This is a genomic window from Bacillus sp. WC2503 (genome assembly GCF_052682895.1).
Map to the genome: position 1 here is coordinate 4,428,529 of NZ_JBQYMD010000001.1, position 57,671 is coordinate 4,486,199.

Sequence of the window (57,671 nt, forward strand, 5' to 3'; positions counted from 1 at the left end):
TATTCATTTTCTGAACATGCTTCGGGTCCCATTTCGCCCCACTTACTTCAAAAATAATGAAAGTGTTTTCTTTAGTATTTTCCTTACTCCAAGTTACTACTACTCGTTCTTCATATGAAGCAAACTTTTTATAGGATGTAGCTTTATATCCATCTGGAGATTGCTCTAAGTCCCATTTTTGAATATTTGCCTTCCCCTTCACATCGTTTAACAATTTTTGAAACGTATGTATGTTAGAAATTGTTTTTGTTTCTCGCGCTAACCATGACCATTTCTCCACTTTAGCATCATTTTTCTCTAAAGCCTTAATCATGTTCTCCATTTTCTGTTCATCGCTTATCGGTTTCATCTCTCTATATCCAACCAAAAAGAAAACAACACTCAACGCAACAATAAGAATGGCTTTAAGCTTCAATTTCATCCCCTCCTATCCCCATTGTTAACGGAGATATGAGGTTCTATACACTTACTTTACTAAATACGTTAAACTCTTCGAATAGCCTAAATAATCAAGGAAAAAGTTACTTACAGATGTCCCAATTGCAATTGTAATTAGGATGAGTAATACCCTCGTCTGCAACACTTTTCCAGCTTTCATTAAACGCTCGATGTGAATACCTTGTAAGGCCCACCACGTAATGGTAATAAACAATAAATGCGAAACGATGGCAATCAGTGCTTGTTGCCCTAAAAGTTGTGCCAAAAAATCGACCCCTTTTTACTCGGCTACTACTTACGAAAGAATATAAAAACGATACCATAATAAGTAGGAGCCACACTTTTTCAAATGCAAATAAGCATCTTACATTTTACATCGTAAACTTCTCTCGAAAAAACGTATACCTATATGCATTTTCATTTGCGGCTAACACAAAATAAAAAGCGCAGAGTACCGACTCCACACCTTTTATTTTCACTATTGTACCACGTTCCCCAAGAAGAAGAAATCTTTCATTAATGGAAAATATTCATAAAAGAAATTGTATCCAATCATCGGCATAATCCCTAGTATTACAATCGAAATTGCACAAAGACTCATAACAACCTTTATATTTAATGGCAACCGAATTTTCTCTTCTACTTCTCCCGTCCGGAAAAACATTTGCTGTAAAATACGGAAATAATATACGAATGAAATGACTGTCGTACCCATCATAATAGAAGCTAGTACGTAATGAGCTGGCTCTACATGAAGTGCACCTAAAAAGATGTTAATTTTCCCGATGAAACCAGCTGTTCCTGGTATCCCGGCCAACGATAAAATAAAAATCGTCATTACTATCGCTGTAAATGGCGACCTGTTATATAATCCGGTGAAAATAGTGATATTTTCTTTGTCGCTTTGTAAGATTAAGCCGTGGATAATTGCAAATGCGCCTATATTCATAAGCATATAGGCAAGCATGTAAAACCACATGCTATCCATCGTAAATGGTGATAATGCCACAAGTGGAACGAGTAAATACCCCGCATGCGCGATTCCTGAATAAGCAAATAGGCGTTTTACGTTATATTGCTTTAGTGCGACTACATTTCCGATAATCATCGTAATACTTGCTAGAACCGCAATATATATACTCATACGCCCGTATAAAGATTCCATGTCTCCTTGCACCGATACACTTGCAAAAATCATAAGGAACAGACGAATAATGAGTAGGAACCCCGCAATTTTAGAAATCGTTCCAAGGAAAGCAGTAACAGGTGTAGCCGCCCCTTCATACACATCGGGTGCCCACATATGAAACGGCACTGTTGCAATTTTAAACGAGAGCCCAACGAGCAATAGTAGAAATGCGAGAGCTAACAATAGCTGAATACCACTAGTTAGCTCCCCGGTGAATACTTTTTGCATATCCACAATATTGGTTGAGCCTGTAATACCGTATAAATAACTCATTCCAAAGAGCGTAATCGCCGTTCCAATTCCTCCATTAATGACATATTTCATTGCCGCTTCATTTGATGCACGGTTCCTTTTTCGTATTCCTACTAAAACATAGGAAGAAAGTGATAGTAGCTCTAAACCGACGAAAAGTGTAATAAAATCAACACTAGAAGCCATGAACATCGCCCCAAGAAGGGCCATTAAAAATAAGTAATAATATTCTCCCTTATCTTCAATTGGATTTTTCTTGTCATCGCTCATTGCGGTGCATAAGATGAGGGCCGCTCCGCCTAATAACAACGTTTTAAACCCTTTTGAAAATCCATCTAACACAAACGATCCATTTAAAATATCTCCTGCTGGTTCGCCGTATAGCGTAATTAATGACACAATTGCTAATATGACAGCAGCGATTGCACTAAGCGCCACATACCTATGGTTCAGCTTAAAAAACAAATCACCTATGGAAAGAAGGATGGCAAACCCGAGAATAATGAATTCTGGCAACATGAGATGCCATGATAAGCTCAGTAACGTATCCATATCCATCCTACTTCACCCCCAATGTTTTCAATGTATTTTGAAGCGGATCCCCTAGTATTTCTGGCATTACTCCAATGGCAATAATACAGAAGATAAGCAATAGGACCGGGACGTACTCCCATCCGTGTATATCAGTTTTCGCTTCCCACTCTTTCTTACCAAATGTTACTTGGAGTGTCGCTCTTAATACGTACACAGCGGTTAAAATAATCCCAAGTACACCGACTGCAGCAATGACTGGCTCTCCTTGGAATAAGCCGAGAAAGGCAAGAAACTCACTCACAAATCCAGACATCCCCGGTAGTCCAAGCGATGCCATTCCTCCTGCTAGGAAGAAGCCGCTAAGTATTGGGACACTTTTTGCGAGTCCACCAAGCGCTGTAATATCCGACGTGCCAAAGCGCTGTTCTATAACACCAAGCAAGAAGAAGAGCAAGGCTGCAATTAAACCGTGCGAAACAACTTGGAATAGCGCCCCTTGTGTACCTGGTGCATTAAGTGCCGCAAGCCCCATTAAAACAATTCCCATATGCGAAATACTAGAGTAGGCAAGCACCTTCCTAAAATCCGTTTGGATGAGCGCTAAAAAGGCACCGTACAATAAGTTGATTACTCCTAAAATCGCAATTAGCGTGGCAAACTCGCGAAAGTATTCTGGGAATAGCCCCTTCCCGAAGCGAATCATCCCGTACGCTCCAATCTTTAGCAAAACGCCTGCATGAAGCATAACTACAGCAGGGTGCGCTTCAATATGCACATTGACCATCCAGCGATGCAACGGGAAAATAGGTAGTTTAATTGCAAAGGCAATCATTATAGCAATAAATACACCAAGCTGTATGCTACTCGGGACGATCTGTCCTCCCCCAGCACTTACACCTGTTAATATCTCTTTCAATGCCGCAATATTTGTCGTACCTGTTTTCGCGAACAAAATCGAGAAAACGATGAGCAAAATAGCTGATCCAATGCCGTTATATATTAAATAACTATATGCAGCCTTTTCACTCGACAATTTCCCCCACTTGCCAATTAATAAAAACATTGGTGGCAGTGTAATTTCAAAGAAAATAAAGAACAACATTAAATTTTTAGCAGCGAAGACACCGAGCATCCCTATTTCTAGCATGAGCAATAGCATATAAAATGCTTTTAAATTTCTTTTAATGGAAAACGCTGCAATTGCTGCAAGCATCGCTAGAAGGGCTGTCAGCACCATCATTACAAGTGACAAACCATCAATTCCAAGCTCGTAATAAATAGAAAACCATCTTTTATCCACCGCTGCAAAATCACCAAATTTAATCCATTTCACTTTTTCATCAAATAGCGATAGACTCTTTCCAGAAGCATATGTACAAGCGAGGACGGTAGCTATCCCAAATGGAAGCGCCGTCCCAAATAAACCGAGCGCTCGTACTGTACGCGATTCTTTTTTCGGTGTTAATACAAGTAATAGAATCCCTAAAAGTGGGGAGAAAATGAAGAACGTCAACAACAAATCATTCATCGTAAATCCCCTCCCGTATATAGCAAAATAATGACGAGGACCGCGAGCGAAACTGCTGTTACAGTGCCGTACACTTGTACATTCCCGTTTTGAAGCCTCGACAATGTGCCACTTACCCCTTTAACCAAACTTGCGATTAAAACAGCAATCCCTTCCACGACATATACTTCAAATAAGCGAAGCACATGAGCGATTCCCTTCGTAATAGGAATCACTGTCATATTGTATAGTTCATCCACATAATATTTTTCTTTCAAGAGCTTATGAAGAAATGACCTTTCTCCTCCTGCCCAATTTTTTGAGATAGTTTTCTTTCCATATATGAAATACGCAAGGGCAATCCCCCCAAATGAAACGAGCGTCGCAACAATCATAATCCAAACTGGTCCATGTGCTTCTTCCACTTTAAATTGTATATCCTTCGTCAGCCAATCTCCGAGAAACGTTCCAAACCACGGTGTATTTATATATCCTGCTACTACCGCGAGAACGCCGAGAACAATCATCGGATACGTCATAATACGCGGCGAGTCATGCACGTCTTCCTTCGTCTTCGCTTCCCCAGTAAAGACAAGAAAGTATAGGCGGAACATGTAGAATGCTGTTAGGAATGCCGCAAAGACTGCTAGAACAAATAGAAAGTAATTGCCACTCATCCAAGTTGCTGCCAAAATTTCATCTTTACTAAAAAAACCCGAAAGAAGCGGAACTCCACTAATTGCAAGTGTACCTATTAAAAATAACGTACCCGTTACTTTCATCTTCTTCTGTAAACCGCCCATTTTATTAATGTTTTGCGTATGCACAGCATGAATTACACTTCCTGCTGCCAAGAATAGTAACGCTTTAAAAAAGGCATGTGTCGTTAGATGGAATATACCCGCTACATAACCAGCAGAACCTAAGGCGAGCATCATATACCCGAGCTGGCTAACTGTAGAATAAGCAAGTACCCTCTTTATATCCGTCTGTACAAGACCGATAGAGGCTGCAAATATTGCGGTGAAAGCCCCAACAATTGCCACCGTCTGCATTGCCACCGCACTTGCCGAAAATAGCGGGAACATCGTTGCTACTAAATATACACCGGCTGCGACCATCGTCGCCGCATGAATAAGTGCCGAAACAGGCGTTGGCCCCTCCATCGCATCAGGCAACCACGTATGAAGCGGAAATTGACCTGATTTCCCCATCGCCCCGATAAAAATTAATATCGCCGTTATCGTTATCATAGTCGGGGACAGATCGCCTGTATGAATCGCTCTAAAAATTGCTTCATACTCAAAACTACCTGCATGCCAAAAGATTAAAATCATCCCAATAAATAAACCAACATCCCCAATACGAGTCATAATAAAAGCCTTTTTCGCAGCAGCCTTTGCTTCCTCCTTAAAGAAATAAAAACCGATGAGTAAAAATGAACCGAGGCCTACTAACTCCCAAAATATATAAAGCTGTAACAAATTCGTCGATATAACAAGCCCAAGCATCGCAAATGTAAAGAGTCCTAAATATGCATAAAAAGTTGGTAATCTTGCGTCACCTTTCATATAACCTTTTGAATACACATGTACAAGTAAGCTCACAAGTGTAACGATAAATAACATCAAAGCCCCTAATGCAGTCACTTCAAAGCCAAATGATATATCAATATCTCCAGTTCTAAGCCATACCCATTTATGCTTCACTGTGACCTTCGAAAATCTTTCTATTAATACAAGTACCGCGAGTATAAAGGAGAGAGAGACGAAGAAAATACTAAGTACGCTGCTTCCTTCTCTAATTTTCTTCCCGAACATAATAAGTAAAAAAAACGAAACAAGCGGGAAAAGCGGTATGAGCCATGCATAATCGATCATTGTTTCCTTCCCCCTTTTCGGTCACAATGCTATCCTTTAAGCGTATCCATTTCATCTACATGAACTGTCGTGCGATTACGATACAAAGCAATTAAAATGGCGAGCCCTACCGCCGCCTCCGCTGCCGCTACAGCCATCGTAAACAGCGAGAAGATTTGCCCTGTTAAATTCGGGAACAAACCTAATTTACTAAACGCCACTAAATTTAAATTGGAAGCATTTAGCATTAATTCGATACAAACTAATACGATTACTGTGTTTCGCTTCGTTAAAGCTCCAAATAAACCGATGCAAAACAAAATAATCGCAAGTGTTAAATACGCAGAAGCTGGAACGCTACTCATTGGAATCCTCCTCTTTCTCATCCTTCTTCGCAAGTATAATCGCGCCAACAAGTGCTACAAGTAAAATAACCGAGGTTAACTCAAATGGAATAATGTATTTCGAATAGAGAAGTGTACCGATTTGAAGTGTGTTTTTTTCATGGAGAGGTAAACTTCCTTGTGTGCTTTCATTTGAAAAATCGATACTATTAACAGCGAAATACATAACTGCCCCAAATGCTACAACTGCAAAGAAGATAATCCATTTTCGAAGAGTAAGACGTGATTCATTTTCCGCATTATGTTTCGTTAACATAATGCCAAAAATCATAATAATTGTGATTGCACCAGAGTAAAGTAATATTTGTGCAACTCCGATAAACTCGGCCGATAAAAGAAAGTACAAACCTGCAATGCTGAGAAATGTCAGAACGAGAGCTAGCATCATATGCATTACTTTCGTTAAGTTCAACATGAGAACACCACCGATAATTGCAGACAAGGATAGTATAAAGAATGCTACAAACTCGCCATTCATGCTTTATTCTCCTTCCTGACGTTTTCATCGTTTTCGTCGAGCCACTGCAAATTTTTAAATAAATCATCACGTGAATATGCTGCGAGTTCAAAGTTATTTGTCATAACAATTGCCTCTGTCGGGCAAACTTCTGTACATAAATCGCAAAGTATACAAATTTCAAAATTAATATCATACGTATCAATAATTTTCCCTTTTTTCGTAGGGTCAGGATGTTTCTTTCCCGTCAATTGAATGCAATCTGTCGGACAAATGTTAGAACACTGATTACAAACAATACATTTCTCAGGATAAAACTTTTGAATCCCTCTAAAGCGATCTGGCAATGGCAACGGCTGATTTGGATAATCATACGTCACCTTTTTCTTACTCAAATTACTCAGCGTATATTTTAAACCTTTAAATAACCCTTTCATCTCTTACTGGCACCCCCTTCATAGATTAGAAGAATAGCTCCTTAATCAATGCCGTTAAGAAAATATTTGCAAGTGCGATTGGTAATAATACTTTCCAGCCAAACTCCATTAACTGGTCACCCCTTATACGCGGGAACGTAACGCGGAACCAAATTAATAGAAAGACTACACTGCTAAATTTCAAAGCAAACCATACAGCACCTGGAATAAATCCAAGAAACATAACTGGGTTCCAGCCGCCTAAAAAAAGTACTGTAATTAAAGAGGCCATTCCGAAGAAATATACATACTCTGAAAGCATGAAAAACGCCCAGCGAAAACCTGAGTATTCCGTATGATATCCAGAAACAAGTTCTGACTCCGCTTCTGGTAAATCAAACGGCGTCCTATTTAACTCTGCTACTGCTGCGATTAAGAAAACGACGAATCCAATTGGCTGTACGAAAATGTACCAAACTTTCTCCTGCGCCGCTACAATTTCATTTAGATTCAAGCTACCAGCTAACAAAACGATACCAATTACGCTCATTACGAGCGGAATTTCATAAGAAATCATTTGCGCCGCCGCGCGCATCCCTCCTAAAAGGGAATATTTATTATTTGATGCCCATCCCCCAGTTACGACACCAATTGTCGTAATCCCAGAAACAGCAATGTAATACAGCAATCCGACACCAATATCCGCGAACTGAAATTTATCGGTAAACGGGATAACCGCAAGTACCATAAATGCTGGCGCAAATGCAATGACAGGTGCTAATATGAACAACGGTTTATCTGCAGCTTTCGGAATACTATCTTCTTTCAATAATAGTTTCAAAACATCAGCTACCGTTTGCAGTAAACCGAACCGCCCTCCAACTTGGTTTGGCCCAATCCGGCCTTGCATAAATCCCATCACTTTCCGTTCTGCCAAAATACCATATGTAACGAAGCCAAGGACTGCAAATAGTAGAAGCACTGCTAATCCGAAAAAAATGAAGAAATTCGTCCAGCTTGAAGGTGATTGTAAGAGCGTCTCAATCATTAGCCATCGACCTCCCCAAGTACAATATCGACTCCACCTAAAATCGTAATTAAATTGGCGATGTTTTCACCCTTCAATAACTTCGGTAAAATTTGCAAGTTATAAAAAGAAGGTCTGCGGAATTTCAGACGATATGGCTCTTTCTTTCCGTCACTAGCGATATAGCAACCAATCTCTCCGCGTGGTGATTCTATACGGACAAACGCTTCCCCCTTAGGCGCCTTAATAATTTTCGGCACTTTCGCCAGTACGGCTCCGTCCTTTGGAAACTGCTGGACTGCTTGCTCTACAATTTTTAACGACTCTTCAATTTCCTCCATTCGGCAAACGTAGCGATCCCAAGCATCTCCCACGCTCCCAACAGGAATATCAAAATTAAAACGATCATAAATCGAATACGGCTCATCTTTGCGAAGATCCCAGTTTACTCCGGTGCACCGCAAATTCGCTCCGCTTAAAGAATACGAAATTGCTTCTTCCGCGCTATATATACCAACGCCCTTCACGCGATTCAAGAAAATCTCATTACCACTAACAAGGTCGTGATAACCTGCCAATTGCTCTCTCATGTATGGAACAAACTCTTCCACTTTTTCAATCCAACCATCCGGCGCATCCCACTTCACACCGCCAACTCTCATATAGTTAAAAGTAAGCCGTGCCCCGCATAATTCATTTAATAAATTTATAATCATCTCTCGTTCACGAAACGCGTACAAAAACGGGCTGACCGCTCCTATATCAAGAAGATTTGTACCCCACCAAACGAGATGGCTCGCAATTCTTCCCAGCTCCATCGCAAGTACTCGCAAGTATTCGGCACGTTCCGGAATTTCAAGTCCCATCATCGTCTCTACAGCATGGCAAATGACGTAATTATTCGTCATTGCTGATAAATAGTCCATTCGATCTGTATAAGGGATAATTTGCGTATACTGTAAGCTCTCAGCGATCTTTTCAGTCCCGCGATGCAAATACCCAATAACCGGTGTAGCTTCTTTAATAATTTCACCGTCAATCTTAATAACAAGCCTGAAAACACCGTGTGTACTCGGATGCTGAGGTCCTACATTCAAAAGCATTTCTTCCGTACGAATCATAAGTTACACCTCCACATCATACGGTTCATAATCTTTCCTAAGCGGATACCCTACCCAATCATCAGGCATTAAAATACGCAATAAATTCGGATGTCCCTTAAATGCAATGCCTAGCAGATCATACGCTTCTCGCTCCGGCCAGTCAGCCCCTTTCCACAGCGCTGTTACCGATTCAACTTGCGGCACTTCTCTATCCAGCTTTACCTTCACCGCTACAGACTGTTTCTTTCCATATGAAAATAAATGAACATACACTTCCATATGAGTCACAAAATCTGTCGCATGTAGCTCTGACATATAATCAAAAGCAAGTCCCTCATGGAATCGTAGTAACTCCATCACCTCATAATATTTTGAAGGATCCACCACAAGAGTTGGTACATCTTTTGAAAGTTTATTAATATAGGAATCTACTAATGTGCTACCTCCTAATTTACCCCTAATAACCTCAACATACTGATTGAGATACGGCTGATTAACGGACGGTTCTTCTTGCTTCGGTACATCTTCCTTTTCACTTTCAGCACCCTTCGTCTTCGCCCTTGCCGCCGCAGCCGCTTTCGCCTTCGCTGCTGCAATTGCCTTCGCCTTTTCATCTCCCAAATTCCCATCACCTTGCGAAGCTTTCTGTTTCGCTAGCGCCGCTGCTTTTGCTTTCGCAGCTGCCACGGCCTTCGCCTTCGCTTTAGCCTTTTCTTCTTCCGTTACCTCTTCTGTTCCTTCTCTTTTTTGCTTCGCTAGCGCAGCCGCTTTTGCTTTCGCAGCTGCGGCTGCCTTCGCCTTCGCTTTGGCCTTTTCTTCTTCCGTTACTTCTTCTGTTCCTTCTCTTTTTTGCTTCGCTAATGCTGCCGCTTTTGCTTTCGCAGCTGCGGCTGCCTTCGCCTTCGCCTTCGCTTTGACCTTTTCTTCTTCCGTTACTTCTTCTGTTCCTTCTCTTTTTTGCTTTGCTAGCGCCGCTGCTTTTGCTTTCGCAGCTGCGGCTGCACGTTGTTTTGCTTCTTCTACAGTCATTCCATCAATTTTTGGTAGCGCTTTCTCTTTTTCTTGATTTTCTCCTTCAAGCTTACTTATTTCCCCATCATGTTTCGCAACAAGACGTTTTCTCGCTTCTTCTTTCGCGCGCCTAGCAGCTTCTCTTTTCAGATCCTCTAAATCTTTATTTGGATTACTCATTTATTCGTCACCTGCTTCCCTGTCTTTGCCTCGTAACGAATTTTCTCTTTCAACTTATTAATTCCATAAATTAAAGCTGCAGGGTTTGGTGGGCATCCAGGAATATACACATCAACTGGTACAATTTGATCTACACCTTTCACAACAGCGTACGAATTCACATACGGACCACCAGCAGTCGCACAAGATCCCATCGCAATAACCCATTTCGGTTCAGGCATTTGATCATATAAACGCCTAACAATAGGAGCCATCTTCTTCGTTACCGTTCCCGACACAATCATGACATCTGATTGCCTTGGTGAAGTCCGAAAAAATGACCCAAATCGATCTAAATCGTAATGTGATGAACCTACTCCCATCATTTCAATCGCACAGCATGCCAGTCCGAATGTCATCGGCCATAAAGAATTACTCCTCGCCCACCCTTTTAACTGCTCCAATGTAGAAAAAAAGATATTTCTCTCTAATTCCGCTCGCTCATTTGGATGTAGTGCCTCAAAATTTATAACCATTGTAACACCTTCTTTTTCCAAGCATAAGCTAATCCAACTAGCAACATTACAACAAAGATGAGCATTTCAATTAATGCAAATAAACCTAGCTTGTCATATGCAACAGCCCATGGATATAGAAATAAAGTTTCTACATCAAAGATGACAAACAATAAAGCGAAAATATAGTAACGAGCATGAAACCGAATATTTGCATCATGAAAAGGCTCAATTCCACTCTCATACGTCGTCGCTTTTGCTGCACTTGGTTTGTTTGGGCGCAGCATCCTTCCTAATGTAAGAGCCACTACCGGCAGTAATATGCCTACTAGCAAGAAAATCAAAACGATCATATAATTATTTTCATATACACTTGCCATTGTGAAACCCTCCCCCCTGAATTAAGAACAAGTTCACTTAGTAAACAATATGTCCCAGTTGCGACAAATATTATTTTTAAATTTTTCTAAATAATTAAACTATTTTATTTATTATAGCAAACTTCAAATTCCTATGTCGATATGTTGAGGACAGAAACAAGAATTATTAAAATCTATTTTTATAACTCGCTATACCGGTGCAAAATAAGTATAGAATTTATATATATTTTTTAGGCAATCACAAAAAATAAAAAGGGAAGTTTATATGTATATACCGTAGGTGATATAAATGAAAAAACAAACACATGTAAGTATTCTTATAATCATTTTATTGTTTTCTATCGCAATTCATTACGTAGCCATGCTCTTTCTATATGAATACTCATTTCCCTTTCAAATATTAATTGGAATGAGTACCCTATTAATTGATATTATCGCTTGTAGTTATATATTTTATTTTACAAATACGAAACAAGGGTTATCCCGTTTATTTTGGATCATATTATCTGTTGGGGCTCTCTCTTATTTCATTGGTGATATAGTTGTTTCCTATCAACGTTTAATTTTAAAGGACTACTATACGTTTGTTGATCCGTCTGACTTTTTTTACCTACTTTTTTTAATTAGCTTTGCACTTGCCTTTCTATACGAGATCATTTATAACCGGGACTTATTAGAAAAGCTTTTTATGATATGTGATATTTGTATTATCGTTACAGCCCAATTTACTTTAAGTTACTACTTACTTATTGAGCAAACCATTCACGTTTTCACAACATCCTATATCGATATATTTGTTCAACTTACCTATCCAATGGCTGATTTACTCTTTCTTTTAATTGGAATCAACCTTTTATTCAGACCATTATCCTTATTACCAAAACAAGTTGGTGCACTTCTTGGTAGTGCTTTAATTTTGTATGCTACTACAGATGCTATTTATGCTTATATAAAATATTTCACACCAGCGTATTCTATGTTTACAGTTACTCCGTTCTATCAAGTGGTTTTAGTGCTAGCAGCAATCGCCTGTATTCTTCATACGAAAGAGCCTGAAAAACAAGAGCAGGTACTATTAACGCCTAAATTTGGTGAATCAATCCGATTATCATTACCTTATATTTCTGTAGTAATGCTTATTATTTTTATATTGGCCGAATATGTTTTTGCCCCCATTGTAGTAATCGGGCTTATAATAACTTTCACTTTCGTTCTCATACGCCATAGTTTAGTTCGAAAACAAAATAAAATATTATTACTAGCCCAAATGCAATTCAACTTGGAACTCGAGAAACAAATTGAACTACGTACAGAAGATTTAGTAGAACAAAAAAATGAGCTCTATCATAACCAACAAATGTTTAAATCTTTATACGAGCACCATCCAGATCCAATCTTCACATTAGATTTGTACGGCAATTTTCTTAAAGTTAATAACGCTGGTACTACTTTACTAGGGTATCAAACGAATGAATTATTAAATCAACCTTACTACTCACTCATATACGAAGAAGATTTAGAAGAAATTATTAACGCCTTTCATCGCGTAAAAAAGGGGAATTCTATCTCTTTAGAAATACGAGCGTATCACAAAAACAGAGATATTTACTACTTGCATGTTACAGCTGTTCCCATCTTTTTAAAGGATCATATTTCAGGGGTCTACTTAATGATTAAAGATATTACGGAAAGCAAACAACAACAAGAACAAATTAACTTCCTAGCATATCATGATACTTTAACTGAACTTGCAAATCGCCGTGCATTTCATCAATATTTAGAAAAGGCGATTGCACGAGCAAAAATATCGAAAAGCTCCTTTGCTGTTATGTTTCTCGATTTAGACCGCTTTAAGGTTATTAATGATACTCTCGGGCATCGGGTGGGAGACCTCCTATTAATTGCAGTAGCCAAAAGGCTTGAACGATTATCAACACAGCATATGAAACTTGCTCGACTAGCTGGAGATGAGTTCACAATCCTCATCGAAAATTATAAAAAAAGGACAGATGTAAAAAAAATAGCTGATATGATTGTAGCGGCCATGAACAAACCATTCGAAATCGAAAATCAGCATTTACGAATCTCACCGAGTATCGGGATTGCAATATACCCTGAAGCGGGCGAAGACCCACTTTCTATTTTACAACATGCCGATATGGCCATGTACGAAGCAAAAAATAAAGGAAAAAATCGTAGCTCTCTTTATACGAAAGAACTATATAAGAAAATAGAACGAAAAGCTCGAATCGAAAAGGATTTGCCACTCGCTTTAGTAAACAAGGAATTTTATCTCGTCTATCAGCCACAAATTGATACGACAACAAATAAAATTATCGGCGCTGAAGCATTAATACGTTGGAAACATCCACTATTAGGTGACATTTCACCATGTGAGTTCATTCCAATTGTAGAAGAAACGCCACAAGTCGTTCCACTTGGACATTGGGTATTAAAAGAAGCCTGTCTCCAATTAAAAATATGGCATACCTTTGGCTATCAAAATTTAAAAATAAGCGTTAATTTATCAGCAAAAGAGTTCCAACAAAATCAATTAATCGAAAACATTTCACAAATATTAAACGACGTGCAGGTCGATCCAAAACATGTCACACTTGAGTTAACAGAACGAATTGCGATGATTAATGAAAAAGAAACACTATCGAGACTGAAGCAATTAAAAGAATATGGCATTCAAACGGCCATTGATGACTTCGGTACTGGCTATTCTTCTCTCGCTTATTTATCAATTTTCCCTATCGATACATTAAAGGTACCAAGAGAATTTACACAACTAGCCGATCATCGCCCTGAAGAAAGAGCCATCTTTTCCACTATCCTTTCTCTTGCAAATACTTTAAATCTCTCTGTCATTGCTGAAGGAATTGAAACGGAAAAACAACTTAAGTTTCTACAAAAAAACAACTGTAAATATATGCAAGGTTACTATTTCAGTAAACCTTTAACAAGTAAACAGTTTATAAAATTTCTACAAAAAACACCCAGTATGAACAATTAATTCACACTGGGTGTTTTTATCCTGCTATTTGCGAGAGTGAAAGTTCGTTATCATTTTGGGATGAATAAAGCCCCAATGACAACAGTTTCACTTTATATTGTTGGGGTTTTTTTCTCGTAATATTCTTCTGCAACCTCTTCGTAAAAAGCTGAAGCTGTCGTATAGAAATATGGAATTAACCAGAGGAATCCAATCCCTAATGTAATACAACTTAATATAAACCAACCAATAAAACTTAAACATAAAATGAAATACTCCATTTTATGCCCATCCATCATACGACGGCTTTCTGTAATGGCTTGATTCAATGAATACTCGGGATGATCGTTTATAATAAAATACGTCATCGCATAAGAAAATGATTTAATAATGCCTGGAATAATGAAAAGTAAAGTCCATAAAAGAAGATAAAGATTCACTAATAAATATACTAAAAATGATTTTAAAAATCTTTTCCCCTCTGTAAACCAAACAAATACATTGCCGATACTAGCTTGTTTTTCACGAATGATATTTAAAGCCAGATAATACCCCCCTAAAGTTAACGGTCCGGTAACAAAAAGTGTAAGAATATCTATCGAAAATGAACCAGTTGTATCTTGCCAACCGAAAGTTGAAGAAAATCCCCACTTAACACTAAAACTAAACATCGTGATAAGAATTGAAATTAATAATGTTGCCCCAACAGCTAAGCCCCATTTTCCTTCTAGAGAGTCTAACGCTTCTCCTTTTAAATCACTAATCATAATTAGCCTCCTATACGTAACAATTCTATTAGTATAGCATGTTCTTACCGCAATTCATCTTTTGAAATATAGCGATAAAAATGAGATGTCGTTGTACCCATATACGGACTAAGCCAAAGAAAACCTATTCCAAATGTCAAAATCGCTAAAATAACCCACCCTATAAAACTAAGCCATAAAAGAAACAAATCTAACTTATGTCCCTTCATAAGACCCTTACTTTCTTTCATTGCTTGTGACACACTATATTCTGGATTTCCAATCATTACATAGTACGTCATTGCATAAGAAAAATACATCACAATCATGCCAACGATTGAAATAGCTAATAGTACGAAGAAAGCAATTGCAAATGACGTATTCCCTTCTTCACCTAACAATGCAAATAAGCCTATTAACAACATCGGAATCCATGTACCTGTATATAACAAAATCGCAAGCATTGCCCACATTGTTTTCATCATTCTTTTAAAACCACGAAATCCTTCGAATAAGTAATCTACTTTAGCACCTTCTCGTTTACTAATCTGTAGACATACATTCGTATAACCGTATGATGTAATACCATACGATGCGTTACTCAAAATTATCATGATACAATAAAATACCCCAAATGTAATAGCTGCTCCAATTGATATTGTTTCCCCTTCAATTGAACCAGCGAAGCTAACAATTAAAAAAAATAGAATAAGTCCTGGAATTAAAAGTATAAGCATTGCAGCCATTGAAACAACATAACTTAAAATAAAATATAAAATCGTTGATCCAACACCTAGTCCCCAATTCCCCTTTAAAGAGTGCAACGCTTCTCGTTTCATTTCACCGATCATTGATTCATCCCCTTTATGAAATATAAATTGTTGTACATTCTCTACTTATACAACCATCAATGCAATTATACCATTTTTGTAAAATTACCCATAAAATACAATAAAAAAAATCCGTAAAGGTTTTACCTTTACGGATTTTTTTATTTCATATCGGAAACGTTTAAACGGTTCACAGCACGTTGTAATGCCATTTCTGCACGTTTAAAGTCAACATGTGCTTGTTTGTCTTGCATACGTTGCTCAGCGCGACGCTTCGCTTCATTTGCACGATGGATATCGATATGGTTTGCTTCTTCAGCAGATGATGATAATACAGTTACTTTATCTGGACGAACTTCGATAAAGCCACCGCTAACTGCTACATAATCAGTGTGTCCACCATTTTTCAGACGAACTGCACTAATTTTTAATGGTGCAACAGTTGGAATGTGACCTGGTAAGATCCCCATTTCCCCACTCTCTGCTTTTACACTTACCATCTCTACTTCTTTTTCGTAAACCGGTCCATCAGGAGTTACAATACTGACTGGAAATGTCTTCATACTTCGTCCCCCCTAAGGCCTTACGCCATCATTTTCTTCGCGTTTTCAATAACTTCTTCAATGCCACCAACAAGGCGGAATGCATCTTCTGGAAGGTCATCATATTTTCCTTCTAGAATTTCTTTGAAACCACTAACTGTATTTTTTACAGGTACATAAGAACCTTTTTGACCTGTAAACTGCTCAGCTACGTGGAAGTTTTGAGATAAGAAGAATTGAATACGACGAGCACGATGTACAACTAACTTATCTTCTTCAGATAACTCATCCATACCTAAGATAGCGATGATGTCTTGAAGCTCTTTATAACGTTGTAAAGTTTGCTGTACTTGACGAGCTACCTCATAATGCTCTTCTCCTACGATTTCTGGAGAAAGTGCACGAGATGTAGATGCTAATGGATCTACGGCTGGGTAAATACCCATTTGCGTTAAACGACGCTCTAAGTTTGTTGTTGCATCTAAGTGAGCGAACGTTGTAGCTGGTGCTGGGTCAGTATAGTCATCGGCTGGTACATATACCGCTTGGATAGACGTGATAGACCCTTTATTTGTAGATGTAATACGCTCTTGTAATTGACCCATTTCTGTTGCAAGTGTTGGTTGGTAACCTACCGCAGATGGCATACGACCAAGAAGGGCAGATACTTCAGAACCCGCTTGCGTGAAACGGAAGATGTTATCGATGAACAATAGTACGTCTTGTCCTTGCTCATCACGGAAATGCTCAGCCATTGTTAAACCTGTTAATGCAACACGTTGACGTGCTCCAGGTGGCTCGTTCATTTGTCCGAATACCATCGCAGTTTTCTTGATTACGCCAGAATCACTCATTTCGTGGTATAAGTCATTACCCTCACGAGTACGCTCACCTACACCAGCGAATACAGAGATACCACCGTGCTCTTGTGCGATGTTGTTAATTAATTCCTGAATTAATACTGTTTTACCTACGCCGGCACCACCGAATAGACCGATTTTACCACCCTTAATGTAAGGAGCAAGTAAGTCTACTACTTTAATACCAGTTTCAAGAATTTCTACTTTAGTAGATAACTCTTCGAATGCAGGTGCTTGACGGTGAATTGGATCACGGTGTACATCCGCAGGAAGTTCACCATCTAAGTCAATTGCATCACCTAATACGTTAAATACACGACCAAGTGTTGCATCACCAACTGGTACAGAGATTGCTTTACCAGTATCTTCTACTTCTGTGCCACGAACAAGTCCATCTGTGGAAGACATTGCAACTGTACGAACTGTGTCATCACCTAAATGAAGTGCAACTTCAAATGTTAAGTTAATGTTTGCTCCGTTTTCGTTGCTTTGTTTTACCGTAAGGGCGTTGTAGATTTCTGGTAGCTTTCCGCCATCAAACTTAACGTCTACAACCGGACCCATGATTTGCGTAACGCGCCCTTTATTCATCGGGTTCCCTCCTAGCTTTCTTTTAATTAGCCAGCTTTCTAAGAGAAGTCGGCTTTTAATTTTTTATTAGTTTATAGCTTATGCGACTCTTTTGACAGAGCCGCTTCCACTTTTTATTGAATCTAGTTCCAGCGGCTAGAACAGTCGGTCATTTCGCGCCTTCCTGTGAGGCAAATTACGCCTCTTCGTCAGGAGCTCCAATGCCCTCCTGTTCTGGACGAGCCGCTTCCACTTTTTATTACTATTCTAACGCTGCTGCTCCACCAACGATTTCCGTAATTTCTTGCGTAATCGCTGCTTGACGTGCACGGTTGAATGAAAGTGTAAGTGAATCGATAACTTCCATTGCGTTGTCTGTAGCACTCTTCATTGCTGTCATACGCGCCGCGTGCTCACTTGCTTTACCGTCTAGTAATGCACCGTACACTAAGCTTTCTGCGTATTGTGGCAATAATACTTTTAATATTTCTTCTTCAGAAGGTTCGAATTCATAAGCTGTCGTCGGTTTGTCAGACGCCACATCAGTAAGCGGTAAAATTTTATTTTCCGTTACTTCTTGTGAAATTTTACTTACGTAATGGTTGTAGTAAATATACAGCTCATCATAAGCACCATCTGCGAACATCGCAATTGCTCGAGAAGCAAGATCTTTAATATCAGTAAATGATGGGTGGTCAGATAATCCAACTACTTCATCAATGATGTTAAATCCGCGACGTTTTAAATAATCACGTCCTAGTCGGCCAAGCACAATAATTGAATATTGGTTTGAATCCATATTATGACGTTCACGAATCACGTTACTAACTGTACGTAATACGTTACTGTTATAACCACCTGCTAGTCCGCGATCAGATGTAATAACGATGTATCCTGTACGCTTTACAGGACGCGCATTTAGCATTGGATGATTAATTCCTTTACTTCCTTGCGCAATGCTCGCTACTACTTCTTGAATCTTTTCCATATACGGAACGAAAGATTTAGCATTTTGCTCTGCACGGTTTAACTTAGATGCAGATACCATCTCCATCGCTTTCGTAATTTGACTCGTTTTCTTTGTCGAGGTAATCTTCGCTTTTATATCGCGTAAAGATGCCACAGGTTTTCACCACCTTTTTTCCGGAAGTTGGCACGATTAGTAAGAATCCTCTTCCTAATCTACGTTGCAAGATATTCTTGCTCATGATTGAAGGAAAAGAATAGGTGCACCTACTCTTTTCCTCTACATAACCGTCAGCAATCTCAGAACCTGAGATGCCTTTTATATATACTATCTAGCTCCAGCGGCTTGAATGCTCGGTGGCTTCACTTCACATTCAAATCGAGCCGCTTCCGCTTTTATTAATTACTCAGAAGCTACGAATACTTTTTTAAATCCGTTAATTGCTGCTGCAAATTTGTCGTCATCCGCAAGTTTCTTAGTTGTGCGGATTTCGCTTAATAAGTCAGCTGCATTTGAATCTAACCAAGCATGGAATTCTTCTTCGAAACGAGTGATATCGACTACTGGGATATCATCTAGGAATCCACGTGTTAAAGCGTAAAGAATGATAACTTGTTTCTCTACACGTAACGGTTTGTGTAATCCTTGTTTTAATACCTCAACTGTACGAGCACCACGGTTTAGTTTCGCTTGTGTTGCTTTATCAAGGTCAGAACCGAACTGAGCGAACGCTTCTAACTCACGGTAAGATGCAAGGTCAAGACGAAGTGTACCTGATACTTTACTCATTGCTTTAATCTGAGCAGATCCACCTACACGTGATACAGAAGTACCCGCATCGATCGCTGGACGTACGCCAGAGAAGAATAGGTCAGATTGTAAGAAGATTTGTCCATCCGTAATCGAGATTACGTTTGTTGGGATGTAAGCTGATACGTCCCCTGCTTGTGTTTCGATGAAAGGTAGTGCAGTTAAAGAACCGCCGCCTCTTGCATCACTTAATTTTGCTGCACGCTCTAATAAGCGAGAATGTAAGTAGAATACATCCCCTGGATATGCTTCACGACCTGGAGGACGACGTAATAGTAATGAAAGCTCACGGTAAGCCGCTGCTTGTTTTGATAAGTCATCATATACTACTAATACGTGTTTACCATTGTACATGAACTCTTCACCCATTGTTACACCAGCGTAAGGAGCTAAGTATAATAATGGAGCTGGTTGAGAAGCTGATGCAGTTACAACGATTGTGTAATCTAATGCACCGTGCTTACGTAGTGTTTCTACTACGTTACGTACAGTTGATTCTTTTTGTCCGATAGCTACATAGATACAAATCATATCTTCATCTTTTTGATTAATGATTGTATCAAGTGCAACTGCTGTTTTACCTGTTTGACGGTCACCGATGATTAACTCACGTTGACCACGGCCAATTGGTACAAGAGCATCGATCGCTTTAATACCTGTTTGAAGTGGCTCATGAACAGATTTACGATCCATTACACCTGGTGCTGGACTTTCGATTGGACGAGTGTTTGTTGTATTGATTGGGCCTAAACCATCAACTGGTTGACCTAATGGGTTTACAACACGACCGATTAGTTCTTTCCCTACTGGTACTTGCATGATGCGACCAGTACGACGAACTTCGTCACCTTCACGGATTTCTGTGTAAGGTCCTAAAATAATGATACCTACATTGTTTTCTTCTAAGTTTTGTGCTAGCCCCATAACGCCGTTAGAGAACTCTACAAGTTCACCAGCCATAACGTTATCAAGACCATGAGCACGCGCGATACCGTCACCAACTTGGATAACTGTACCAACATCACTAACTTCGATTTCAGACTGATAGTTCTCGATTTGTTGCTTTATCAGTGCGCTAATTTCTTCAGCTCTGATGCTCATGTGCTTCACCCCTATCTATTCTTCATTAATTCACGTTGAATACGTGCTAATTTTCCTTGTAAACTTCCATCATAAATGCGATTTCCAATACGTACTTTAATGCCGCCTAGTAAATCTTCATCTACAACATTTTTTACGCGAATTGCATCTTTTCCCGTTCTCTTTGCAAATGCTTCTGCAATGTTAAGCTTCTCTTCTTCAGATAGAAGACGAGTAGAATACACAGTTGCATCCGCTACGTTACGTTCTTCATTAGCAAGAACAACATATTCATCTGCAATTTCAGGTAAGATTTCAATGCGCTTGTTATCAATTAAAATATATAACGTATTTAAAATAGATTCAGAAACAGATCCGAATACGTTTGCAAGAAACGTTTTCTTCTGCTCTTTTGAAATGTTCGGTTGCGTTAAAAAGCTATGTAGTTCTCCGTTCTTTACATAAACGTTTTGTACAAGGCGTAATTCCTCTTCAAACATTTCTAATACGTGTTTTTCTTTTGCAATTTTAAAAAGAGCGACAGCATAACGTTTTGCTACAATCCCATTGCTCATCGCGCTTCTCCTACTTCTTTAATATAATCGCGAATTAACTTCACTTGATCTTCTTCTTTTAACTCTTTTTCAATTACTTTAGAAGCAATTTGAACAGATAAAGAAGCGACTTGTTCTTGTAAAGCAGCAATCGCTTGCTCTTTTTCGCGTTGAATTTCTTGTACAGCAGATGCTTTAATTGATTCTGCTTCTTCTTTCGCAGCAGCAACAATCACATCTTTTTGATCTACAGCTTGTTTTTTCGCTCTTTCGATTAACTCTTGTGCTTCAACACGCGATTGTTTTAACATTTCACGTTGTTCTTCTACTAATTTCTTCGCTTCAGCGTTACTTCTTTCTGCAGCGTCGATTTCACTAGTAACATGCTCTTCACGTTCTTTCATAATTCCCATTAAAGGACCCCACGCAAATTTGCGTAGCATTACTAATAGAAGTAAGAAAATGAACAATGTATAAGCAATCGTTCCAAATGGAATGGCAGCCCCTAATAATAAAGTTGGCACAAGGATTCACTCCCTTCAAAATATCTAAATTGATCATATGAAAAAAAAAGACATACGTTTCGTTCATAAAGCAATGGCGAAGAAAGTTCAAAAAACACTCTTCGCCATCTATGTAAGGGGAGTCTCCCTTATTTGTTCATTACGATGAAAGCAATAACTACACCGATGATTGGAAGTGCCTCAACTAAAGCAACCCCGATGAACATAATTGTTTGAAGTGCGCCTTTTAATTCTGGTTGACGAGCAACACCTTCGATTGTACGTGATACGATAAGACCGTTACCAATACCTGCACCTAATGCTGATAAACCAATTGCAATTGCAGCTGCGATTACACCTAAACTCATTTAATTTGTCCTCCTTTGTATTATAAAAAAATAAATTTTTTCTTACTTAAATTATATTAATGGTCATGGCTTACTTTATGAGCCATATAAACCATCGTTAACATAACGAAAATAAATGACTGGATTGATCCAACGAATACACTGAATCCCATCCATGCTAACATCGGTACAAGCGCACCTAATGCTCCAAGAACTGATGCTCCGCCTAACTTAGCAAGTAATCCTAACAGGATTTCACCTGCATAAATGTTACCGAACAAACGAAGACCTAACGTTAATGTGTTAGCAAACTCCTCAATAACCTTTAATGGGAATAAGAATTTCATAGGTTGGAAATAACCTTTAACGTATTCTTTCGTACCCTTCATCTTAATTCCATAATAATGGGTGAGGGTAACTACCATCACGGCTAATGTTAATGTAACTGCTGGATCAGACGTTGGTGATCTCCACCATGCAATATGTTCGCCAGCCTCAACTGTTGAATACATGAATGGTAAACCAAGGAAGTTCGATACGATGATAAACATGATAAGCGTAACGCCAAGCGTTAAGAAACGTCCACCTGTTTTCCAGTCCATCGTACTATTGATAATCCCTTTCACGAAGTCAAACACCCATTCCATGAAATTTTGCATTCCTGTTGGGCGAAGAGCTAAGCTGCGAGTTCCTATAACTGCGATTAAGAAAACAATAACTGCTGCTACAGTAACCATCATAACTGATGACAAATCGAACGTTAAACCTAGAAATTCAACTAATTTACCGTGTTCCACTAGTAATTCACCTCTCTTCCCTGCTCTTATACTCTAAATAAAGAAAATCTATGATCATGACAAGATATCCTGTCAGCAATCCTACACCTAAGCCCCACATCGCAATTAACTCTTGATATTTGGCTGCAAATAAAATTAATAACCCAATTGTCGCGAATCTCGAATATGTACTTACCGCTGTTGCCTTAAACTTCACGTTTTCTCCATTCGTTACGCGATCTAACAGCTTGTCTGTTCTACGTGCAATGATGCGCAAACTAAGAAAACTGAAAATCGTTCCGATAATCAGCCCAAGAAATACATCCTTGTAAGAGGTGAATCCCCATCCTAGCACTAGAAGCGCAAGCAAGTAGTACATATATTTCTTTTGTCTTTGGACAAGTCCATGTACGTCTATCATCATTGCTCTCCCGAATAGTAATGTCGAATGAGTCGAATCATTGCGTATACCCCTGTTCCTAATCCTAGTAATAAACCTATAATAAGAAACAATGGAAACGTTCCAACCTTATTATCAATCCACTGCCCACCAAAGATTCCAATAAGAATAGAACCGACTAATTGAGCAAGAATTCCTGACATTAAAGCATAAGCTTTTATATGGCTGCGGTCGTTTTTTTGCAAGGATTCATCCCTCCAATATGTAACCCTCATTCACGATGTGTTAATAATAACTCATTTTTTTGCATAAATCCTATACAAAATAAAAAGTTTACATTTTCGTCACGGAATAGATGTATTTTTGTCACTGAAAGCCCTACCATCTATCCCCGTTGTTAGCATACAATAGGGTATTAACAGTGTCAACGAGAAATCGTAAAAAATCAAAAAATTTGAGTATTAGGCATTTCCTCCCAAAAATGAAAACGTTCCCCTTCTAAATACTGGTTAGAGATATGCAATTTCTAACAGTTTTCTCTTTATAATGGAAGGAAATGTTCACAAGTTTGTCACTATTATATTTTTAAGATATAACGCTTTCCTTCCATAATATAGTGCTCCTTAGACGTAAGACTTCTATATTATATGTGTTGTGTATGCAACTTATGTTGTATACACGTTGCATATTTATCCCCCTCCCCTGCCTGCATACCCGGGACAAAAAAAGACGAGTAGGGAATTCCCTCTCGTCAGTTGTCTTACTTCGTTCCGAATAAACGGTCACCAGCATCACCAAGACCTGGCACTACATAACCGTGGTCATTTAACTTTTCATCTAATGCTGCTACATAAATATCAACATCAGGATGCTCTTCTTGTACTACTTTTACTCCTTCTGGAGCTGCTACGATACACATTAATTTAATTTGTTTCGCACCGCGTTTTTTCAGAGAGTTAATTGCTTCAGCTGCAGAACCACCTGTTGCTAGCATCGGATCTAGTACGATAAAGTCACGCTCTTCTACATCCGTTGGAAGTTTCACATAGTATTCTACCGGTTGCAATGTTTCAGGGTCACGGTATAAACCAACGTGTCCTACTTTTGCTGCTGGAATTAATTTCAGAATTCCATCAACCATTCCTAAACCTGCACGTAAAATCGGAATTAAACCAAGTTTTTTACCAGCGATCACTTTTGTTGTCGCTTTACTTACAGGCGTTTCAATTTCAATGTCTTTAAGTGGAAGGTCGCGAGTAATTTCGAAAGCCATTAAGCTTGCTACTTCGTCCACTAATTCACGAAAATCTTTCGTACCTGTATTCTTATCGCGAATATATGTAATCTTATGTTGAATTAACGGGTGATCAAATACATACAGTTTTCCCATGTGAATCTCTCCTTTAGATGATATTCATGCGTTTGCACGCTTTTTTACACTATTTACGATTGTAAAGAAAACGCTACTAATATTCAAGGGCAAATTTGGCAAAATCATGATTTTACGATGAATCTATCTAGTATCTTTACCAATAATGGGAGCTGTATCCTTCATTATATCGCCAAAATTTATTCATCATTTGTATACATACTTTAAAAACAATATATGTCCTCAAAAAAAACTGCTAAAACAAGTACGTTTCAGCAGTCTTTTTCAATCTATTATAGATCTGTATACATTGGGAATTTGCTCGTTAACGCTTCTACACGCTTACGTGCTTCTTCTAATGCAGCTTCATTTTCATGATTTTTTAATGTATAAGCAATAAGTGCAGCAATTTCATCCATGTCTTCTAAACCGAAACCACGAGATGTTACAGCTGCCGTACCGATACGTACGCCACTTGTTACAAATGGGCTTGCTGTTTCAAATGGGATTGTATTTTTGTTCACTGTAATACCAACTTCATCTAATACGTGCTCCGCTACTTTACCTGTGATTTCTAAATTACGAACATCAATCAAGATTAAGTGATTGTCTGTTCCACCAGAAACAAGTGTAAGTCCTTCTTTTTGAAGGCCTTCAGCTAAGCGGTTCGCATTATTAATGATATTTTGTGCATATGTTTTAAAGTCATCTTGAAGCACCTCACCAAATGCAACAGCTTTTGCAGCGATTACATGCATAAGTGGGCCACCTTGAATACCAGGGAAGATTGATTTATCAATTTGTTTTGCAAATTGCTCTTCACATAAAATCATACCACCACGCGGGCCACGTAATGTTTTATGTGTTGTTGTTGTAACGAAATGTGCATGTGGTACTGGGTTTGGATGTAAACCAGCAGCTACTAAACCAGCGATATGTGCCATATCAACCATTAAGTATGCGCCCACTTCATCTGCAATCTCACGGAATCGTTTGAAATCGATAACACGAGGGTATGCACTTGCACCTGCTACGATTAATTTTGGTTTATGTTCTTTCGCTTTTGCTAATACATCATCGTAATTAATACGGTGAGAGTCAGCATCCACGCCATATTCTACGAAATTATATTGTACTCCACTGAAGTTAACAGGGCTTCCGTGTGTTAAGTGACCACCATGAGATAAATTCATACCAAGTACTGTATCGCCTTGCTCTAGAATTGTGAAATATACTGCCATGTTCGCTTGTGCACCAGAATGTGGTTGAACATTTACGTGCTCTGCACCGAAAATTTCTTTTACGCGATCACGTGCGATATCTTCTACTACGTCTACGTGTTCACAACCACCGTAGTAACGTTTTCCAGGATATCCTTCAGCATACTTATTCGTTAAAACAGAACCTTGCGCCTCCATTACTGCTTCACTTACGAAGTTCTCCGAAGCGATTAACTCAATCTTTGAACGCTGTCTTCCTAGTTCTGCCTCAATTGCAGCAAATACCTTTTCATCTTGACGTTTTAAATGATCCACCAAAATCCCCCTTTTCTGAACGAATTACATCAATTCCCAACAGTTTTTTCTTATTTATTCAGAAAAAACGAAAATTCAGGTTGTAATTCTTTCGAACCTTCATGTTTTCAACTACATTCTAACATGACTTTCTATATCATAAAAGAAAAAAAAGACCGAAAATCGGTCTTTTCTTTCTTCTATTATAAAGTCAGACAACATACCTTTTATCCTATGATGAAAAGCTGCTATATGACTTCCTCATTTTTCGCATTTAACGGCAAGTAATCGTTTCTTCCTCCGCTGCATAAACAGCACGTGCTCCACCTATTAGTTTTCCACGTGTTTTCGCCATCGTTACATGTGCATTTCCAATTTCCTTCACACTTGTACGAACTGGAACAGCTACATGCTTTAAATGCATACCAATAAATGTATCACCAATATCCATTCCAGCATCCGCTTTAATAAATTCAACTACTACCGGATCTTTCAAATTGTGATACGCATATGTCCCCAATGCACCACCTGCTGATCTAACAGGCGTAACTGTTACAATTTCAAATTGATATTTTATCGCTACTTCTCTCTCAACTACTAAAGCACGGTTTAAATGCTCGCAACATTGGAACGCTAACGCAATACCTGTTTGCTCTTGAAATTGTTTTAACTCAGAAAAAATCGCCTCTGCTACTTCCATCGTTCCTGATGTTCCAATTCTTTCTCCTAGCACTTCGCTCGTGCTACACCCCACTACAAAAATTTGACCACTTTGCAATGAAGCTTGTTCTTGGAAATCAGAAAGCGATATTTGTAGCTGTTCTCTTACCTTTACGATTTCTGTCATTACGCCTCTTCCTTTCACAGGTTGGTTCACCAAATTATATTTCACACTACTGATAGTTAGAATCTATTACTTTGTTTCGTATGTTTTAATTTTTCCTACGCGGTTTTCGTGACGGCCACCTTCATAGTCAGTTGTTAACCAAATTTTTGCGATATCACGCGCTAGACCAGCACCAATTACACGCTCGCCCATTGCTAGCATGTTAGTGTCATTATGCTCTCTCGTTGCTTTCGCACTGAAAGTATCATGAACTAACGCACAACGAATACCGTTTACTTTGTTTGCCGCGATTGACATACCGATGCCTGTCCCACAAACTAAAATACCACGATCCACTTCACCATTTGCTACCATTTCCGCTGCTGGAAATGCAAAATCAGGGTAATCAACTGAACCAGCTTCACATTCACAACCTAAATCAATATATTCAATATTTAATTCTTCTAATAAACTTACAAGTTCTTTACGGATATTCATACCGCCGTGATCAGATGCTATTACTACTTTCATTTTTACCCCTCCAAAGTTTCAATCAATTATCTTCATTTCACATTCGCTACCTCAATAGGACGAAGTGATCTCCAATATCGTATTATACACGAAACATCAACCCTCTGAATGTTTTTTCAGTAAAGTTTGTACAAGTTTTTCCATCTCATCTAACGTTTCTTTATAAATAGAAAGCGATCCTCCAAAAGGATCTGAAATGTCTTTACCTATACCTTCAGTTAGTCCATATAATGTATTCAACTTCTTTTCAACACTCGGATAGTGACCAAGTACAAGTTGCTTATGATTTTCCGTCATCGTTACGACAATATCAGCCCAATCAAGCAAAGCTTCATTTACCTGCTGCGCGGCATGATCGATTGAAATTCCTTTTTCAGCTAAAGCTTCCTTCGCATATATCGATGCATCGCTTCCAGGATAGGCGAAAACACCAGCAGATTGCACTTCAAACTTATCTCCTCCATGATGACGAAGTAACGCCTCAGCCATCGGACTACGACATGTATTGCCAGTGCAAACAAATAACACTCGTTTCATCCAAACCCACCCCTTATATTGTATCTTTTCCCTTTAATAATAGCTTACATTAGGATGGAACAAAAGAAATGTGAATATACAAAAGGCGCATTTTTCTAAGAAAAATGCGCCTATCCACATATATGTGAAACCCTATTTCCAAGTGCCTAGAGTATTTTAACATACCTACTAAACATACAACAAAAAATAAGGAATCCATTTCATATGAAACGGATTCCTTTTATACAACAATTATTTCATTGTAACTTTCATTACTTCTGTTGAACCTTTTGTAGCTGTTACACCTACAGTTGTCTTAATAGACTCAGCTGCATCTGTGTTTGTAATAACGATTGGAGTAATCGTGCTTTTCGCTTTTTCACGGATTAATTCTAAGTCGAATGAGATTAATTTATCTCCAGCTTTTACAGCTTGTCCTTCAGAAACGTGAGCTTCGAAACCTTCACCTTCCATTTTTACAGTTTCTAATCCAACGTGGATTAAAATTTCTGTACCGTTTTTCGCTTTAATTCCGATAGCATGTTTCGTGTGGAATAATTGTACGATTTCACCATCAACTGGAGATACAACTACACCTTCAATAGGATCGATTGCAACACCGTCACCCATCATACGACCAGCGAATACTGGATCTGGTACTTCTTCAATATTTTTCACTGCTCCAGTTAATGGAGCTACAATTGTTTCTTCATTTGTTTTTGAACCAAGACCGAATAATTTTTTAAACATAGGATAGTCCTCCTTATAATTTACCTAAAAGTTTATAGGGCAATCCCTAGTAAAGCTCGGGATACATGTAAGACTTCATACTTCGAATATTATACTGTAAAAACGCTTTCGAAATAAATTACGTCATTACTAATAGACTCTTATTGTAGCGCTTCACAAAATTCCAGTCAATTCTGATTGTCTGAATAACAATAAGAAGTTAACTTCTACTTATATTTTCTCTTTTTTCGCCCAACTTGTCTAGAGGTCTTTACTACATTTTATTTTTTGTCGTTAATTTGTAAAATTTAATTCAAACTTTTTTCGAAATTCACTTGACTAAAGTAAGTAACTATTTTATCATTACTTACATAAGGTAAGTTAATAAACTTTCAGGAGGTTTTCAAAAATGATGGATTTCGGTCTTCTTATTATTCGTCTTATTATAGGAATTACATTCATGGGTCATGGTGCTCAAAAATTATTCGGTTGGTTCGGTGGTTATGGCTTAAAAGGAACAGGCGGTTGGATGGAATCAATCGGTTTACGCCCTGGTGTATTTATGGCATTTATGGCTGGTGCAACTGAATTACTAGGTGGTTTCTTATTCGCATCAGGTATTTTCACTGTAATTGGTTCATTATTTATCGTTGGAACAATGTTAATGGCAATCTTCACTGTTCACGGAAAAAATGGTTACTGGGTAACACAAGACGGATTTGAATATAATTTAATGTTAATCGCTGTCGCTGTTGGTGTCGCTTTAATCGGGCCTGGCGCATACGTTTTACTTTAATATTTATCTCAATTTCAAGATGTTTACTTAAAAAGAGATTACTTCAGTATAATTGAGGTAATCTCTTTTTTACATCATTAAAAAAATATTATTTCCAGCAGGAGTTTCCCACTAACATCTTGTAAACAAACAATAAGTCGTCATATTCAGAAGGGAGATTTTAAACATGTTATCAATTAATCCAAATGAACAAACGGAAAAAGAGAATTACAAATTATTAACGGGCAGCATTATTCCACGTCCCGTCGCATTCGTTACTTCTATAACAAAAGACGGTGTATTAAATGGAGCGCCTTATAGTTATTTCAATATTGTTGCTGCTAATCCACCACTTATTTCAGTTTCTGTACAACGAAAAGCAGGAACACCGAAAGATACTTCCCGAAACGCAATGGAACAAGGAGAGTTTGTTGTACATATTTCTGACGAATCTTACATAGAAGCGATTAATGAAACAGCAGCTAACCTTCCGCCAAACGAGAGTGAAATCGAACTAGCAAAACTAACACCAATTAAAAGTGACGTCATCTCTGTTCCAGGTGTGAAAGAAGCGAACATTCGAATGGAATGCGTACTAGAACGCGCAATCCCTCTTGGCGGAACGGAAGACTCACCAGCTTGCGATCTACTAATCGGACGCATCGTTCGTTTCCACGTCGCAGAACACCTATACGAAAAAGGCCGCATTCACGCAGAAGGACTAAAACCAGTAAGCCGTCTAGCAGGACACAACTATGCAAAATTAGGAGAACAATTTGAATTGGTGAGGCCAGTTTAAAAGCGGAAGCGGCTCGCCCAGAATCGCAGGGCATTGGAGCCCTCGACCTTGAAGCGCTTTTTGCTTCATGCGCGAGAGCGAAATGACCGGAGATTCTAGCCGCTGGAGCTGGATATATCTAAAAGCGAAGGTAACTTAATTACCTCCATCACTCAAACATAAAATCCCCTGCTAAATAGCAGGGGATTTTATCATTGTAATTCTTCCTTCTTTTCCTCTAAAGCAGGCAATTTCTCTTTTTTCGGTTTCCCAAGCTTAATTACTAAGAAATATAGGGAAAGCAATGTAATAAGAAAAACAATTAAAAAAGGGTATGGAGAATAAAAAGTACGCGCTGCCTCAGTCTTTCCGGCAACAAACTTCAATGACTCAATATCTAAAAACTCAGCAAACATTTGTACACCGAGCATACTAAACCAAAAAACAAAAAAACTAATAATAATACCAAAAACTTGCTTCAATCTCGTCATTCATCTCATCCTTTCTATATCTGTAATTTTTAGTGCAATAAATATAGTACAAACAAAATATGCACAGAAAGGAACCATCTCACCATTCACGAATTAACTTAATCCAACCTAACATCGAAATTTGCAAAATAATACCCCAAATTATAAGTCTTCTTAGCCATCGAGGAAAGAAGGTTAAAAACTTAACATACCATTCCAATAGCGTGTTCATAATTCCCTCCTACATAAAATTATATAGGAAAAAGGATATATAATCCAAATCCAACCAGAATGATACCACCTACTATCTCACCATATGTACCGAGTATACCTTTCGCATGTCTACCAATTAATAAACCAAACCACGCTAATAACATGCTAATAAATCCAAAAAGTAATATTGTAATAATCGTCTGTGCTCCGTAAATACCAAGACTAAGGCCTACCGAAAAGCTATCTATACTGACGCCAAATGCAAATACAAATAAACTAATTCCAATAGGAGCTGTTCTAGTCTCTTCGTTTTCTAAAATAGACGAATATACGATATAAAACCCTAGACCAATTAATAAAATAGCACCTGCAAAATGTGCAATGTCCCCATACTTCTCTGATAAAAAACGACCTAATACCATTCCTATAAATGGCATGATTATATGAAAAATCCCTATCGTCATACCGATATACAGGATTTGTCTTAACTTTAAGGTCATCATCCCCATACCAAGACTCACCGAGAACGCATCCATCCCTAAGGCGAATGCCATAATTATTAAAGGTATTAGCTGTTCAAACGTCATTCATGTCCCTCCTCGGACGTGCTACTTCAAAATATGCTTATCCGAGGAGAAATATTCTGTTTGCTAATCGTACATTATCATTCAGTAATAATATGATGTCCTGCTGCTTTTGTTAAGCGATTCATTATTGCATTCCCTATTCCGTCATTCGGGAACGACTCACTAAAAATAACATCCACTTCACTTGCATCGAACGTTCTAAGTACATCATATAATTTGGTCGCAACACTAGCTAAATCACTTCGCATACCACAAGATAATACGACATCTGCACTATATACATGCTGATATTCTTCTGTCGTTAATACACCTACTTTAAATCCTTCATCCTTCTTCTTATCCACAAGACGCTGAATAAACTCACGTGATCCTTCAACAATACTAAGTGGCGCTTTCGGTGCATAATGTGTATATTTCATTCCAGGTGATTTCGGTTTTTCCTTCTCGTCCTTTAAAGCTGGATCTAAAGAAACAGTACCTATTACTGCTTCCAATTGTTCTTTCGTAATCCCGCCTGGACGTAAAATTGTTGGAATCTCACTTGTACAATCGATTACAGTTGATTCAACGCCTACTCCCGTTGCCCCACCATCAACAATACCTGCAATCTTTCCATTTAAATCTTCATATACGTGAGAAGCTAACGTTGGGCTTGGACGCCCTGAACGATTCGCACTCGGTGCTGCAACCGGTACATTCGCCTCCTCAATAAGAGCGAGCGCTACTGGATGATCCGGCATTCTTACTCCAACCGTATTAAGACCTGCCGTCACCTTCTCAGAAATACCTTCTTTTCTTGGCAAAATAATCGTTAATGGTCCTGGCCAAAAGTGTTCCATTAACTTCTCCGCAACCGGCGGAATTTCATTTACAATCCCATCTAACTGAGATTTTGTACCTATGTGAACAATAAGTGGATTATCACTTGGTCTCCCTTTTGCTTCAAAAATTTTCGCAATTGCTTCATCATTCATCGCGTTTGCACCTAGCCCATATACCGTTTCCGTAGGGAAGGCAACCGCTTCGTTTTCTCTTAATAGTCTTGCTGCTTCTTGTAACTGTGGATAATTTTTTTTTCTTTCCACAACATTATCCACAACCCACATATTTGTGTGCATTTTTTTCCACGTCCTTTTCTACCCTGAAATACTTGTCTATTTTTAGTTTACTATGAGATTTATCCAAAAGACAAACAAGGTTTATCCACAAAATGTGGATAAACCTAATTAATCCGTGGATAACTTTGTGAATAGCTGACAATTTAGTATTATTGCATTTGGCTCTTTTATATTTTTACAAAAGTGTTCTAGCTGTCGAATTCCCTCTGGCACTTTCTCTCTCTCTATAGTGACAAAGTCAAAAAACTGAAAGATTGTTATAGATTGTGGATGATTTGTTAGTAAGTACAATTGTCGAATATTTTTTTCTTTCATATACTGCAAAAACATTTCGAAAAAATATAAGAAAGTCTGTTTATCCACATGAGGTGTGAATAAACAAGAACGAATAAGTGCATTTTCTTCACTTTGTTCATATCCAATTACAGCTCGTATTTCTTCCGCCTCTTCCAAAATCATAAATTGTGCGTATAACTCATTTATTTTATCATCTTTTTTATTAGCTTGTCCGAAAAAAGAATGTAATCTTTCTACATCCTCTTTCGTAGCAAAATACACTTTCTTCATAATAAATCCCTCCTCATCTTTATATATGAGAAGGGACTTGTTAATAGTACTATTTAGAAAATAAAGATGTAAAAGCTTCTACAATAAATAATTTAACTTCTGGCTTTTTTTCTTCCTCTTCTACATGTACATACTCATTTTGTTTTTCTTGCTTTTTCTCCACTTTTTCCACTGTTTTTGTTTCTTCTTTACTTACAGGCTGTTCTTCTACTTTTATTTCACTTTTTACTACTTTCTTTTCAGAAGCTGTTACTTTTTTTGCTACTTCCTGTTTTACAACTTTCTTTTCCTTCACCTTATCCTCTTCTATCTTTGGTGAATCGACTATATCCCCTTCAGCTTGTTCCACTTGATCTTCTTCAGGAGATTCAGCCTTCACAACATGCTCTTCTTTTCTTACAGCTGTACCACTTGAAAAATCTAAGAAACACATTGGAGGAAATAACACACACCACCAATTCGCCCCTTCACCTTTTCCAATTGTAATGAGTACCGCTTCATATTCTCCTGCTGGATAAATAAAATTCCCATATACCTTTGTAGGAAACTTTACATTCTTACCAAATTTCACTTGGAATGACTCTGTACTGCCTTCCTTTTTTAGCGTGTTTTTCACTGTTTTTTCGATTTCTGGAATATGACTTTGAATTACCTTTCGCGCCTCTTCAAATGACGTTAAATCTGCTACCCATCCATCAATTTGCGCTTTTACTTCATCGCGTACTTTACGCTTTAACGCCTGATCTTTATCTGAATCACTATTTGCTAAAATTCTTAATCGAACGGCCTCTTTCGGAATAACAGAAGGCCCTTTCGCATCAGCTTTCATATATCCAAACTGCACAAGTAACTGTGCACCAATTAATAATAGAAGAAGATAAGCAATAACTTGTTTTTTCATTTCCTCCACCGTCCCCTCTACAAACAGTGTGGACAGACTTTCATCTTTCTAAACTATTAAATTCAAAATCTATATGAATTTTCCCCACAAAAAAATAGAGTAAGGTGTGAACCTTACTCCATCTCTGCAAATACCATACGATCTTTTCCGTTAATATCAAAAACAACTTCAACATGAGCATGCGGAAAGGCTTGTTGTAACAATTCCTTTACATCCTCACCTTGCCCTACTCCAATTTCAAATGCCACAATTGCTTTCTTCTGCAACACGTTCGGCAATTCTTCCATAAAACGGCGATAGAAATCTAATCCATCTTCACCGCCAACAAGTGCTCTCTTTGGTTCATGCTCTTTCACAACAGGAGAAAGACCACGCCAATCCTCTTCTGGTATATATGGAGGGTTTGAAACAACAACATCTAACTTTTGATCTATTTTATAAAATGGTGACAATAAATCACCGTGATAGAACGTTACTTCTGCACCCAAAGATTTTGCATTTTCTTTTGCAACTTCAATCGATTCTCGTGCAATATCTACCGTATACACATGAAGATTTTTATTTTCTAAAGCGAGCGTAATAGAAATTGCTCCACTACCTGTACCAATATCCGCTACATGAAGTTTCTCATTACCAAAGTGACGCTCAATTCTCTCTAGCACTCCTACTATAAGCTCTTCCGTTTCAGGCCTTGGTATTAATACCTCTTCATTCACAAAAAACGAGCGTCCATAAAACATTTCATAACCGAGCATATATTGGATTGGAATACCTTCCACGTGCTTGTGGATAAATTCTGCAAAACTTTTCTCTTGTTCCGCGGTTATCTCTTCACGCATATTCATGAGCATTCCTGTTCTGTTCGTCTTTAATACATGACAAAGGACAAGCTCTCCCGCATTTTCATCTCGTCCATTTTCCTGTAAAAAAGAAGAAGCCCATTTCAGGGCTTCATAGACACGCATTACTCAGCTGCCTCCATCTTTTGCGCCTGATCTTCCATCACTAAGGCATTGATGAAATCATCTAACTTACCTTGTAGGATTTGATCTAGCTTTTGAATCGTTAAGCCGATTCGATGGTCAGTAACACGGTTTTGCGGGAAGTTATACGTACGAATACGCTCTGAACGGTCTCCCGTACCAACAGCTTGTTTACGGTTTTGATCGTACTCAGCTTGCGCTTCTTGTCTGAATTTATCATAAACACGTGCACGTAATACTTTCATTGCTTTTTCTTTATTCTTAATCTGTGATTTCTCATCCTGACAAGATACAACTACACCAGTCGGTAAATGCGTTAAACGTACCGCTGACATCGTTGTATTAACGCTCTGTCCACCAGGACCACTAGAAGCAAATGTATCAACACGAACATCTTTTTCATGAATAGTAATTTCTACTTCTTCTGCCTCTGGTAATACAGCTACAGTTGCTGTAGATGTATGAATACGTCCACCAGATTCCGTTTCAGGAACACGTTGTACACGGTGAGCACCATTCTCGAATTTCAGCTTCGCGAAAGCACCTTTACCGTTAATCATAAAGATAATCTCTTTATATCCACCTAACTCTGTATAGCTCGCTTCGATAATTTCAGTTTTCCAACCTTGCACCTCAGCATAACGGCTATACATACGATATAAATCACCAGCAAATAAAGCTGCCTCATCACCACCAGCAGCACCACGAACCTCCACGATAACGTTTTTATCATCATTAGGGTCTTTTGGAACAAGTAAAATTTTCAGACGTTCTGATAATGTTTTCTCTTGTCCTTCTAATTCAGAGACTTCTTCCTTAACCATTTCACGCATATCAGCGTCTAACTTATCTTCTAACATTGCTTTTGCATCTCGTAATTGCTCACGAACATCTTTATACTCACGGTACACCTCTACCGTTTCTTGCATATCAGATTGTTCTTTTGAATACTCACGAAGCTTATTTGTATCGCTAATAACCTCTGGGTCACTTAACAATTCATTTAACTTCTCATAACGATCTTCTACAGCTTGCAAACGATCTAACACATCATTCACCTCTACATCCTAGTATCTAATACAAATAGTATATGGTACTTACTCAAAAAAACGCAAATTATATTTAAAAGCGCAAGCGGCTTGCACCACTCATTCTCTCTATTTTGAAAAAAACCCGCCCTACAAAGCGAGTTTTACTTATTTTTGTTTGCAGGAACTGCATGACAATGACGACAACGTGGTTCGTACGATTCTGAAGCTCCAACTAAAATAATCGGATCATTAAATGCCGCCGGCTCTCCATCAATTAATCGTTGTGTACGACTTGCCGGAGATCCACATGTAGAACATACTGCTTGTAGTTTTGTTACGTGTTCAGCAATCGCCATCAGCTGAGGAACTTGTCCAAATGGTAGACCACGGAAATCTTGGTCTAAACCAGCTACAATGACACGATAGCCACGATTTGCCAATACTTGCACCACTTCCACAATGTCCCCATCAAAAAATTGCACCTCATCGATTGCAATAACATCCAACTCTTCTGTAATATGTTCAAATATATCCTTTGAAGCTGAAACAGGAACTGCTTTTACCTTTAATCCGTTATGTGATACAACATCTTCTTCACTATAACGATTATCAATACATGGTTTAAATACAATTGCATGTTGTTTCGCAAATTGCGTGCGGCGCACACGGCGGATTAGCTCTTCTGATTTACCAGAAAACATACTACCGCAAATCACTTCAATCCAGCCATTTTGATTTATTAAGTACATGAAGCTCTCCTTTCATCTACTTTTTAGTTAAAAGTAGGGTAAAGGTATAATATTTTCGCAAAAAAAACAGACAAGCGAATACATACACTTGCCTGTTTTATGTTTTTATTACTTGATACCGTATTTCTTATTGAAGCGATCAACGCGTCCGTCTGCAGTAGCAAACTTCTGACGTCCAGTGTAGAATGGGTGAGAATCAGAACTGATCTCAACTTTTAGTAATGGATAAGTGTTACCATCTTCCCACTCAACAGTTTCGCTAGAGCCTTTAGTAGACCCGCTTAAGAATTTGAAGCCTGTGTTTGTGTCCATGAATACAACTTTCTTGTAATCTGGGTGAATTCCTGCTTTCATTCTTTTCATCTCCTTCCGCCCTGAATCATTTTCGAAACAGAGTTTTTCATCTTCAGCTGCATACACAACTATATTGATGAAACACATATGATGAAATTATAACAAGGCTAACTTCATTTTGCAACTACCTGTTTTTGTCTTTTTAAATTAAAAGTGGAGACGGCTCGTTCAGCTCTGACTGGCTAAGGTTCTCTCGCACAAAAGGTGCTCTTTACCTTTAGTGCGGGAGGTTCTTAGACACGAAGAGCTAGCCGTCGGAACTAGATACAATTTAAAAGCATAAGCGGCTCGTTCAGAATCCAGGACACTTCAAACTCTCGACCTTGAAGCGCCTTTTGCTTCGAGCGAGAGAGTGAAATGACCGGAGATTCTAGCCGCTGGAGCTGGATATTATCTTAAAGTGGAGGTGGCTTGCTTAGCTCTGACCGGCTAAAGTTCTCCCACTTACTTCTCCCTTTAACATCACCTAAAAAACATAAAAAAACTCGCTTACTACGAAATAAGCGAGTCCCAATCTTTTCCCTTTACTTAGTTGTTACATATCTTTTCGAGTCTGCAACAATGTTTTGTAAAAATTCTTCATTTGTCTTTGTTTGACGAAGTTTACGTAAGAAACCTTCAACGAAGTCTGGTGTATCACGCATTGTTTTACGAATACCCCACAACTTGTCTAAATGCTCTTTCGGAATTAATAGATCTTCTTTACGCGTACCAGAGCGACGAATATCAATCGCTGGGAAGATACGACGCTCAGCTAATGAGCGATCTAAGTGAAGTTCCATATTTCCAGTTCCTTTAAATTCCTCGTAAATTACATCGTCCATACGAGACCCTGTATCAACAAGCGCTGTTGCTAAAATCGTTAAGCTACCGCCCTCTTCAATATTACGCGCAGCCCCAAAGAAACGCTTCGGTCTATGGAAAGCCGCTGGGTCGATACCACCCGATAATGTTCTACCACTTGGCGGAATAACGAGGTTGTAAGCTCGCGCTAAACGGGTAATACTATCCATTAAAATGATAACGTCTTTTTTGTGCTCTACAAGACGCATTGCACGTTCTAACACAAGTTCAGCTACTTTAATATGATTTTCTGGTACTTCATCAAAAGTAGAACTTACAACATCGCCCTTAACAGAACGTTCAATGTCTGTTACTTCCTCTGGACGCTCATCAATTAGAAGCACAATTAATTCTGCTTCTGGATGATTTGTTGTAACACTGTGTGCAATTTCTTTTAATAGACTTGTTTTACCCGCCTTTGGAGGCGCAACAATTAAACCACGTTGTCCAAATCCAACTGGTGCGATTAAATCCATGATGCGTGTCGGTAACTTTTTCGGTTCCGTTTCCAATTTCATTTGGCGATCTGGGTATAATGGTGTTAATGCAGGGAAATGCACACGCTCTTTTGCTGACTCTGGATCATCTCCGTTTACAGCTTCAACTTGTAATAATCCAAAATAGCGTTCATTTTCTTTCGGAGGTCGTACTTTACCAGAAACCTTATCTCCATTACGTAAATCGAAACGACGAATTTGCGAAGCTGAGATATAAATATCTTCTGAGCTTGGAGAATAGTTGATAGGACGTAGGAATCCAAATCCTTCTGATTGAATAATTTCTAATACGCCTTCCATGAAAAAGAAACCTTCTTTTTCTGCTCGAGCTTTTAAAATGGCGAAGATTAATTCTTTTTTCGTTAATTTGCTATAATACGAAATCTTAAATTCTTTCGCAAGCTCGTATAACTCTTTTAATTTCATGTTTTCTAATGCTGCAATTGACAAATTCATTCAGACACCACACTTTAACGTTATTCTCTTTTCACATGGGTAAAGGGAAAAAATACGGAAGGCAAATAATTAATAATGAAAGGCAATAAGTTCAAGTAGGGTAATATTCACTATTGTAACCCTTTTATCTAGTTTTAATCAATACGTTGGGACACAAATACAATAAGCGAAGACAAGAAAATTTGTCTTCGCTTATTATTTAATCTAGTTTTAACAACTAGAATGGTCGGTAGCTTTGCTTCTTCCATTCTGAACGAGCCGCTTGCACTTTTTATTTAATAACCAAGTTCGGTTTTTTATTTAAACTATGGCGTCCGTCTACGAAACGTACTGTACCTGATTTTGCACGCATAACAAGAGATTGTGTTGTTCCAACGCTACCTTTAAATTGAACGCCTCGTAACAATTCTCCGTCTGTTACACCTGTTGCTGCAAAGATTGCATCGTCACCCTTTACTAAGTCTTCCATACGAAGGATACGATTTATATCTTCAATACCCATTTTTTTACAACGAGCTAATTCAGCTTCATTTTGAGGAAGAAGCTTTCCGTGGATTTCTCCACCTAAACATTTTAATGCGACAGCTGCTAATACTCCTTCAGGAGCCCCACCAGAACCGAATAAAATATCTACACCTGTACGGTCAAATGCTGTATTGATTGCTCCAGCTACATCTCCATCGTTAATCAATTTAATACGAGCACCAGCTTTACGAATTTCTTCGATAATTGCTTGATGACGTGGACGGTTTAAAACTGTTGCTACAACATCTTCAATATCCTTGTTTTTTGCTTTCGCAACTGCACGTAAGTTATCAATAATAGGTGCATCAATATCAACGGCTCCAACTGCTTCTGGACCAACCGCGATTTTATCCATGTACATGTCAGGAGCATGTAACAAATTACCATGATCTGCAATTGCAATAACGGCAAGTGCATTCCATCCGCCAGCTGCTACAATGTTTGTCCCTTCTAAAGGATCAACTGCAACGTCTACGCGCGGGCCATACCCTGTACCTAATTTCTCTCCGATATACAGCATTGGCGCTTCATCCATCTCACCTTCACCAATTACAACTGTACCTTTCATCGGAATTGTATCAAATACATCACGCATAGCTGACGTTGCTGCACCGTCTGCTTCATCCTTTTTCCCGCGTCCCATCCAACGCGCTGATGATAATGCTGCAGCCTCTGTTACACGTACTAACTCCATAGATAAACTTCTTTCCACGATAATCCCTCTCCTTTAAGCCTTTATATTTCTGCCGTATTTTGTGAACTTTATTTTTCTATAAAGTGTACTTCCGCAAATAGTGATACTTCGCTCCCCACTTGCGGAAGTATCACTTATGCGTTCTTCAGCTCTTCAATTTCTTGCTCTGTCATTTGTTCTCGCCAAATGTTTGCACCAAGCCCTTTAAGCTTGTCTACTATATTTTCATAACCTCGATCAATATGCTCAAGTCCGGTTACTTCGGTAATTCCATCCGCCATTAATCCTGCAATAACAAGCGAAGCCCCAGCTCGTAAGTCACTCGCCTTCACTTTTGCACCTTGTAATAAAACAGGACCAGTTACAATTGCCGAACGACCTTCTACTTTAATTTGTGCATTCATACGACGTAATTCATCAATATGTTTGAAACGAGCGCCGTAAATTGTATCCGTTACAACTCCCGTCCCGTGCGCCTTTGTTAAAAGCGTCGTAAACGGCTGTTGTAAATCTGTTGCGAAACCTGGATATACAAGCGTTTTTATATCAACTACTTTTAACCTTCTATTACCGTTCACTTTAATTTGATCATCGTTCGTTTCAACTTGAACACCAGCTTCTCTTAGCTTTGCAGTAACTGACTCTAAATGCTGAGGAATAACATTATCAACTGTTACTTCTCCTCCTGATGCCGCTCCTAAAATCATATACGTACCAGCCTCAATACGATCTGGAATGATAGTATGGTGACAACCATGCAGTGAGTCCACACCATCAATTCGGATTACATCTGTACCAGCACCTTTAATGCGTGCTCCCATGCTTGTTAACAATGTAGCTACATCAATAATCTCGGGTTCTTTCGCTGCATTTTCAATAACAGTTCTACCTTTTGCTCGGACAGCTGCTAGCATAATATTAATCGTAGCCCCTACACTAACAACGTCTAAATAAATACGCGCCCCGCGCAATTCATCTGCTCTTAAATAGATAGCACCTTGTTCATTCGTAACATGTGCACCTAACGCTTCAAACCCTTTAATATGCTGATCAATCGGCCTCGGTCCTAAATGACATCCACCTGGAAGCCCAATAACAGCTTTTTTAAAACGACCAAGCATCGCACCCATTAAATAATAAGAAGCACGCAACTTTTTCACTTTTCCATTTGGTAAAGGCATCGCAACCATGTTAGAAGGATCGACTACCATCTCTTCCTCCTGCCCATATGTTACTTTCCCTCCAATTTCCTCTAGTAAGTCTCCTAACATTTTCACGTCCGAAATATTAGGAACTCCACCAATGGTTACTGGAGTATCTGCTAAAATTGTCGCTGGAATTAGTGCAACAGCGCTGTTTTTCGCACCACTCACTCGAATTGTTCCATTTAAAGCTCTTCCGCCTTCAATTAGCAATTTTTCCATATTGAGCTCCCTTCTTGTGAATGTATTTACCTTCTAAATTCTTTATAAAAAGAATTAGAAGATTCCCCTTAAGAATCTCAATCACTCTTTCCATCCCAAAACTCAATAAATAGGAAACCATTATCTCCATTTCTCCTATATTCCGAATAGATAAAGATTAACTATTCATCGAGCAAAATTTATCAATTTAGATACGTTATCACATTTATTAATAGGACTATGCACATTATTTTCTATTTCAAAAACGAAATGATAAAAATCTTTAGACTTGTTCACGCTTTCATTATACAACGAAAGGAAACCGTCTAAAAGACTAGACGGTTTCCAAAACGGAATTTTATTCTTACGCTTTACCGTTAGAACCGAATTCGCGAATTTTACCAGCAACAGTTGCTTTGATAGCTTCGCGGCCAGGTCCAATATATTTACGAGGATCGTAAACTTCTTGATCTTTGTTTAATGCTTCACGAACAGCTTTTGTAAACTCAATTTGGTTCTCAGTGTTTACGTTAATTTTTGAAGTACCTAAAGAAATAGCTTTTACGATATCAGCAGTTGGGATACCAGTACCACCGTGTAATACTAAAGGTACGCCAGTGAAGTCGCGAACTTGCTCCATTTCTGCGAATCCTAAGTTAGGCTCACCTTTGTAAGGACCGTGTACAGAACCTAAAGCTGGAGCTAGGCAGTCGATGCCAGTTGCTTCAACAAGGTGCTTACACTCTGCAGGATCAGCGTAAATTACGCCTTCAGCGATGATATCATCTTCTTGTCCGCCAACTGTTCCAAGCTCAGCTTCAACAGATACGTTACGAGCGTGTGCGTATTCTACCACTTTTTTAGTAGTTTCAACGTTTTCTTCGAATGGGTGGTGAGAAGCGTCAATCATTACAGATGTGAAACCTGCATCGATTGCTTCTTTACATTTTTCGAAGCTTGAACCATGGTCAAGGTGAATCGCTACAGGAACAGTAATGTTCATTTCTTCGATTAAAGCTTTAACCATAGCTACAACTGTTTTGAAACCAGTCATATGACGAGCTGCACCCTCAGATACACCTAGGATTACAGGAGATTTTTCTTCTTCCGCAGCAGCTAAGATAGCTTGAGTCCACTCTAAGTTGTTCATGTTGAATTGACCAACTGCGTATTTTCCTTCTAGTGCTTTGTTTAGCATTTCTTTCATAGAAACTAAAGGCATGGTGAATCCTCCTAAAAAACGTTTTTTGTATCCGATAAATTCTTATCGCTGGTAGTATGACCAGAATAAGGTAAAATATGTATATTTACATACCGGACTTTTTTCTACACTCAATAGGATAACAACTTGTACTCAAAAACTCAACTGTATTCACCTGCTCAATAGTCCATGTAAACGCTTTTTTCCATATTTTTTATAAAAAATTCATTTTTTACGCCTCTACAGCAAGCTCATTTCTCACCGCTTGACGAATTTCATCAATATCAAATGGTTTAGCAAAGTGCATTAAAGCTCCTAAATCTTTTGCCTCTTGGATCATATCAAGCTCTCCATAAGCAGTCATTAAAATTACTTTAATACTCTCATCAATTTCTTTTACATGCTTTAAAATCTCTATACCATCCATACCTGGAATTTTCATATCTAACACAACTAAATCTGGATTATCTTTTTTCACGATATCTAAAGCTTGAAATCCATTCGCTGCTTGGAACGTCTGATAACCTTCTTTTTGGAACACTTCATGTAATAACACACGAATGCCATATTGATCATCAACGATTAAAATTTTCCCTTCCATAACTCCCAACCTTTCTGTATAAATACAAGATTTAAAGCTTCTTATATCTTAACGATTTATTTTCGCTATTCTTTGGCAAATTCCTTCCTATTCTTTCTTATTTTACCGTTTCCTTTTTTGTTATGCTACCCTACGATTTCACCTTTCTAAAAAAATACACTATAATGAAAGCCGGCGAACACGTACGAAGGGAGTAACATTATGTTAAAAATTTTTTCGACTCAATTAAGTGGTTATTTCTCCAGAGTTTCTCAAAAAGAGGAAATGAATATAGAAGATAGCGCTCGTCTACTTGCTCAAGCATTAGTTGGCGATGGCTTCATTTATTTACATGGTACAAATGAAATGGATGGTGTTGTTGCTGAAGCACTATTCGGTGCTGAACCAATGCAGCAAGCGAAACGTTTATTTGAAAATGATACAGAAGCAGAAGTAACTTCTGCAGACCGTGTACTTCTTATTAGCCGTTTTTCAACAGATGAAGAAGCGGTAAATATTGCAAAAAAACTTCAAGAAGAAGGCCACTCTATCGTTGGAATCTCTGCTATTCAAGAAGGTATTGAATCACTGGAACAATATACAGATGTACATATTGATACAAAGCTGTTAAAAGGTCTTATTCCAGACGATGAAGGTAATCGCTACGGATTCCCAAGTTTAATGATAGCCTTATTTGCTTATCACGGATTGAAATTTACAATTGATGAAATGTTAAACGAATATTAAAAAAAGCGCCCTATTTCAGGCGCTTTTTTATTACTTGCTCTCTTTATTCGTAATAGAAGCACTTACGAAATCATGGAACAATGGTTGTGGACGGTTTGGACGAGATACAAGTTCTGGGTGGAACTGTGCTGCCACGAACCAAGGATGATCTTTTAATTCAATGATTTCAACTAGGCGACCGTCTGGGCTTGTACCAGAGAATACAAATCCTGCTTTTTCCATATCCGGACGGAATTGATTGTTGAACTCATAACGATGACGATGACGCTCATATACAACCGGCTCACTGTAAGCTCTATAAGCATTCGTTTCTTCAGAAAGCTTACATGGGTATAGACCAAGACGAAGTGTACCACCTAAGTCTTCTACATCTTTTTGCTCTGGTAATAAGTCGATGATTGCATAAGGTGTGTCAGGATTAATTTCAGAAGAGTTAGCTCCTTCTAATCCTAATACGTTACGTGCAAATTCGATTGATGCAAGTTGCATACCTAAGCAAATTCCTAAGAATGGAACTTTGTTTTCACGAGCATATTGAATTGCAACGATTTTACCTTCTACACCACGATCTCCAAAACCACCTGGCACAAGAATACCATCTGTGTCACCAACTAATTCTTTTACGTTCTCTGCTGTTACGTGCTCAGCGTTTACCCATTTCACTTCTACATCTGTGTCGAATGAATAACCTGCATGACGAAGTGCTTCTACAACAGAAATATATGCATCTTGAAGCTCTACGTATTTACCAACAAGAGCGATTTTTGTTTTCTTAGAAAGGTTACGTACTTTATCAACTAGCGCAGTCCACTCTGTCATATCTGCAGCTGGATTGTCTAATTTTAAGTGATCGCAAACGATTTGGTCCATGTTTTGCTCTTGAAGAGATAATGGAACCGCGTATAAAGTATCTGCATCGCGTGCTTCGATAACTGCTTTTGTATCGATGTCACAGAATAATGCAAGCTTGTCTTTCATATCTTGAGAAACAGGCAGTTCTGTACGAACAACGATAATATTTGGTTGAATACCTAAGCTACGAAGCTCTTTAACGCTATGTTGCGTTGGTTTTGTTTTCATTTCACCCGCTGCTTTTAAGTACGGGATTAACGTACAATGAATGTACATTACATTGTCACGACCGATGTCGCTCTTAATTTGACGGATTGCTTCTAAGAATGGTAGAGACTCGATATCACCAACAGTTCCACCGATTTCTGTAATAACAACGTCCGCATTTGTTTCGCGACCAGAACGATATACACGTTCTTTAATTTCGTTAGTAATGTGAGGAATAACTTGAACTGTTCCTCCTAGATATTCACCACGACGCTCTTTTTGAAGAACTGAAGAGTAAATTTTACCTGTTGTTACGTTGCTGTATTTGTTTAAGTTGATGTCGATAAAACGTTCATAGTGACCAAGGTCTAAGTCCGTTTCTGCACCATCATCTGTTACGAATACCTCACCGTGTTGGTATGGGCTCATAGTCCCTGGGTCTACGTTAATGTACGGATCAAACTTTTGAATCGTTACGTTTAAACCACGATTTTTTAAAAGTCTTCCAAGAGATGCTGCTGTAATACCTTTACCTAAAGACGATACTACACCGCCTGTTACAAAAATATACTTAGTCATGAAAAAGCTCCCTTCTACCTTGTTGTTATATAATCACCGTTGCAAAGCGCAACGTATGTAGATAACACTGTATCTATCTTATTGTTAGACTCTTTTTGTATTCTAAACAAAAAACAAAAAAGAAAATTGCTCCCCTCATCACAAAAAGTAACAAGTAGGGAGCAATTTTCTTTTATATTTACACTTTAAAAGTATTATCGTCCTTTTTTAAAGAGCCCAAAAATGATTCTACATGGACGATAATGAAAAGTCAAGAACTACAGTTCTTCCTCTTCTTCTTCAGTTTCATCATACTCAAGTTCTTCTTCAGCGAAGTCATCTTCATCATCTTCATCTAAATCATCAAGATCATCGTCATCTCCGTCTTCTTCTTCAAGAACCTTGTCCAAATCTTCTACTTCTTCTTCTTCCTCTACATTTCCGTCTGCATCGTCGAAGTCATCTTCGTCTTCCATGTAGTCGTCAAAACCGTCCTCTTCAACTTTACGTTTCTTCTTCGGTTTTGGCTGAGGCAGAATTTCTTCATCGATTTGCTCATATGGGTACCAGCTACGTAGTCCCCAACGATTTTCTCCTAAATTAATGAAGCGTCCATCGATGTTTAAATCTGTATAAAATTGTGCGAGTTTCGCATTAACTTGCTCTTGAGATAGTCCCAGCACTTGAGCGATTTCTTTAACCAACTCGTTGAATGTCGTTGCTTGTCTTTTATCCCCTAAAACGCTATGTACAACTTCAATCATTGAACATTCTTTTAGCTCTTCTGGTGAATATTGCTTAAAATTCACTTATGCGGCACTTCCTTTCATCAAATATAACCTTATATATAACGGTCTGCTTAAAAAAATCCATACTATTCATTATAAACAAAAGTCGCACAAATATGCTACAAAAAAAACGGGAAACTTTTATCCCGCTATTTGCGAGCAGTAAAACTCCCGCCTCAACATTCGGCTGGAGCAAAGAAGTTAGGCGGAAGCCCCGCTACCTGTAAACGCCTGATTTGTGAAGGCTACTAATCGGCTTTGGATGAACATCCTCACTTTATATGGTAATAAAATTATAATTTGTCCATTCCTTACTTCGGAAGCATATGCGCCCCTTGCAACACATACCTAATTTGCATTTCTGTATATTCTTCGAGCGTATACAGTTTTTGCAGCGCCCAACGTCTAAATCCCCACATCTGTCCTTGTATGAAAATGTTATGTGCAAGAAGCTGTATTTCTTTTTTATTTAATATAAATGTTCCATTTTCTGTACATTGTTCTAAAATATTCTCAAACATTCCTACCATTTGAAACTCTTTCTCTAGTACGTATGGGAGTGATTCTTTTGGTAAAAACCGTACTTCTTGATACATGATTAATACTTCTTCTTGCAATTCGTCCATCACTTTAAAGTAATTTGTTATCGCTATCTTTAAACTGTCTATACTTCCCTTCTCCGTGCATACTACTTCCTCTAATCGTTCTTTTACATGTTCATAAATACTATCACAAACTAAATATAATACGTCATCTTTCGTACGAATGTATTCATATAGTGTTCCGATACTAAATCCGGCCGCTTTTGCAATCTCTCTCGTTGTTGTACGCGGGAATCCTTTTTGCTTAAACAGTTGCACCGCACCTTTAATCATTTGTTCACGCCTTAACGCAACTAATTTTTCATCTTTTACTGACGCATGCACATTATGTTTAACCATCCCCTTCACCTCTCTCTATTATTTTTTGGAAGGAAAAAGCGTAGGAAAATACCTACGCCTTTGCCCCTACTTCGTTAACATACGAGAAATTACGAGCCTTTGAATTTCTTGTGTTCCTTCATAAATCTGTGTAATCTTTGCATCTCGCATATAACGCTCTACTGGATAATCTTTCGTATAACCGTAACCACCAAATACTTGCACAGCTTCAGTCGTCACCTTCATCGCTGTATCACCTGCAAATACTTTTGACATCGCTGATTCCTTCCCATACGGAAGCCCTTCCGATTCAAGCCACGCAGCTTGATATGTTAAAAGGCGCGCAGCCTCTACATCCGTTGCCATATCCGCAAGTTTAAAGCCAATCCCTTGCTGCGCCGCAATCGGCTTTCCAAATTGATGGCGCTCTCTTGCATATTCTACAGAAGCATCTAAAGCCCCTTGTGCAATACCAACTGCTTGTGCAGCAATACCGTTACGACCGCCATCTAACGTTTGCATTGCAATCTTAAATCCTTGCCCTTCTTCTCCTAGTAGGTTTTCTACAGGAATACGGCAATCTTCAAACATAATTTCAGTCGTTGGCGAAGAGCGAATCCCTAGTTTACTTTCCTTCTTCCCAACCGAAAATCCTAGCGTATCGCTTTCCACAATAAATGCGCTCGTGCCGCGCTGCTTCGATTCAGGATCTGTTAACGCAAAAACAACATAAATGTCAGCAATACCGCCATTTGTAATGAAAATTTTCGATCCATTTAATATGTAATGGTCTCCATCTCTTTTGGCGATTGTCTTCATTCCACCAGCATCTGATCCAGAACTCGGTTCCGTTAAACCGTATGCACCAATTTTCTTCCCTTCAGCCATCGGTCGCAAAAACTTTTGCTTTTGCTCCTCCGTTCCGAATTTAAAAATCGGCCACCCAGCAAGTGAAGTATGAGCGGACAGCGTTACACCTGTAGAAGCACAAACGCGTGATAATTCTTCGATCGCAATTACGTACGCTAAGTAATCGCTTCCAATTCCACCATACTCTTCAGGCCATGGAATACCTGTCAAACCAAGCTCCGCCATATGATCAAATAGCTCGCGGTCAAATCTCTCTTCCTCATCACGCTCAGCTGCCGTTGGTGCTACTTCGTTCTTAGCAAAATCCCGAACCATTTTTCTTATCATTTCATGTTCTTCTGATAATTTAAAATGCATTTCCGTCTCCCCCTCTTCCCTTTATAAAGCACGGCTGATAACAAGTTTTTGTATCTCACTCGTTCCTTCATAAATTTGCGTAATCTTCGCATCACGGAAAAATCTCTCTACCGGATAATCTTTCGTATAACCGTAACCGCCAAATACTTGTACCGCTTCAATTGCAACTTCAACTGCTGTCTTAGAAGCAAATAACTTCGCAATAGACGCTTCTTTACCGCATGGTAATCCTTGTGCTCTAAGCGATGCAGCCCTATATACAAGTAATCGCGCCGCCTCCACACTTGTCGCCATATCCGCAAGTTTGAAGCCAATCCCTTGTTGCGCCGCAATCGGCTTTCCGAATTGCTCTCGTTCCTTTGCATAATCTATCGCACATGCGAGCGCCGCTTCCGCGATCCCTAACGCCTGCGCCCCGATTCCAATTCGTCCAACATCTAAATTCGCCATCGCTACCTTGAATCCTTGTCCCTCTTCACCGAGTAAATTCTCAGCCGGCACTATCATATCTTCGAACGTAAGTTGAACTGTACGAGAACCGAGAAGTCCCATCTTATGTTCATCTTTTCCGATAATTAAGCCTGGCGTATCTTTCTCTACAATAAATGCAGAAATACCACTTTTTCCTGCATCTGGATTTGTAGAAGCGAAAACGATGTATGTACTTGCTTCGCCGCCATTTGTAATAAATACTTTCGATCCATTAATGATGTAATTATCACCTTTCTTGACAGCTCGTGATTTCAAACTCCCTGCATCTGATCCAGCATTTGGCTCAGTTAAGGCGAATGCACCTAAATATTCACCAGCCGCAAGCTTAGAAACATATTTCTGCTTCTGCTCTTCTGTTCCAAAATATAAAATCGGGTTCATTCCAACTGACGTATGTACAGCTAAAATTACACCAACCGTTGCGCTTACTTTTGAGATTTCCTCAATTGCTAAAATGTAAGAAATAAAATCCATTTCTGCGCCGCCGTATTTTGCAGGCGCTGGAATACCCATTAATCCAAGCTCACCCATCTTTTGCAAAATCTCTGTCGGGAACACCCCTTGTTCCATGCTAGGAACAAAGGGTGCTATTTCCTTCTGTGCAAAATCCCGAACCATTTTCCTCATCATCTGTTGCTCTTCATTAAAACGAAAGTTCATATACTCCGCCTCCATTTGCTATATATCTTTTAACAATTTGGTAAGACCACTACTCTATACAAGGAGGGATTTACTCATAAACGTAGAAACCACGGCCCGTTTTACGCCCTAACCATCCTGCATTTACGTACTTACGTAGTAATGGACATGGGCGATATTTACTATCTCCTAATCCTTCATGCAACACTTCCATAATGTATAAACACGTATCTAAACCGATAAAATCAGCTAGTGTCAGAGGCCCCATTGGATGATTCATACCAAGTTTCATTACTTCATCAATCGCTTCTTTCGTCGCTACACCTTCATATAACGTATAAATTGCTTCGTTAATCATCGGTAATAAAATACGATTCGATACAAATCCCGGGAAATCATTTACTTCAACTGGCACTTTTCCGATTTTTTTCGTAATATCTTCAATCGTTTCATAAACTGTATCATCTGTAGCTAAACCACGAATAATTTCAACGAGCTTCATAACGGGAACTGGATTCATAAAGTGCATACCGATTACTTTTTCTGGGCGTTTCGTTACCGCTGCAATTTCAGTAATTGGAAGAGATGACGTATTCGTTGCTAAAATTGTATGATCTGGAGCAATTTCATCTAAATTCGCAAATATTTTCTTTTTAATATCCATTTTCTCAACAGCTGCTTCAATAACAAGATCAGCTTCTTTCACACAATCTAAATCAAGAGTTACTGTAAGACGATTTAACGTTTCCTCTTTCTCTTCTTCCTTCATGCGTCCTTTTTCTACTTGACGCACTAAGTTTTTCGTAATGATAGCTAACCCTCTATCTAATTGCTCTTGTTTTAAATCTTGAATCTTCACATCATATCCTGCCATTGCACACACTTGCGCAATTCCCGATCCCATTTGTCCCGCACCAATTACAACTATTTTTTGTACACCCATTCTTTCTTCCCCCTTAATATAAGTCTGTAATAAATGAATCGTTTTCTCGCCGTAAATTAATGAACCTCAATCATAACTGCATCACCTTGACCGCCACCGCTACAAATCGAAGCAATTCCAATTCCGCCGCCGCGCTGCTTCAGTGCATGGATAAGTGTAACGATAATACGCGCTCCGCTTGCTCCAATTGGGTGTCCCATTGCTACCGCGCCGCCATTTACATTCAATTTTTCTGGGTCAATACCTGCAATCTCTGTACTCGCAATTGCTACTGCCGCAAACGCTTCATTAATCTCGAATAAATCGATGTCTTCAATTGTCTTGCCGGTCTTTTTCAATAATTCGTTAATTGCATAACCTGGCGTTCTTGGGAAATCTTTTGATTCTACCGCGATTGCCGTATGTGCTAAAATCGTCGCCAAAGGCTTTCTTCCTTCTTGCTTCGCTCTGTCCTCGCTCATTAATACAAGTGCAGCACCGCCATCATTCAGTCCTGGAGCGTTACCAGCTGTTACTGACGATGTCTTATCAAATACAGGTTTTAATTTCGCTAACTTTTCAATTGTTGTATCTTCACGCGGCGCCTCATCTTTAGCAACGACGATAGGATCGCCTTTTCTTTGCGGAATTGTTACTGGTACAATTTCCTCTTCAAAACGCCCTTCTTTATGCGCTGAAACCGCACGCTGATGACTACGATATGCCCATTCATCTTGGGCTTCGCGAGAGATTCCGTCTTCCTTCGCAACTTCACCGCCATAAACGCCCATGTGTATGCCTGAAAATGCGCATGTTAAACCATCTGCCACGTTTAAATCGATAACTTCGTTGTTACCCATTCTGTATCCCCATCTTGCACCTCGTAAAATGTAAGGACTGTTACTCATTGATTCCATTCCACCAGCTACAATAAGTGATTGATCACCAGTACGAATAATTTGATCTGCTAACGTAACCGCACGAAGTCCCGATGCACAAACTTTATTTACTGTTTCCGTCTGCACTTCCCAAGGGATTCCAGCAGCTCTCGCAGCTTGACGAGATGGAATTTGCCCCTGTCCACCTTGAATAACCGTTCCAAATATAACTTCTTCAACATCACTAGCAGAAACATCTGCTCTTTCAAGCGCTGCTTTAATTGCAATTCCTCCAAGTTCTGTTGCCTTCACATCTTTTAAAGATCCTCCAAATTTTCCAACCGGTGTTCTTGCAGCACTTAAAATAACTGTCTTATTCATATTTCTTTCCCCCGTTTCTTTTTTAGTACCGAGCGCTCGCTCGGTATCCTTGCGTTGAGAAGAGGTGCAATAATTGCACCTCTTTCTAAAGTTGTATACATGCTTACAAACTACATTGCTTCTTTCTTCTGTCCGATAACAGATCGTTCTAAAATCTCTGTTACATCAAGTGTTTGAACTTTCTCTTCTACTTCCTTCGCTTTCGTCCCATCACTAATCATCGTTAAGCAATACGGACAACCTGTACCGATAATGGATGGTTGCACAGCTAGTGCTTGTTCTGTACGAGCAACGTTAATACGAGAACCCGTTGTCTCCTCCATCCACATTAAGCCACCACCTGCGCCACAGCACATTCCTGTTTCACGGTTACGTGCCATTTCTACAAGATTCACACCAGGAATTGCTTTCAAAATATCGCGCGGTGCTTCGTACACTTCGTTGTATCGTCCTAAATAACAGGAATCATGGTACGTAACTGTCTCCTCAATAGCGTGAACAGGTTTTAAGAGTCCTTCTTTCACCCACTGAGCTAACAATTCTGTATGATGATAGACTTCTGCTTGTAAGCCAAAGTCTGGATACTCATTTTTGAATGTGTTATAAGCGTGAGGATCAATCGTAACGATTTTCTTCACTCCTGCTTTTTCAAATTCTTCGATATTCTTTGTTGCCATCTCTTGGAATACGAACTCATTTCCAAGGCGGCGCGGTGTATCTCCAGAGTTCTTTTCTTTATTACCAAGAATCGCGAATGAGACGCCTGCTTCGTTCATTAACTTCGCAAACGATATCGCAATCTTCTGACTACGATTGTCGTATGATCCCATCGAACCTACCCAGAATAAATATTCGAACTCCTCGCCAGCTTTTGATTTTTCTTTTACAGTCGGAACTGTTACTTCATCATCACCTTGGCGCCATGTTTCACGCTCTTTACGGTTCAGACCCCATGGATTCCCTTGACGCTCGATATTCGTCATCGCACGCTGCGCTTCCGCATCCATCTTTCCTTCTGTTAAAACAAGATAGCGGCGTAAATCAATAATTTTGTCAACATGCTCATTCATAACCGGACACTGATCTTCACAGTTACGGCACGTTGTACAAGCCCAAATTTCTTCTTCTGTAATAACATCTCCGATTAAACTCGGATCGTAAGCTAGCGCTGTAGCTGCTGATTCTTGCTGCCCTTTTCCAGCTGCCATCATCGCTAATTGATTTCCTTGTGTATTATTAAAAGCAACTACTGGAACCCAAGGTGCTTTCGATGTTACCGCCGCTCCTTTATCAGTTAAATGATCCCGAAGTTTTAAAATTAAATCCATCGGTGATAACATTTTTCCTGTTCCTGTTGCCGGACACATATTTGTACAGCGCCCACACTCTACGCAAGCGTATAAATCAATAAGCTGATTTTGTCTAAAGTCTTCAATTTTACCAACACCAAATGTTTCTTGCGTTTCATCTTCAAAATCAATCTTTTCAAGCTTCCCTGGATTTGAGAGACGACCGAAGAAAACGTTAGCTGGTCCAGCAATTAAATGTGCATGTTTTGATTGTGGAACATAGACTAAAAATGTTAACAAAATTAGTAGATGCACCCACCAAGAAAAATAGAACACTGAAATGGCTACGGTTTCATTTATTCCCGAGAAAACGTAAGCGATTGCAGAAGCGATCGGTTCACTCCATGAAAGTTCCTCGCCGTGCCATATAATTCCCATCCCATTACCAAGTAGTACAGAAATCATTAAACCACCGATAAAGATAAGAACAAGACCTGATTTAAAATTACGTTTCAAACGAACTAGCTTCTCAACATAACGTCTATGAAAAGCCCAAAAGACTGCGATTAATATAACGAGTGTGACAATTTCCTGGAAGAATGTAAATGCAGGGTATAGTGGTCCAAGTGGAAGATGCGATCCTGGTGCGAGTCCTTTCCAAACGAAGTCAATTGCTCCAAATTGGACAAGAATAAATCCATAAAAAAACATAACGTGAATAATGCCGCTCTTTTTATCTTTCAGCAGCTTTTTCTGACCGAAAACATTGACCTTAAGAAGATCCCAACGTTCTTTGAAGCGACGGTCAAATTCAATCTTTTTTCCTAATTGTATGTAGGCCATTCTCGTTCGTATAAGATATACAAACAAATATCCCGCATAAGCAATAACAGCAATGGCAGCCAGCCAATTAATGATCAGTAAGCTATTCATTTTTATGCTACCCCTCTCTTTGTAAGCCTTCTTTCTTTTTTTAGAATCTTCAAAAACATATAATTTTCTGAATTTTATCCCCTACCTTCATTATATAATGAGTGAGCATTCAGTCAACAGTTTTTTGTTATACAACAACATATTTTTTAATAAACCTGTTTATTTGGGTGAAACTATAAAGTGAAACTTTAGTCAGTGGGGACTGTCCATCCCCCACTAATTATTAGTTAAATCAATCGGGCTTTTACGGGCAGTTGATTTCAACCGAGCTTCCTCGTATTCAGCGGATTTTAAGGCGATTGTCTTACTGCCCGTTGAAGCGGGATAAAGTGAAACCTTAATGAACAAACCGGGCTATCTTCTAGTTAAATTTTTGGTAGCATTCTTACTCCCCATATCATTTGTAACACACTGAAGGTGAAAAGAATGCAAAGGAGGGACTTCACTCATGTTCTATTTCTCTCTCTTATTCATATGCGTTACTCTTTGGATCACAATTGACCTTTCATATGGGAGACTTCTTCATTTAAAACGTGTGCGTTCCCGTACTTTCCCTTTACGTCAAAGTGATTTTCACCTTTATACATATGGGAAAGATTTATACGATGCTTTATTTACTGATATAAAACAAGCCCAGCACCACATTCACGTTTTATTCTTCATTGTAAAAAATGATAAGATCAGTCGTGAATTTTTAAAGTTACTTATTGATAAGGCAAAAGAAGGCATTGAAGTAAGACTGTTACTTGATCGATTTGGTAGCCATTATTTATCAAATGAAGCAATTCGTTCCCTACAAAAACATGGTGTCTCTTTTTCTTTTTGTCATAAAGTCAAATTCCCTTTCCCTTTCTTTTCTGCCAATCAACGCAATCATAGAAAAATTACAGTGATTGACGGGAAAATTAGTTATATTGGGGGATTTAATATCGGCGAGGAATATTTGGGACATAATGAGCAATTAGGATTATGGCGAGACTATCATTTACGTCTTACAGGAGAAGGCGTTCAAGATTTACAAAAACAATTTTTACATGACTGGTTGGATGATACGAACCAAAATTTATTGGATGCTCCTCTTTATTTTCCGAAACAGGAACCTGGTACCATCCTACATCAATTCATTCCAACCGATGGTGCCTATTTACAACATACCTTTTTACATTTAATTAAAAGTGCGAAAAAGGAACTTTTTATCGGTACACCATATTTCATTCCTGGCAAAAAAATTATGAACGCTCTATTAAAAGCACGAGAAAGAGGGGTCCAAATAACAATTCTCGTTCCAGAAAAGGCTGATCATGCCCTCGTTCGAGAAGCGAAATTCCCGTACTGCCGAAAGTTAATACGGGCTGGTTGCAATATTTACGCATTTCAACAAGGGTTTTTTCACGCTAAAGTTATTATAGTGGACGATGATATTTGCGATGTTGGAACTGCAAACTTTGATATGAGAAGTTTATATAGTAACCATGAAATCAACTGCCTCTTATATGATAGGCACTTCATACAGGTGGTAAAAAATAAATTCCATGAAGATTTAAAAAATGCGTCATTACTTTCCTATGACGATGTTAGCCCGCTTTCCCTTATAGATAGAGGAAAGGAATGGATAGGAACGATACTTGCTTTCTTCTTATAAGAAAGGTGATGAATAAAAGAGGTGTATTCCTTATGATTATGCGGTTTGGATACGTCTCACATGCAATGGCATTGTGGGACTGTTCTCCTGCTAAAACGATGACATTTACAACTTTTAAAAAACTCAATAAACAAGAGCGAGAGGATAAACTGTACGATGTTACAAGGCAAAATTTAGAACATACGATACGTATCCTTCATTACAATATCGCACATGAAATCCCATTATATCGTCTTTCTTCTTCCATTATTCCACTTGCAACACACCCTGAAGTTGAATTTGATTATATTGGAGCATTCATGCCGCTTTGGCGTAAAATAGGTTCGTTAATTCAAGAGCACAATTTACGAGTAAGTTTTCACCCAAATCAATTTACATTATTCACAAGCGATAAGCCGCATATTACAACTAATGCAGTTACGGATATGACCTATCATTATAAAGTATTACATGCGATAGGAATTGCAGATTCTTCTTACATTAACATTCATGTAGGTGGTGCCTACGGAAATAAAGAAGCAGCAGTTGGACGCTTCCATGAAAACATAAAAAAACTTCCTGCACATATAAAAAAACAAATGACTCTAGAAAATGATGATAAAACATATACAACTGCTGAAACTTTATCAATTTGCCAAAAAGAAAAGATCCCTTTCGTATTTGATTATCATCATCACATGGCTAATCTTTGCGAAGAATCACTAGAAGAATTACTTCCTGCAATTTTTGAAACTTGGTCACATACAAATATCCCACCTAAAGTTCATATTTCCTCTCCTAAATCAGAAAAAGAATTTAGGGCTCATGCAGATTATATTAATTTAGAATTTATTAAGCCCTTTTTACACATTGCAAAAAAAATTAATTATAATTTTGATATTATGATTGAAAGTAAACAGAAAGATTTAGCAATGTTACAATTAATAAGTGAGCTTTCTTCTATAAAAGGAATCAAAAGAATAAATGGCGCAACATTACAATGGTAAATTGTCATGTTGCGTTGTTTTTTTCAAAAAGTAATTCTTATAGTAAAAAAGTTCCTATTTTATATGATATTATTTAAATTAGCATTTTCATCCTGCGATTCAACTTTATTGAAACGGAGTCATCATATGATTAATCAAAAAAAATATGTACAATTTGTCATGATGTATATAATTGTATTTTCTCTTTGGATATTCCTTATTCCAAATGAGTGGAACATAAAAGAAATTGGAATCCTTTTCTTATTTTGTTTTGCCGCAATCTTTTCTTGTTATTGTTCCTATAAAGCAATTAAAAAAATGAAGCGTGGTGATAAATTATTTTGGGTGTTATTATTATGTACTTGCCTATGTGGATTGGCTATGGAGATAACTTTATTCCTTCATTCACTTTCTATATGCGATCAAGTCCTATTCTCTTATGAGGCACTACCTTTTTTCATCATACAATATATTTTACTCTTTTCTGGATTTGCTATAAAGTTCATAAAACATTACTCTATTAGAGGCCTTGCTCAATTTTCATTCGATAGTATCTTTATCGTTATTATGAATATTTATTTTACCTTAACCTTTATTTTAGATCTTTCAAGCTTTCATACGTTAACAAAGGATACGTGGGTTTTAATTGGATATTTTATTGCACAATCATTAGTCATTTACGCCGTTATTAGCCTATATAGAAGAGAACAATATTCTTCTAGTAGAATTTCATTAATTATTGGCTTTACTATCATTCTTGTATACGGATATATACAGCTATTCCAGT

At 38.5% G+C, this 57,671-nt stretch carries 61 protein-coding genes and 1 pseudogene (2 of these 62 only partly in view); 7 read left to right on the forward strand and 55 right to left on the reverse strand.

The genetic code is table 11. The features are described from left to right. The 13 genes from ACUN26_RS22895 to nuoA form a co-directional block, all read right to left on the reverse strand. On the reverse strand, window positions 1-415 hold the 5' portion of the coding sequence (locus ACUN26_RS22895; protein ID WP_000767897.1) for a YwmB family TATA-box binding protein. Its footprint begins 290 nt before the window's first position; the window shows 415 of its 705 coding nt (coding positions 1-415); the start codon lies at window positions 413-415; the stop codon falls past the left edge of the window. A gap of 51 nt (window positions 416-466) precedes the next feature. After that, complete coding sequence (locus tag ACUN26_RS22900) at window positions 467-703, reverse strand: DUF1146 family protein (RefSeq protein ID WP_000057885.1); 237 nt, start codon at window positions 701-703, stop codon at window positions 467-469. 213 nt (window positions 704-916) lie between these two features. Continuing rightward, the gene (gene nuoN / locus ACUN26_RS22905; protein WP_002093010.1) at window positions 917-2,431 is read right to left on the reverse strand and encodes an NADH-quinone oxidoreductase subunit NuoN; all 1,515 of its coding nucleotides are present in this window, start codon (window positions 2,429-2,431) and stop codon (window positions 917-919) included. 7 nt (window positions 2,432-2,438) lie between these two features. Then, complete coding sequence (locus ACUN26_RS22910; RefSeq protein ID WP_000998952.1) at window positions 2,439-3,941, reverse strand: NADH-quinone oxidoreductase subunit M; 1,503 nt, start codon at window positions 3,939-3,941, stop codon at window positions 2,439-2,441. Beyond that, the gene (nuoL, locus tag ACUN26_RS22915) at window positions 3,938-5,800 is read right to left on the reverse strand and encodes an NADH-quinone oxidoreductase subunit L (RefSeq protein WP_000568192.1); all 1,863 of its coding nucleotides are present in this window, start codon (window positions 5,798-5,800) and stop codon (window positions 3,938-3,940) included. The genes ACUN26_RS22910 and nuoL overlap by 4 nt, the downstream gene beginning before the upstream one ends. A gap of 29 nt (window positions 5,801-5,829) precedes the next feature. Further along, complete coding sequence (gene nuoK / locus ACUN26_RS22920) at window positions 5,830-6,144, reverse strand: NADH-quinone oxidoreductase subunit NuoK (protein WP_000100083.1); 315 nt, start codon at window positions 6,142-6,144, stop codon at window positions 5,830-5,832. Next, window positions 6,137-6,661 (reverse strand): NADH-quinone oxidoreductase subunit J, encoded by a 525-nt coding sequence (locus ACUN26_RS22925; RefSeq protein ID WP_001012818.1) that lies wholly within the window; start codon window positions 6,659-6,661, stop codon window positions 6,137-6,139. Before ACUN26_RS22925 ends, nuoK begins: the two co-directional genes overlap by 8 nt. After that, window positions 6,658-7,077, reverse strand: coding sequence for an NADH-quinone oxidoreductase subunit NuoI (gene nuoI / locus ACUN26_RS22930; protein WP_000677189.1), 420 nt, complete (start codon window positions 7,075-7,077; stop codon window positions 6,658-6,660). The genes ACUN26_RS22925 and nuoI overlap by 4 nt, the downstream gene beginning before the upstream one ends. Before the next feature lie 25 nt (window positions 7,078-7,102). Beyond that, window positions 7,103-8,104 (reverse strand): NADH-quinone oxidoreductase subunit NuoH, encoded by a 1,002-nt coding sequence (gene nuoH / locus ACUN26_RS22935; RefSeq protein ID WP_000573426.1) that lies wholly within the window; start codon window positions 8,102-8,104, stop codon window positions 7,103-7,105. Next, window positions 8,104-9,204, reverse strand: a complete 1,101-nt coding sequence (gene nuoD / locus ACUN26_RS22940) for an NADH-quinone oxidoreductase subunit NuoD (RefSeq protein ID WP_000621442.1) — start codon at window positions 9,202-9,204, stop codon at window positions 8,104-8,106. Before nuoD ends, nuoH begins: the two co-directional genes overlap by 1 nt. Window positions 9,205-9,207: 3 nt before the next feature. Next, complete coding sequence (locus ACUN26_RS22945; protein ID WP_445540888.1) at window positions 9,208-10,377, reverse strand: NADH-quinone oxidoreductase subunit C; 1,170 nt, start codon at window positions 10,375-10,377, stop codon at window positions 9,208-9,210. Beyond that, window positions 10,374-10,892, reverse strand: a complete 519-nt coding sequence (gene nuoB, locus ACUN26_RS22950) for an NADH-quinone oxidoreductase subunit NuoB (RefSeq protein WP_000236327.1) — start codon at window positions 10,890-10,892, stop codon at window positions 10,374-10,376. The genes ACUN26_RS22945 and nuoB overlap by 4 nt, the downstream gene beginning before the upstream one ends. Further along, window positions 10,883-11,251 carry an NADH-quinone oxidoreductase subunit NuoA gene (nuoA, locus tag ACUN26_RS22955; RefSeq protein ID WP_000179269.1) on the reverse strand — a complete coding sequence of 123 codons (369 nt, stop codon included), beginning with the start codon at window positions 11,249-11,251 and terminating at the stop codon, window positions 10,883-10,885. Before nuoA ends, nuoB begins: the two co-directional genes overlap by 10 nt. Window positions 11,252-11,540: 289 nt before the next feature. Between nuoA and ACUN26_RS22960 the strand changes: the two genes are divergently transcribed. Beyond that, window positions 11,541-14,270 carry a putative bifunctional diguanylate cyclase/phosphodiesterase gene (locus tag ACUN26_RS22960; protein ID WP_000744967.1) on the forward strand — a complete coding sequence of 910 codons (2,730 nt, stop codon included), beginning with the start codon at window positions 11,541-11,543 and terminating at the stop codon, window positions 14,268-14,270. A gap of 92 nt (window positions 14,271-14,362) precedes the next feature. Here ACUN26_RS22960 and ACUN26_RS22965 read toward each other — a convergent pair whose 3' ends face one another. From ACUN26_RS22965 to ACUN26_RS23055, 19 genes are all read right to left on the reverse strand, one after another. Next, window positions 14,363-15,016, reverse strand: a complete 654-nt coding sequence (locus ACUN26_RS22965) for a DUF975 family protein (RefSeq protein ID WP_000622474.1) — start codon at window positions 15,014-15,016, stop codon at window positions 14,363-14,365. Window positions 15,017-15,060: 44 nt separating this feature from the next. Then, window positions 15,061-15,846: a DUF975 family protein gene (locus ACUN26_RS22970; protein ID WP_000578812.1), complete on the reverse strand. Its 786-nt coding sequence runs from the start codon at window positions 15,844-15,846 to the stop codon at window positions 15,061-15,063. A gap of 140 nt (window positions 15,847-15,986) precedes the next feature. Continuing rightward, window positions 15,987-16,388, reverse strand: a complete 402-nt coding sequence (gene atpC / locus ACUN26_RS22975; protein WP_000847214.1) for a F0F1 ATP synthase subunit epsilon — start codon at window positions 16,386-16,388, stop codon at window positions 15,987-15,989. Between the two features lie 20 nt (window positions 16,389-16,408). Then, window positions 16,409-17,818, reverse strand: coding sequence for a F0F1 ATP synthase subunit beta (gene atpD, locus ACUN26_RS22980; RefSeq protein WP_001032588.1), 1,410 nt, complete (start codon window positions 17,816-17,818; stop codon window positions 16,409-16,411). 241 nt (window positions 17,819-18,059) lie between these two features. Then, window positions 18,060-18,920 (reverse strand): F0F1 ATP synthase subunit gamma, encoded by an 861-nt coding sequence (atpG, locus tag ACUN26_RS22985; RefSeq protein WP_000157703.1) that lies wholly within the window; start codon window positions 18,918-18,920, stop codon window positions 18,060-18,062. Between the two features lie 246 nt (window positions 18,921-19,166). Next, window positions 19,167-20,675 carry a F0F1 ATP synthase subunit alpha gene (gene atpA, locus ACUN26_RS22990; RefSeq protein ID WP_000027515.1) on the reverse strand — a complete coding sequence of 503 codons (1,509 nt, stop codon included), beginning with the start codon at window positions 20,673-20,675 and terminating at the stop codon, window positions 19,167-19,169. A gap of 11 nt (window positions 20,676-20,686) precedes the next feature. Continuing rightward, window positions 20,687-21,229 carry a F0F1 ATP synthase subunit delta gene (atpH, locus tag ACUN26_RS22995; RefSeq protein WP_000064686.1) on the reverse strand — a complete coding sequence of 181 codons (543 nt, stop codon included), beginning with the start codon at window positions 21,227-21,229 and terminating at the stop codon, window positions 20,687-20,689. After that, a complete protein-coding gene (atpF, locus tag ACUN26_RS23000; RefSeq protein WP_001142619.1) occupies window positions 21,226-21,732 on the reverse strand; it encodes a F0F1 ATP synthase subunit B in 507 nt (168 codons plus the stop codon). The genes atpH and atpF overlap by 4 nt, the downstream gene beginning before the upstream one ends. A gap of 128 nt (window positions 21,733-21,860) precedes the next feature. Then, window positions 21,861-22,079 carry a F0F1 ATP synthase subunit C gene (gene atpE / locus ACUN26_RS23005; protein ID WP_000052064.1) on the reverse strand — a complete coding sequence of 73 codons (219 nt, stop codon included), beginning with the start codon at window positions 22,077-22,079 and terminating at the stop codon, window positions 21,861-21,863. Window positions 22,080-22,135: 56 nt separating this feature from the next. Then, the gene (atpB, locus tag ACUN26_RS23010; RefSeq protein WP_000399876.1) at window positions 22,136-22,855 is read right to left on the reverse strand and encodes a F0F1 ATP synthase subunit A; all 720 of its coding nucleotides are present in this window, start codon (window positions 22,853-22,855) and stop codon (window positions 22,136-22,138) included. Window positions 22,856-22,862: 7 nt separating this feature from the next. Beyond that, window positions 22,863-23,255 carry an ATP synthase subunit I gene (locus ACUN26_RS23015; RefSeq protein WP_000567600.1) on the reverse strand — a complete coding sequence of 131 codons (393 nt, stop codon included), beginning with the start codon at window positions 23,253-23,255 and terminating at the stop codon, window positions 22,863-22,865. Beyond that, complete coding sequence (locus ACUN26_RS23020) at window positions 23,255-23,479, reverse strand: AtpZ/AtpI family protein (protein ID WP_001171219.1); 225 nt, start codon at window positions 23,477-23,479, stop codon at window positions 23,255-23,257. Before ACUN26_RS23020 ends, ACUN26_RS23015 begins: the two co-directional genes overlap by 1 nt. Window positions 23,480-23,505: 26 nt before the next feature. Next, window positions 23,506-23,619, reverse strand: coding sequence for a DUF4024 domain-containing protein (locus ACUN26_RS23025; RefSeq protein WP_000232961.1), 114 nt, complete (start codon window positions 23,617-23,619; stop codon window positions 23,506-23,508). A 375-nt stretch (window positions 23,620-23,994) separates the two neighbouring features. Continuing rightward, on the reverse strand, window positions 23,995-24,624 hold the full coding sequence (gene upp / locus ACUN26_RS23030) for a uracil phosphoribosyltransferase (RefSeq protein WP_000517536.1): 630 nt from the start codon (window positions 24,622-24,624) through the stop codon (window positions 23,995-23,997). A gap of 272 nt (window positions 24,625-24,896) precedes the next feature. Beyond that, window positions 24,897-26,138 (reverse strand): serine hydroxymethyltransferase, encoded by a 1,242-nt coding sequence (gene glyA / locus ACUN26_RS23035; RefSeq protein WP_000349812.1) that lies wholly within the window; start codon window positions 26,136-26,138, stop codon window positions 24,897-24,899. Between the two features lie 253 nt (window positions 26,139-26,391). Then, window positions 26,392-26,964, reverse strand: coding sequence for a TIGR01440 family protein (locus tag ACUN26_RS23040; RefSeq protein ID WP_000136360.1), 573 nt, complete (start codon window positions 26,962-26,964; stop codon window positions 26,392-26,394). A gap of 66 nt (window positions 26,965-27,030) precedes the next feature. Continuing rightward, a complete protein-coding gene (rpiB, locus tag ACUN26_RS23045) occupies window positions 27,031-27,474 on the reverse strand; it encodes a ribose 5-phosphate isomerase B (protein WP_000869542.1) in 444 nt (147 codons plus the stop codon). A 96-nt stretch (window positions 27,475-27,570) separates the two neighbouring features. After that, window positions 27,571-28,011 carry a low molecular weight protein arginine phosphatase gene (locus ACUN26_RS23050; RefSeq protein ID WP_000832366.1) on the reverse strand — a complete coding sequence of 147 codons (441 nt, stop codon included), beginning with the start codon at window positions 28,009-28,011 and terminating at the stop codon, window positions 27,571-27,573. A 231-nt stretch (window positions 28,012-28,242) separates the two neighbouring features. Further along, window positions 28,243-28,740, reverse strand: coding sequence for a PTS sugar transporter subunit IIA (locus ACUN26_RS23055; protein WP_000473661.1), 498 nt, complete (start codon window positions 28,738-28,740; stop codon window positions 28,243-28,245). A gap of 388 nt (window positions 28,741-29,128) precedes the next feature. On the opposite strand from ACUN26_RS23055, the gene ACUN26_RS23060 reads away from it, so the two are divergent. Continuing rightward, window positions 29,129-29,515 (forward strand): DoxX family protein, encoded by a 387-nt coding sequence (locus ACUN26_RS23060; protein WP_000968621.1) that lies wholly within the window; start codon window positions 29,129-29,131, stop codon window positions 29,513-29,515. A 166-nt stretch (window positions 29,516-29,681) separates the two neighbouring features. Beyond that, entirely contained in the window at window positions 29,682-30,293 is a 612-nt protein-coding gene (locus ACUN26_RS23065; RefSeq protein WP_000949060.1) for a flavin reductase family protein, read from the forward strand. A 191-nt stretch (window positions 30,294-30,484) separates the two neighbouring features. Here the strand turns inward: ACUN26_RS23065 and ACUN26_RS23070 are convergent, their stop codons facing one another. The 15 genes from ACUN26_RS23070 to spo0F form a co-directional block, all read right to left on the reverse strand. After that, on the reverse strand, window positions 30,485-30,763 hold the full coding sequence (locus ACUN26_RS23070; RefSeq protein WP_000197482.1) for a DUF3935 domain-containing protein: 279 nt from the start codon (window positions 30,761-30,763) through the stop codon (window positions 30,485-30,487). Between the two features lie 79 nt (window positions 30,764-30,842). Further along, entirely contained in the window at window positions 30,843-30,974 is a 132-nt protein-coding gene (locus ACUN26_RS23075) for a hypothetical protein (RefSeq protein WP_001094286.1), read from the reverse strand. 19 nt (window positions 30,975-30,993) lie between these two features. Beyond that, entirely contained in the window at window positions 30,994-31,542 is a 549-nt protein-coding gene (locus ACUN26_RS23080) for a manganese efflux pump MntP (protein WP_000142481.1), read from the reverse strand. Between the two features lie 77 nt (window positions 31,543-31,619). Beyond that, the gene (locus ACUN26_RS23085) at window positions 31,620-32,660 is read right to left on the reverse strand and encodes an L-threonylcarbamoyladenylate synthase (protein ID WP_000557330.1); all 1,041 of its coding nucleotides are present in this window, start codon (window positions 32,658-32,660) and stop codon (window positions 31,620-31,622) included. Between the two features lie 108 nt (window positions 32,661-32,768). Further along, on the reverse strand, window positions 32,769-33,227 hold the full coding sequence (locus tag ACUN26_RS23090; RefSeq protein WP_000758449.1) for a mechanosensitive ion channel protein: 459 nt from the start codon (window positions 33,225-33,227) through the stop codon (window positions 32,769-32,771). A gap of 49 nt (window positions 33,228-33,276) precedes the next feature. Beyond that, on the reverse strand, window positions 33,277-34,128 hold the full coding sequence (spoIIR, locus tag ACUN26_RS23095; protein ID WP_000745081.1) for a stage II sporulation protein R: 852 nt from the start codon (window positions 34,126-34,128) through the stop codon (window positions 33,277-33,279). 113 nt (window positions 34,129-34,241) lie between these two features. Beyond that, complete coding sequence (gene prmC, locus ACUN26_RS23100) at window positions 34,242-35,093, reverse strand: peptide chain release factor N(5)-glutamine methyltransferase (RefSeq protein WP_001267071.1); 852 nt, start codon at window positions 35,091-35,093, stop codon at window positions 34,242-34,244. Beyond that, window positions 35,093-36,160 (reverse strand): peptide chain release factor 1, encoded by a 1,068-nt coding sequence (prfA, locus tag ACUN26_RS23105; RefSeq protein WP_000887062.1) that lies wholly within the window; start codon window positions 36,158-36,160, stop codon window positions 35,093-35,095. Before prfA ends, prmC begins: the two co-directional genes overlap by 1 nt. 143 nt (window positions 36,161-36,303) lie before the next feature. Then, window positions 36,304-36,891 carry a thymidine kinase gene (locus ACUN26_RS23110; protein ID WP_000280856.1) on the reverse strand — a complete coding sequence of 196 codons (588 nt, stop codon included), beginning with the start codon at window positions 36,889-36,891 and terminating at the stop codon, window positions 36,304-36,306. A gap of 108 nt (window positions 36,892-36,999) precedes the next feature. After that, entirely contained in the window at window positions 37,000-37,245 is a 246-nt protein-coding gene (locus tag ACUN26_RS23115) for a type B 50S ribosomal protein L31 (protein WP_000643435.1), read from the reverse strand. Between the two features lie 524 nt (window positions 37,246-37,769). After that, window positions 37,770-39,041, reverse strand: a complete 1,272-nt coding sequence (gene rho, locus ACUN26_RS23120) for a transcription termination factor Rho (RefSeq protein ID WP_001053898.1) — start codon at window positions 39,039-39,041, stop codon at window positions 37,770-37,772. Between the two features lie 271 nt (window positions 39,042-39,312). Continuing rightward, window positions 39,313-40,278 (reverse strand): class II fructose-bisphosphatase, encoded by a 966-nt coding sequence (glpX, locus tag ACUN26_RS23125; protein ID WP_000442336.1) that lies wholly within the window; start codon window positions 40,276-40,278, stop codon window positions 39,313-39,315. Window positions 40,279-40,394: 116 nt separating this feature from the next. Further along, a complete protein-coding gene (gene murA, locus ACUN26_RS23130) occupies window positions 40,395-41,684 on the reverse strand; it encodes a UDP-N-acetylglucosamine 1-carboxyvinyltransferase (protein ID WP_000413250.1) in 1,290 nt (429 codons plus the stop codon). Between the two features lie 343 nt (window positions 41,685-42,027). After that, the gene (locus ACUN26_RS23135) at window positions 42,028-42,885 is read right to left on the reverse strand and encodes a class II fructose-bisphosphate aldolase (protein ID WP_001131849.1); all 858 of its coding nucleotides are present in this window, start codon (window positions 42,883-42,885) and stop codon (window positions 42,028-42,030) included. A gap of 211 nt (window positions 42,886-43,096) precedes the next feature. After that, window positions 43,097-43,465 (reverse strand): sporulation initiation phosphotransferase Spo0F, encoded by a 369-nt coding sequence (gene spo0F, locus ACUN26_RS23140; RefSeq protein WP_000398594.1) that lies wholly within the window; start codon window positions 43,463-43,465, stop codon window positions 43,097-43,099. A gap of 201 nt (window positions 43,466-43,666) precedes the next feature. Here spo0F and ACUN26_RS23145 point away from each other — a divergent pair, with 201 nt between their 5' ends. Next, window positions 43,667-44,191, forward strand: a complete 525-nt coding sequence (locus ACUN26_RS23145; protein ID WP_000912398.1) for a DUF2529 domain-containing protein — start codon at window positions 43,667-43,669, stop codon at window positions 44,189-44,191. A 30-nt stretch (window positions 44,192-44,221) separates the two neighbouring features. Here the strand turns inward: ACUN26_RS23145 and pyrG are convergent, their stop codons facing one another. The 8 genes and pseudogenes from pyrG to ACUN26_RS23185 all read right to left on the reverse strand — a co-directional run bounded on the left by pyrG (window position 44,222) and on the right by ACUN26_RS23185 (window position 54,277). Further along, window positions 44,222-45,829, reverse strand: a complete 1,608-nt coding sequence (gene pyrG, locus ACUN26_RS23150; RefSeq protein ID WP_000170441.1) for a CTP synthase — start codon at window positions 45,827-45,829, stop codon at window positions 44,222-44,224. 257 nt (window positions 45,830-46,086) lie between these two features. Beyond that, window positions 46,087-46,617 carry a DNA-directed RNA polymerase subunit delta gene (rpoE, locus tag ACUN26_RS23155; RefSeq protein WP_001009769.1) on the reverse strand — a complete coding sequence of 177 codons (531 nt, stop codon included), beginning with the start codon at window positions 46,615-46,617 and terminating at the stop codon, window positions 46,087-46,089. Between the two features lie 290 nt (window positions 46,618-46,907). Then, window positions 46,908-47,537, reverse strand: a complete 630-nt coding sequence (locus ACUN26_RS23160) for a TetR/AcrR family transcriptional regulator (protein WP_000238592.1) — start codon at window positions 47,535-47,537, stop codon at window positions 46,908-46,910. 66 nt (window positions 47,538-47,603) lie between these two features. Then, a complete protein-coding gene (acdA, locus tag ACUN26_RS23165) occupies window positions 47,604-48,743 on the reverse strand; it encodes an acyl-CoA dehydrogenase AcdA (RefSeq protein WP_000545536.1) in 1,140 nt (379 codons plus the stop codon). 21 nt (window positions 48,744-48,764) lie between these two features. Continuing rightward, a complete protein-coding gene (locus ACUN26_RS23170; protein WP_001011192.1) occupies window positions 48,765-49,895 on the reverse strand; it encodes an acyl-CoA dehydrogenase in 1,131 nt (376 codons plus the stop codon). Window positions 49,896-49,965: 70 nt separating this feature from the next. Next, window positions 49,966-50,817 (reverse strand): 3-hydroxybutyryl-CoA dehydrogenase, encoded by an 852-nt coding sequence (locus tag ACUN26_RS23175; RefSeq protein WP_000538855.1) that lies wholly within the window; start codon window positions 50,815-50,817, stop codon window positions 49,966-49,968. Window positions 50,818-50,873: 56 nt separating this feature from the next. Beyond that, window positions 50,874-52,156, reverse strand: a pseudogene (locus ACUN26_RS23180) (acetyl-CoA C-acetyltransferase). A 9-nt stretch (window positions 52,157-52,165) separates the two neighbouring features. Continuing rightward, window positions 52,166-54,277 (reverse strand): heterodisulfide reductase-related iron-sulfur binding cluster, encoded by a 2,112-nt coding sequence (locus ACUN26_RS23185; RefSeq protein ID WP_001086767.1) that lies wholly within the window; start codon window positions 54,275-54,277, stop codon window positions 52,166-52,168. Between the two features lie 448 nt (window positions 54,278-54,725). Between ACUN26_RS23185 and cls the strand changes: the two genes are divergently transcribed. The 3 genes from cls to ACUN26_RS23200 form a co-directional block, all read left to right on the forward strand. Continuing rightward, window positions 54,726-55,919, forward strand: coding sequence for a cardiolipin synthase (gene cls / locus ACUN26_RS23190; RefSeq protein ID WP_000499184.1), 1,194 nt, complete (start codon window positions 54,726-54,728; stop codon window positions 55,917-55,919). A 32-nt stretch (window positions 55,920-55,951) separates the two neighbouring features. Next, on the forward strand, window positions 55,952-56,905 hold the full coding sequence (gene uvsE / locus ACUN26_RS23195; protein WP_000605894.1) for a UV DNA damage repair endonuclease UvsE: 954 nt from the start codon (window positions 55,952-55,954) through the stop codon (window positions 56,903-56,905). A 126-nt stretch (window positions 56,906-57,031) separates the two neighbouring features. Next, window positions 57,032-57,671 carry the beginning of a DUF4084 domain-containing protein gene (locus tag ACUN26_RS23200; RefSeq protein ID WP_000609945.1) on the forward strand. 2,039 nt of this gene lie beyond the right edge of the window, so 640 of the gene's 2,679 nt are visible here — the first part of the coding sequence; it begins with the start codon at window positions 57,032-57,034; the stop codon falls past the right edge of the window.

Excerpts from the sequence above, each read along its gene's own strand:
- nuoN (WP_002093010.1), bottom strand. The coding sequence starts at position 2,431 with ATGGATACGTTACTGAGCTTATCATGGCATCTCATGTTGCCAGAATTC.
- ACUN26_RS22910 (WP_000998952.1), bottom strand. The coding sequence starts at position 3,941 with ATGAATGATTTGTTGTTGACGTTCTTCATTTTCTCCCCACTTTTAGGG.
- nuoL (WP_000568192.1), bottom strand. The coding sequence starts at position 5,800 with ATGATCGATTATGCATGGCTCATACCGCTTTTCCCGCTTGTTTCGTTT.
- nuoK (WP_000100083.1), bottom strand. The coding sequence starts at position 6,144 with ATGAGTAGCGTTCCAGCTTCTGCGTATTTAACACTTGCGATTATTTTG.
- ACUN26_RS22925 (WP_001012818.1), bottom strand. The coding sequence starts at position 6,661 with ATGAATGGCGAGTTTGTAGCATTCTTTATACTATCCTTGTCTGCAATT.
- nuoI (WP_000677189.1), bottom strand. The coding sequence starts at position 7,077 with ATGAAAGGGTTATTTAAAGGTTTAAAATATACGCTGAGTAATTTGAGT.
- nuoH (WP_000573426.1), bottom strand. The coding sequence starts at position 8,104 with ATGATTGAGACGCTCTTACAATCACCTTCAAGCTGGACGAATTTCTTC.
- nuoD (WP_000621442.1), bottom strand. The coding sequence starts at position 9,204 with ATGATTCGTACGGAAGAAATGCTTTTGAATGTAGGACCTCAGCATCCG.
- ACUN26_RS22945 (WP_445540888.1), bottom strand. The coding sequence starts at position 10,377 with ATGAGTAATCCAAATAAAGATTTAGAGGATCTGAAAAGAGAAGCTGCT.
- nuoB (WP_000236327.1), bottom strand. The coding sequence starts at position 10,892 with ATGGTTATAAATTTTGAGGCACTACATCCAAATGAGCGAGCGGAATTA.
- nuoA (WP_000179269.1), bottom strand. The coding sequence starts at position 11,251 with ATGGCAAGTGTATATGAAAATAATTATATGATCGTTTTGATTTTCTTG.
- ACUN26_RS22960 (WP_000744967.1), top strand. The coding sequence starts at position 11,541 with ATGAAAAAACAAACACATGTAAGTATTCTTATAATCATTTTATTGTTT.
- ACUN26_RS22965 (WP_000622474.1), bottom strand. The coding sequence starts at position 15,016 with ATGATTAGTGATTTAAAAGGAGAAGCGTTAGACTCTCTAGAAGGAAAA.
- ACUN26_RS22970 (WP_000578812.1), bottom strand. The coding sequence starts at position 15,846 with ATGATCGGTGAAATGAAACGAGAAGCGTTGCACTCTTTAAAGGGGAAT.
- atpC (WP_000847214.1), bottom strand. The coding sequence starts at position 16,388 with ATGAAGACATTTCCAGTCAGTATTGTAACTCCTGATGGACCGGTTTAC.
- atpD (WP_001032588.1), bottom strand. The coding sequence starts at position 17,818 with ATGAATAAAGGGCGCGTTACGCAAATCATGGGTCCGGTTGTAGACGTT.
- atpA (WP_000027515.1), bottom strand. The coding sequence starts at position 20,675 with ATGAGCATCAGAGCTGAAGAAATTAGCGCACTGATAAAGCAACAAATC.
- atpH (WP_000064686.1), bottom strand. The coding sequence starts at position 21,229 with ATGAGCAATGGGATTGTAGCAAAACGTTATGCTGTCGCTCTTTTTAAA.
- atpE (WP_000052064.1), bottom strand. The coding sequence starts at position 22,079 with ATGAGTTTAGGTGTAATCGCAGCTGCAATTGCAATTGGTTTATCAGCA.
- ACUN26_RS23015 (WP_000567600.1), bottom strand. The coding sequence starts at position 23,255 with ATGATAGACGTACATGGACTTGTCCAAAGACAAAAGAAATATATGTAC.
- ACUN26_RS23025 (WP_000232961.1), bottom strand. The coding sequence starts at position 23,619 with ATGGTAGGGCTTTCAGTGACAAAAATACATCTATTCCGTGACGAAAAT.
- upp (WP_000517536.1), bottom strand. The coding sequence starts at position 24,624 with ATGGGAAAACTGTATGTATTTGATCACCCGTTAATTCAACATAAGATT.
- ACUN26_RS23040 (WP_000136360.1), bottom strand. The coding sequence starts at position 26,964 with ATGACAGAAATCGTAAAGGTAAGAGAACAGCTACAAATATCGCTTTCT.
- rpiB (WP_000869542.1), bottom strand. The coding sequence starts at position 27,474 with ATGAAAGTAGTAATAGCATCTGATCACGGCGGTATGAATATCCGTAAA.
- ACUN26_RS23050 (WP_000832366.1), bottom strand. The coding sequence starts at position 28,011 with ATGAAACGAGTGTTATTTGTTTGCACTGGCAATACATGTCGTAGTCCG.
- ACUN26_RS23055 (WP_000473661.1), bottom strand. The coding sequence starts at position 28,740 with ATGTTTAAAAAATTATTCGGTCTTGGTTCAAAAACAAATGAAGAAACA.
- ACUN26_RS23060 (WP_000968621.1), top strand. The coding sequence starts at position 29,129 with ATGATGGATTTCGGTCTTCTTATTATTCGTCTTATTATAGGAATTACA.
- ACUN26_RS23065 (WP_000949060.1), top strand. The coding sequence starts at position 29,682 with ATGTTATCAATTAATCCAAATGAACAAACGGAAAAAGAGAATTACAAA.
- ACUN26_RS23070 (WP_000197482.1), bottom strand. The coding sequence starts at position 30,763 with ATGACGAGATTGAAGCAAGTTTTTGGTATTATTATTAGTTTTTTTGTT.
- ACUN26_RS23075 (WP_001094286.1), bottom strand. The coding sequence starts at position 30,974 with ATGAACACGCTATTGGAATGGTATGTTAAGTTTTTAACCTTCTTTCCT.
- ACUN26_RS23080 (WP_000142481.1), bottom strand. The coding sequence starts at position 31,542 with ATGACGTTTGAACAGCTAATACCTTTAATAATTATGGCATTCGCCTTA.
- ACUN26_RS23085 (WP_000557330.1), bottom strand. The coding sequence starts at position 32,660 with ATGCACACAAATATGTGGGTTGTGGATAATGTTGTGGAAAGAAAAAAA.
- ACUN26_RS23090 (WP_000758449.1), bottom strand. The coding sequence starts at position 33,227 with ATGAAGAAAGTGTATTTTGCTACGAAAGAGGATGTAGAAAGATTACAT.
- spoIIR (WP_000745081.1), bottom strand. The coding sequence starts at position 34,128 with ATGAAAAAACAAGTTATTGCTTATCTTCTTCTATTATTAATTGGTGCA.
- prmC (WP_001267071.1), bottom strand. The coding sequence starts at position 35,093 with ATGCGTGTCTATGAAGCCCTGAAATGGGCTTCTTCTTTTTTACAGGAA.
- ACUN26_RS23110 (WP_000280856.1), bottom strand. The coding sequence starts at position 36,891 with ATGTACTTAATAAATCAAAATGGCTGGATTGAAGTGATTTGCGGTAGT.
- ACUN26_RS23115 (WP_000643435.1), bottom strand. The coding sequence starts at position 37,245 with ATGAAAGCAGGAATTCACCCAGATTACAAGAAAGTTGTATTCATGGAC.
- rho (WP_001053898.1), bottom strand. The coding sequence starts at position 39,041 with ATGAATTTGTCAATTGCAGCATTAGAAAACATGAAATTAAAAGAGTTA.
- murA (WP_000413250.1), bottom strand. The coding sequence starts at position 41,684 with ATGGAAAAATTGCTAATTGAAGGCGGAAGAGCTTTAAATGGAACAATT.
- ACUN26_RS23135 (WP_001131849.1), bottom strand. The coding sequence starts at position 42,885 with ATGCCTTTAGTTTCTATGAAAGAAATGCTAAACAAAGCACTAGAAGGA.
- spo0F (WP_000398594.1), bottom strand. The coding sequence starts at position 43,465 with ATGGAAGGGAAAATTTTAATCGTTGATGATCAATATGGCATTCGTGTG.
- ACUN26_RS23145 (WP_000912398.1), top strand. The coding sequence starts at position 43,667 with ATGTTAAAAATTTTTTCGACTCAATTAAGTGGTTATTTCTCCAGAGTT.
- pyrG (WP_000170441.1), bottom strand. The coding sequence starts at position 45,829 with ATGACTAAGTATATTTTTGTAACAGGCGGTGTAGTATCGTCTTTAGGT.
- ACUN26_RS23160 (WP_000238592.1), bottom strand. The coding sequence starts at position 47,537 with ATGGTTAAACATAATGTGCATGCGTCAGTAAAAGATGAAAAATTAGTT.
- acdA (WP_000545536.1), bottom strand. The coding sequence starts at position 48,743 with ATGCATTTTAAATTATCAGAAGAACATGAAATGATAAGAAAAATGGTT.
- ACUN26_RS23170 (WP_001011192.1), bottom strand. The coding sequence starts at position 49,895 with ATGAACTTTCGTTTTAATGAAGAGCAACAGATGATGAGGAAAATGGTT.
- ACUN26_RS23175 (WP_000538855.1), bottom strand. The coding sequence starts at position 50,817 with ATGGGTGTACAAAAAATAGTTGTAATTGGTGCGGGACAAATGGGATCG.
- ACUN26_RS23185 (WP_001086767.1), bottom strand. The coding sequence starts at position 54,277 with ATGAATAGCTTACTGATCATTAATTGGCTGGCTGCCATTGCTGTTATT.
- cls (WP_000499184.1), top strand. The coding sequence starts at position 54,726 with ATGTTCTATTTCTCTCTCTTATTCATATGCGTTACTCTTTGGATCACA.
- uvsE (WP_000605894.1), top strand. The coding sequence starts at position 55,952 with ATGATTATGCGGTTTGGATACGTCTCACATGCAATGGCATTGTGGGAC.